The sequence below is a fragment of the Herbiconiux sp. VKM Ac-1786 genome (genome assembly GCF_015350805.1).
GTDB lineage: Bacteria > Actinomycetota > Actinomycetes > Actinomycetales > Microbacteriaceae > Herbiconiux.
This window is the reverse complement of the sequence record NZ_JADKSG010000002.1, coordinates 1,405,085-1,458,816: the sequence shown is the minus strand read 5'-3', so window position 1 is coordinate 1,458,816 and position 53,732 is coordinate 1,405,085. Positions and strand designations below refer to the sequence as shown.

The following is a 53,732-nucleotide window of genomic DNA, read 5'->3' as shown; positions in this document are numbered from 1 at the left end:
TGAGGCCTCCCCAGACGCCGGAGTCCTGACCGGTCTCGAGGGCGTACTGCAGGCACACCTCCGTGACGGAGCAACGTGCGCACACGGCCTTCGCCTTGTCGATCTGGTCGACGGCCGGCCCGGTGTTCCCGACGGGGAAGAACAGTTCGGGGTCGGCAGTCAGGCAGGCGGCTTTGTCACGCCAATCCATAGCGGGAGCTCCTTTGTTGCAGGGTGCTGCGGTCGAATGACCGAGTGATTCGGGTAGAAGGTCAAAGGCACGGTAGACGTTGCAGTCAGATCAGACTGCACCCGCTCACGTCACTGTGAGCAACATTGACCTCAAATATGGTCGCATACTGGTATTTGCAAATCAAGGGTTTTCTCGGGAGTAACAGGCGTGGTTGACGAGGCGAACGACAGACGAACACCCGATGAACGTCTTCAGGGCGACGGCGTCGCTCGCCGCAGGCGCCCTCCGCTGCTCACGCTCCTGGCGGTCATCGTCGGTGCCGAGGCGCTCGTCATGGCCGTCGTCGTCGTCTGGCTGCTGATCGAGCTGCTGACCGAGCAGCCCGCGTCCTACGAGACCGCGCTCGCGATCGTGGTGCTCGCCGCCATCGCGGCCCTCTTCCTCGCCTTCGCGGCCATCCACACCCTGCGCGCCGCCGCCTGGACACGCGCCGGCACCCTCACCTGGCAGCTATTCCAGATCGTGATCGCGATCGGCTGCTTCCAGGGCATCGTCGCGACGCCGGTCGTCGGGTGGTGGTTGCTCGTGCCCGCCCTGCTCGCGCTCGGGCTCCTGTTCACGCCGTCGGTGGTGGCGGCGACCCGCCGCGTCTGACGGGCCCGCCGGGGCCCCGGCGCCCCGGCGCCGCTACGCGTCGATCTTGAGCTTCTTGCGCAGCGACGCCACGTGCCCCGTCGCCTTCACGTTGTAGAGCGCCAGCGTCACGACGCCCTCCTCGTCGAGCACGAAGGTCGAGCGCAGCACGCCCGTGACGGTCTTGCCGTAGAGCGACTTCTCGCCCCACGCCCCGTACAGCTCGTGCACGGCCTTGTCGGGGTCGGACAGCAGCGTGAAGTTCAGCCCCTGCTCCTCCTCGAAGCCCTTCAGCTTCGCCGGCTTGTCGCGCGAGACGCCGAGCACCGTGTACCCGGCGCTCTTCAGCGAATTCAGGTTGTCGCGGAAGTCGCACGCCTCGGTCGTGCAGCCCGGCGTGCCCGCCTCGGGATAGAAGTACACGATGACGCGCTGCCCGCGGTAGTCGGAGAGCGAGCGCTCCACCCCGTCGGCGTCGAGCAGGGTGAAGTCGGGGGCGGGCTGTCCGGCGGCGATGCGCGAGGAGGTGTCGGTCATGCCTCCAGTATTTCCCATCCCTCCGACACTCGGTTCCGCAATCCGTCGGGGCCCGAGATTGAGTAGCAACTACTCCTCACACCCAGCGGATGCTCGCCCCGACCATGGCTCCATGACAATCCGATCCCTACCTCTCGCCCTGGCCGCCGTAGCGGCAGCCCTCGTGCTCTCCCTCACCGGCTGTGCCGGCGGCGGCACGTCCGACCCCACCCGCGCCGTCGGCGACCCCGGCACGTCCCAGGCGGCCGACCCCGGAACGAAGACCGACGTCTTCACGGTCAAACCCGGCGACTGCGTCGACGACACCGACGACGAGAACGTCACGGAGCTCCCGGTCGTCGACTGCGCCGGCCCACACGACTTCGAGGCGTTCACCTCGTTCGACTTCGACCCGGGGGAGTACCCGGGCGATGACGCCGTGCACTCCCAGGCGCAGGAGGCCTGCGCGGCGGCCATGGGCGAGTTCGTCGGCCTCGGCTACGACGACTCGAAGCTCGACGTGCAGTACCTCACACCCACCGAGGACTCGTGGAACGAGCTCGACGACCGCACGGTCGTCTGCCTCGTCTACGACCCCGCCGGCAAGCTCACCGGCACGGTCGAGAACGCCGCGATCTGATCCCTCCGCGCCCCGATCCGGGACTCCCGAACGGTCTCCGGCGGGGTGCGCGACCCTGGTTCGCGAACCTCGCCGGAGCATGCTAATGTTGTCGACTGGCTCACCAAGAGCCACGCACCTCTAGCTCAATTGGCAGAGCAACTGACTCTTAATCAGTGGGTTCTCGGTTCAAGTCCGAGGGGGTGCACCACATCGAAACCGTCCGGTCCTCACCGGGCGGTTTCGTCGTTAAGCGCGCTCTCCCGCACGGCGCGGGGGAGAGGGCGAAGAGGGGCCCGGGGCGGTCGGCTACTGAGTGGCGGGGTGGGGGCTACGTAACGCGGGGGTCGGGGCTACGTAATCGCGTCGAAACGCCCGATGCGGGGTCGAAATTGTGAGTAGAACCTACTCAGGCGCACAGCCCAGGCGTCTGAGAAGGAGAACCCACCATGGCACCTCGAACCGGCGCGACTCCGACGTCGCGCAGCACCAAGCAGGCCCTCTTCGCCCAGGGCGGTCATCGCCTGCACGGCCGCGACCGCGCCTTCGCGCAGACGGTCTCGGCCCTCACCCGTTCCGGCCGGCGATCCGTCGTGCTCGTCACCGGGCGGCCCGGCGTCGGCCGCACGGCGTTCCTCGACGCGGTGGTCGAGGCCGTCGGCGCCGAGCGCGCCGTGCACGTCGTCCGCGGACGGTCCGATCTGCGGAACGTGCCGCTCGGCGCGCTGGCCCCCGTGCTCGCCGTGCTGCCGGTCGGCGCGGGCGACGGCACCGCCGTGGTGGAGTTCCACCGCGCGATGAACGAGCCGGGCATCCTGCTGGTCGTCGACGACGCCGACCACCTCGACTCCGCCAGCCGCTGCCTGCTCGAGCAGATCGTCGACGGCGGCCAGGCCTCCGTGCTCGTGGCGAAGGCCACCCGCGAGCTCCCCGGCGCCACCCGAGGCCGCCGTGGCGGCGCCTCGCGGTCCGCCGCCGAGACCGACACCGACACGGCCACCGGCACCGGCACCGACACCCGCGGCGCGAGCGTGGCCGCTCCGTCCGGCATCGACGAGGCAGCCGAACCCGACGGGGCAGCAGCAGCAGCCGACGCCGGCGTGTTCTGGCGGAACGCCGGAGTCGTGGTCGACCTCCCGCCGCTGTCGGCGGCCGACGCCCACGCGATCGTGAAGGACCGGCTCGGCCGCAGCATCGGCGCCGCCGCCGCCGACGAGATGGTGCGGCTGGCCGCCGGGAGCACGCGCACCCTCGTCGAGCTGGCCGAGGCCGCGGTCGGCGTGTGCGACCTCGCCGACGACGCGGGGGAGTGGCGCACCGCGTGGACGGTGCTGTCCGAGGGTGTCGTCGCCTCGCTCCCCGTGGATCCGCTGGCGGCCGACGAGTTCGTCGGCGACCTCCTCGCGCTGCTCGCGGTGGCCGGCGAGCTGCCGGTCGAGCAGGGCGGCACGTCGGGCGTCAGCGCCCGGGCGACGCGGCTGGCCGAGGCGCAGGGGTACGTGCGGACGCGCACGGGTCAGGGGCGCGTGTGGGTGGGGTTCGCGCATCCGCTCTTCGCCCCCGTGATGCGCACCACCGTCTCGGAGGCCGAGCTGCCCGGGTTCTCGGCCGCCGGCGCCGACATGCTCGACGGCTACCCCGAGCACGTGGTGCGGCGCTCGCTGCTGCAGCTCGCGGCGGGGCAGCCCGTCGCCGCGCCGACCCTGCTCGAGCTGGCCCGGCGGGAGCTCGGCGAGCAGCGCTACTCCACCGCCATCACGCTCGGCGCCCACGCGGTCGCCGGCGGAACGGCCGAGCCCGTGCTGCGCGCCACCGGCGAGTACGTGCGGGCGCAGGCGCTGTCGCAGATCGGCCGCATCCGCGAGGCCAGCGAGTTCTTCGCGGCCGCCTGGCGCGCCGTCGAGCAGGCGGGGGCCGACGCGCCCGAGCTCTTCCTCGCGCAGCTCGCCCAGGCCGAGGGCAACCACCTCGCGTTCCGCACGCTGCAGCCCGAGCTCGCGGTGGCCCGGGTCGAACCGGTGCTCGCCCACATCGGCGACCCGGCACTGCGCGCGCTCGTCGAGTCCGACCTGGTCAAGTGGCGGTTGATGGCCGGGCAGGGCCTCTCGACCGAGCTGGAGTCGATCTCGGTGCTCGGGCCGGTCGAGACGCCCGCCGACCTCAACCTGCTCATCCTCACGGCCACGCTGCACACGATGGGCGGCAACCTCACCCTCGCGGGAGAGGCGGTCGAGCGGGGGCTCGCCGAGTGCGACCGCTTCCGCGACGTGCTGCCCAACGCCCGTGACCTGCTGCAGCTGAGCGAGGTGCTGGTGCTCTCGTTCACGGCGAGGTTCCCGGATGCTCGAGCCGCCGCTCGCGCCAACCTCTCCCGCGCGGAGGAATCGAACCCCAGCGCTCGCGGCATGTGGAAGTTCGCGCTCGCGATGATCGAGCTGCACACCGGGTCGCCGGCGCGGGCGTGGAAGTACATCCAGGAGGGGCGGCGCGACCTCATCTGGCGGGACATCGCCGGCCTGCTGCCGACCGCCGACGCGCTCTCGGCGGCGATCGCCGCCCGCACGGGCCGGTTCGCGATCGCACGGAGCTGGCTCGACCAGCTCACGCCGGCCGAGGTGCGCGACCCCAAGGTCGAGCTGTACGCGTCGCTGGCGCGGGCCTGGGTGTCGGCGTCGGCGGGGCGGCCGGGGTTCGCCATCCGGAGCCTCGGGCCGGCGCTGCACAAGGCGGCCGACGGCGGGCAGCGGTACCTGGCGGCGCTCGTGGCGTACGAGGCCGTGCGCATCGAGCCGGTGGTGGGGGCGACGGTGATGCTGCCGCACCTGATCGCGGCGCGGAGCGCGTTCCCGATCTGCGAGTCGCACGCGCGGGCCGTGATCGCCCGGAACGACGTGCTGCCGATCGCGAAGGAGCTCGGCGAGGCGGGGCTGCTCGGGCCCGCGATCGACGCGGCGCGCTGGGCGGCCGACCACTGCGACGGCGACCTCGTGCGGGCTTCGCGGGCGCATCGGCTGGCCGACTCGTGGACGGTGCGGGCGGGGGTGGCGATGGCGCATCGGCGGCGGCAGACGCATCCGCGGGTCATGCCGCTGACCGACCGGGAGTGGCAGCTCGCGTCGGGGGCGGCGGCGCACCGCACCAGCGCGGAGCTCGCCGCCGAGTACGGGATCTCGGTGCGGACGGTCGACAACCACCTGGCGCGCATCTACAAGAAGCTGGGCATCGCCAGCCGGCGGGAGCTCGCGGCCGAGCTGAGCGCGCTGCAGCTCGAGAACCCGTACGAGGAGTACTCGCTGACGGGGGAGTGACAAGGGAGTCACGGGGAGTGACGGGAAGGCGCGGCGCGCCGGGGTGCGAAGTGGAGTAGCGATTACTCATCACACCCCGGTCGGGTCGCCGCGCAGAATGGCAGAGGCATCACGCCGGGTCATCACCGGCGCGGTCGTCGCCGGCAGAGGCCGGCAGAGCCCCGTTCAATCGTCAGCTCGGGGTGGTGGGCGATCGCGCGATGACCGACGGGTGGGGGCGGCCTTCGGGTGGTCGCCTCCTCCCGTCATCTTCTGCACATCCCTCCTCTTCTGCACATCCATCCTCCGCGCCGTCGCAGCTGTGTCCTCCGGGAGAGGGCGTTGCGGGAGCAGGGCGGGGCGATACTGTGAGAGCCATGACGCAACGTGTCGACACGCTCCTGATCTTCGGAGCCAGCGGAGACCTCACGGCCCGCCTCCTGCTCCCCGGGCTCGCCCAGCTGCTGACCGCACAGCCCGATCGCACGCTCACGCTGATCGGGGCCGGTGGCGCCGAGTGGAGCGACGAGGAGTGGCGGAAGGTCGTCACCGACTCCTTCGCCCAGGTGCACGCGAAGGGCGCCGCCGTCGAGAAGCTGCTCGCCGGCACCCGCTACGTCAAGGCCGACGTCACCGACGCCGGGGCGCTCACGAAGCTGCTCGGCATGGCGACCGGCACCCCCGCCATCTACTTCGCGCTCCCGCCCGCGGTGGCCGCCAAGGTCGTCACCACACTGCAGGGCGTCGACATCCCCGACGGGCTGACCCTCGCGCTCGAGAAGCCGTTCGGCATGGACGTCGAGACCGCCCAGGCGCTGAACGGCGAGCTGGCGAAGCTGGTGCCCGAGAACCAGGTGCACCGGGTCGACCACTTCCTCGGCCGGTCGACGGTGTTCAACATCCTCGGGCTGCGCTTCGCGAACCGCATCTTCGAGCCGCTCTGGAACTCCGAGCACATCGCGAAGATCGACGTCGTCTACGACGAGCAGCTCGCCCTCGAGGGCCGCGCCGGCTACTACGACACCGCGGGCGCCCTGGTCGACATGATCCAGAGCCACCTGCTGCAGGTCATGGCCGTGCTCGCCATGGAGCCGCCGTCGACCCTCGGCCAGGACGACCTCCGCGACGCCAAGGAGCTCGTGCTGCGCGCGACCCACGTCTGGGGCGACGACCCGAAGGAGTCGAGCCGCCGCGCCCGGTACTCCGCCGGCACCATCGACGGCCGCGAGCTGCCGAGCTACGCGGACGAGAAGGGGGTCGACCCGGCGCGCGAGACCGAGACCCTCGCCGAGGTGACGCTCGAGGTGCAGACCTGGCGCTGGAAGGGCGTTCCGATCACGCTGCGCTCCGGCAAGGCGATCGGCGAGCGCCGCCGTCAGATCGTGATCACCTTCAAGCCGGCGCAGCAGGTGCCGGTGGGGCTGACGGGCGTGAGCTCGCCGACCGTGCTGCGCATCTTCCTCGCCCCCGACGCGATGTCGCTCGAGATCGACATCAACGGTCCGGGCGACCCCTACGAGCTCGAGCGCGCGAGCCTCGAGGCCACGTTCGGCGACGGGCAGCTGCTGGCGTACCGCGAGGTGCTCGCGGGCATCCTCGACGGCGACCCGACGCTCGGCGTGCGCGGTGACTCCGCGGTCGAGGGCTGGCGCATCCTGGCGCCGGTGATCGCGGCCTGGAAGGCCGACGAGGTGCCGCTCGACGAGTACCCCGCCGGCAGCGAGGGCCCGAGCAGCTGGACGCCGATCGGCTAGAGGCGGGCAGGCCGCGCGCAGAGCACGCGGCCGACGCGAAAGGCAGAAGCAGAAGCCGAGGCCGAAGCCGCAGCAGAAGCCGAAGCCCGAAAGCTACGCCCGGGTGCGAGCCCCGGCGCTCAGCCGCTTCGCCGCCGCAGCCGCCTCGACCTCGGCGTGGTGCGCCACGAGCGCCCGCAGCGCGTCGTCGTCACGCGGATCGAGGGTCGGAGCATCCTGAACCGCACCCACCGACGCGACCATGCCGGCGAGCCGGCGGTCGACCTCGACACGATCGACGGGCGCGAGCGCGGGCCGGACGGGCTGGGCGATGCGGGCCCGTGGCGTGAAGACGGGCACGGCGACGGGTGCCGGGGCGGCGACCGCGGTCGTGGTCTTGACCGAGATGCCGTGCTCGGCGAGCGTCGCGACGATGTCGCGGGCGACCGAGCGGGCGAGTGCGGTATGGAAGATGTCGTCGGTGTCCACGGAGCTGCGGCGCGTGATCGCGAACGATCCCAGCGGGCCGAAGTTCTCCATCAGGGTCTGGTTGACGAGTTCGTAGAGGCGTTCCTGACTCACAACACTCTCGCGCTGAGCCTTCGCGCGACGCCTCCAGCCGATCATCGCAACTCCCTTCGCGCCACCCTTGTGTGAACAGTGTGCGGGCTGGGCATCCGGGGGGCCATTCGACACGCCGCAGGCACGGGCCCGATGCCCTGATTAGGCTGGAATTCATGGCCATCGAACGAACCTGGACCGCCTTCGCGGTCGCGACCGTCTCCGCCCTCGTCGCGGCACTCGTCGTGACGGCGCTCGTCGCGCTGATCGTGCGCGCCGCCGGTCGGCGCCGGAGGTGGCCGAACGCGCTGGTGCGCCGGGCGCGCATCCCGTTCCGCATCTTCCTGCTCGTGGTGCTGCTCTGGATCGGCGTCGACCTCACCATCCCGGTCGGCGACTACCAGCCCGTGGTCGACCAGCTCTTCCTGATCGCCACCATCGCCCTCGGCGCCTGGCTGGTCTGCATGCTCGCGATGTTCCTCGAGGATGTCGCGCTCGCCCGCTACACGATCGACCGGCCCGACAACCGCATCGCCCGGCGGCTGCGCACCCAGGTGCTGATCCTCCGCCGGCTCGGCATGGCGGTGGTGATCGTGCTCGCGATCGGCGCCATCCTGCTCACCTTCCCGGGCGCCCAGGCGGTGGGAACGAGCGTGCTGGCCTCGGCGGGACTGGTGTCGATCATCGCGGGTCTCGCCGCGCAGTCGACGCTGTCGAACGTGTTCGCGGGCATGCAGATCGCGTTCAGCGACGCGGTGCGGGTCGACGACGTCGTGATCGTCGAGCAGGAGTGGGGGCGCATCGAGGAGATCACCCTGACCTACGTCGTGGTGCACCTCTGGGACGACCGGCGCCTGGTGATGCCGAGCACCTACTTCACCTCCCAGCCCTTCCAGAACTGGACCAGGCGCACCTCCGAGCTGCTCGGCGCCGTCGAGTTCGACCTCGACTGGCGGGTCACGCCGCACGAGATGCGGGAGGAGCTCGACCGCATCCTCGAGCGCACCGACCTCTGGGACAAGCGGGTCTCGGTGCTCCAGGTGACGGATGCGGTGGGCGGCTACGTGCGCGTCCGCATCCTCGTGACGGCCGTCGACGCCCCCACGCTGTTCGACCTGCGCTGCTTCGTGCGCGAGGAGATGATCGTGTGGCTGCACCGCGAGAGCCCGCAGTCGCTGCCGAAGAGCCGCGTGCGGATGGTCGACGAGGAGCCCGACATCAGCCGGAAGCCCGCGCGGGGCGCGAAGCGCGCTCAGGAGGCGTCGGGCCTCTTCCACGGCGACGTCGGCGCCGAGGGCCGGGCGAGCCTGTTCACCGGGCCCATCCAGACCGCGCACATCGACCCCGACGGGCGGTAGGCCGGCTTCAGGATGCGCTGGGCGGCGTCATCGGCTTGCGCGGCGTCTTGGGGGCCGCGGGTGCGTCGGGGGCATCCGGTGTCTCGTAGGGGCGGGTCTGCGTGAGGTCGTCGTCGGCGGGGGACTGCGCGGCGGTCTCGGTCGCGGCCGGAGCCGCCGGAGCCGCCGGATCCGCCGGATCCCCGATCCGCGTCACCGGCCAGGTGAACCGCGGCGACTCCCCGTTCTTCGCCAAGTACACCTGCGCGGCCCGGGTGCCGAACCACAGGAACCGCACCAGCAGCACGATCAGCGCCAGTACCACGAGGAACGCGATGGCCCCCGCGACCAGCGAGAACACGCTGCCGAACACGTGCAGCAGAACCGTGAGCACGCCCCCGCCGGGCCCGTAGCCCATCTCAGTGGCCCTCGAGCTCGCGGGCGTCCTCGTCGCTCTGCAGCACGCTGCCGACCGCGAGGGCCAGCGTGATGCCCCAGCTCAGCCACATCAGGATCAGCCGCCAGTCGCGCGGCCCCTTGCGGGTGGTCTGGATCACCGAGAACCCGCCGATGATCGAACTGATGATGCTGCTGTTCAGGATGAATTTGCGCACGGTCTCCCCGTTCTCGGACGTCGTGCTGCCTACGCTACCCCGGGCCGCCCCGAGGTGCCCCTGGTAGGGTGAGCGAAGGAGATCCGGCCCGGATCCGTGCGGATCCGCTCGCCTCCCGGACTCGCTGAACGGACACATGCCTTCCTCGACAGAAACCTCCGACGAAACCTCCGCCGAAACCCCCGGGGCCTTCCCCTTCGTGGTCGTCTCCAACCGGCTGCCGGTCGACCGGCAGGTGCACGCCGACGGCACGCTGTCGTTCCGCACCTCGCCGGGCGGGCTCGTCACGGCGCTCGAGCCCGTGATGCGCGAGGCCGACGGCGCCTGGATCGGCTGGACCGGTTCGGCCGACGACGAGACCGACCCGTTCGAGCACGACGGCATCCACCTCATCCCCGTCACGCTCAGCGCCGACGACGTCGAGCTCTACTACGAGGGCTTCTCGAACGACACGCTGTGGCCGCTCTACCACGACGTCATCGCGCCCCCGGCCTACCACCGCGAGTGGTGGGAGAGCTACGTCACGGTCAACCAGCGCTTCGCCGACCGCGCGGCCGCGGTCACCGCCGAGGGCGGCACGGTCTGGGTGCAGGACTACCAGCTGCAGCTCGTGCCGAAGATGCTCCGCGAGCAGCGGCCCGACCTCACCATCGGCTTCTTCAACCACATTCCGTTCCCGGCATACGGCATCTACTCGCAGCTGCCCTGGCGCACCCAGATCATCGAGGGCCTGCTCGGCGCCGACGTCATCGGCTTCCAGCGCACGGCGGATGCCGGCAACTTCACGAGGGCCGTGCGCCGCCTGCTCGGGCACCAGACCAAGGGCACCGTGATCGACGTGCCGGTCGAGGCCGAGGCCGAGGTGAAGAGCGCGAAGCACCGCATCTCGCGGGTTCGCGACGACAAGCTCGTCCGCACCGTCGTGGCGAAGGCCTTCCCGATCTCGATCGACGCGGCCCGCTACGAGGAGCTCGCCCGCCGCCCCGACATCCAGGAGCGCGCCCGCGAGATCCGCGAGGGCCTGGGCAACCCGAAGGTCGTCATGCTCGGCGTCGACCGCCTCGACTACACCAAGGGCATCGGCCACCGCCTGAAGGCGTTCGGCGAGCTGCTCGCCGACGGCACGGTCGAGGTCGAGGACGTCACGCTCGTGCAGGTCGCGAGCCCCAGCCGCGAGCGGGTCACCGCCTACCAGAACCTCCGCGACGAGATCGAGCTCACGGTCGGCCGCATCAACGGCGACTTCGGCACCATCAGCCACACGGCCATCAGCTACCTGCACCACGGCTACCCGCGGGAGGAGATGGTGGCCCTCTACCTCGCCGCCGACGTGATGCTCGTCACCGCCCTCCGCGACGGCATGAACCTCGTCGCCAAGGAGTACGTCGCCTCGCGCTTCGACAACGACGGCGTGCTCGTGTTGAGCGAGTTCGCCGGCGCGAGCGACGAGCTGCGCACCGCGCTGCGCGTCAACCCGCACGACATCGAGGGGCTGAAGGAGTCCATCCTGCAGGCGATCGCCATGCCGAAGACCGAGCGGGCGAGGCGGATGCGCGCCCTGCGCAAGCGCGTGCAGGAGAACGACGTGGCGCGGTGGTCGTCGTCGTTCCTCGCCACGCTCACGACGCCCTCCGACGGGCTGGCCCTGCCGAAGGCGAACCAGGCCGCCCCGGTGATCGACACCGACGCCGACGAGGTCGGCGAGTGACCGCCGCCCCCACGGCCGAGGCCCTCCAGCGCCTCGCCGCCACCCCCGTGCTGCTCGTGGCCCTCGACTTCGACGGCACCCTCGCCCCCATCGTCGACGTGCCGGCGGATGCCCGGGCCCTCCCCGAGGCCCGCGACGCCGTGCTGGCACTGCTCGATCTCCCCGACACCCACGTCGCCTACGTCTCGGGCCGGGCGATGGACAGCCTCGCCGCCGTCAGCGACCTGCCCGATCACGCCCTGCTCGCCGGATCGCACGGCGTCGAGGTGCGCACCGAGGGCCGCGTGGCGCTCGACCTGAGCGACGCCGAGCAGGCCGAGCGCGACCGCCTCGAGCCGCTGCTGGCGGCCGTCGTCGAGCCGCTCGACGGCGTCTGGATCGAGGAGAAGCCCGCCGGCTTCGCGATGCACACGCGACTCGCCGATGCCGACGCGACGACGGCGGCCGAGGAGCAGGCGCTCGCCGCCGCCGACGCCGAGGCGCACGGCATCACCGTGCGGCACGGCCAGGACATCCTCGAGTTCTCGGTGCGCGGCACCACGAAGGGCGACGCCGTCGACCGGTTGCGCGAGCAGACCGGCGCGACCGCCGTGCTCTTCGCCGGCGACGACGTCACCGACGAGGACGGCTTCGGCGCGCTGGGCGGCGACGACGTCGGCGTGAAGGTGGGTGCGGGGGACACGCGGGCCGCCTTCCGGGTGGACGGACCCGCCGAGATGGCCGCCGTGCTGGCCGAGCTGGGGAGGCTCCGACGCGACACGGGTGCATGAGCATCCGTTCGGCGGTTCTAAACTACGTAACATGCCCGAAATAGACATGAAGCCTCGCAGCCGCACCGTCACCGATGGGATCGAAGCCCTCACCTCGCGCGGCATGCTGCGCGGCGTCGGCATGGGCGACGGCGACTGGGAGAAGCCCCAGATCGGCATCGCGAGCTCGTGGAACGAGATCACGCCCTGCAACCTCTCGCTCGAGCGCCTCGCGCGGGCCTCGAAGGAGGGCGTGCACGCCGGCGGCGGGTACCCGCTGCAGTTCGGCACCATCTCCGTCAGCGACGGCATCTCGATGGGTCACGAGGGGATGCACTTCTCCCTCGTCTCCCGCGAGGTCATCGCCGACTCGGTCGAGACCGTCATGATGGCCGAACGCCTCGACGGCTCGGTGCTGCTCGCCGGCTGCGACAAGTCGCTGCCCGGCATGCTGATGGCGGCGGCCCGGCTCGACCTCGCCTCGGTCTTCCTCTACGCCGGATCGATCGCGCCCGGCTGGGTGAAGCTCTCCGACGGCACCGAGAAGGACATCACGATCATCGACTCCTTCGAGGCCGTCGGCGCCGTGCGTGCCGGCCGCATGTCGATGGAGGACGCGCACCGCATCGAGTGCGCCTTCGCCCCCGGTGAGGGTTCGTGCGGCGGCATGTACACCGCGAACACCATGGCGAGCGCCGCCGAGGCGATGGGCATGAGCCTCCCGGGCTCCGCCTCGCCGGCCGCCGCCGACCGCCGTCGCGACTACTTCGCGCACCGCTCGGGCGAGGCCGTCGTGAACATGCTGCGCCTCGGCCTCACCGCCCGCGACGTCATCACCAAGAAGTCGCTCGAGAACGCGATCGCCGTGGGCATGGCCTTCGGCGGTTCGACCAATCTCGTGCTGCACCTCCTGGCCATCGCCGCCGAGGCCGAGGTCGACCTGACGCTCGCCGACTTCAACCGGGTCGGCGACAAGGTGCCGCACATCGGCGACCTCAAGCCCTTCGGCCGCTTCGTGATGAACGACGTCGACCGTCACGGCGGCGTGCCGGCCGTGATGAAGGCGCTGCTCGACGAGGGCCTGCTGCACGGCGACGCGATGACCGTCACCGGCAAGACCATCGAGGAGAACCTCGCCGAGATGGACATCGCGCCGCTCGACGGCGAGGTGCTCCGCCCCCTGTCGAACCCCATCCACAAGTCGGGCGGCCTCACGGTGCTGCAGGGCTCGTTCGCCCCCGACGGCGCCGTGGTGAAGTCGGCCGGCTTCGACGCCGACGTCTTCGAGGGCCCGGCCCGCGTGTTCGAGCGCGAGCGCGCGGCGATGGATGCACTGACCGAGGGTCGCATCAACGCCGGCGACGTCGTGGTGATCCGCTACGAGGGCCCCAAGGGCGGCCCCGGCATGCGCGAGATGCTGGCGATCACCGCCGCCATCAAGGGCGCGGGGCTCGGCAAAGATGTACTACTCTTGACAGACGGACGATTCTCAGGCGGCACAACCGGCCTGTGCATCGGCCACATAGCACCCGAAGCGGTCGACGCAGGTCCGATCGCCTTCGTGCGCGATGGTGATCTAATACGGGTCGATATCGCCGCTCGCTCGCTCGACCTACTTGTCGAACCAGATGAGCTTGCAGCTCGCCGAGACGGCTGGGCTCCACTTCCTCCGCGCTATACCCGTGGCGTTCTCGCGAAGTACTCCAAGCTCGTGCACTCCGCTGCGGAGGGCGCGATCACGGGGTGACCCGCGCATCCATCTACCGTGCACTCTGACTGAGGAAACCACCATGTCCACGGACGCCTTCCCCGTGCCAACCAAGAAGTCACCGCCCAGCGCGGAGTCCTCGCCCGAGATCCTCACCGGATCGGGGGCGGTCCTCCGCACGCTCGAGCACCTCGGCGTCAAGGACGTCTTCGGGCTACCGGGCGGCGCGATCATCCCGTTCTACGACGAGCTGATGACGCAGGACAAGATCCGTCACATCCTCGTGCGCCACGAGCAGGGCGCCGGCCACGCGGCCGAGGGCTACGCCTCGGCCAGCGGCAAGGTCGGCGTCGCCATCGCGACCTCGGGCCCCGGCGCCACGAACCTCGTCACCGCGATCGCCGACGCCTACATGGACTCGGTGCCGCTGCTCGCGATCACCGGCCAGGTGTTCTCGCACCTGATGGGCACCGACGCGTTCCAGGAGGCCGACATCGTCGGCATCACGATGCCGATCACCAAGCACTCCTTCCTGGTGAAGCGTCCGGAGGACGTGCCGGCGACCCTCGCCGCGGCCTATCAGATCGCCTCGACCGGTCGCCCCGGCCCGGTGCTCGTCGACATCACGAAGGATGCGCAGCAGAACAAGGCGCCCTTCATCTGGCCGCCGAAGATCGACCTGCCGGGCTACCGGCCGATCACGAAGGCGCACGGCAAGCAGATCCAGGCCGCGGCGCAGCTGCTGGCCGAGGCGAAGAAGCCCGTCTTCTACGTGGGCGGCGGCGTCATCCGCTCCGAGGCGTCGGCCGAGCTGCTGCAGCTCGTCGAGGCCACCGGAGCGCCGGTCGTCACCACGCTGATGGCCCGCGGCGCCTTCCCCGACTCGCACCCGCAGCACCTCGGCATGCCCGGCATGCACGGCACGGTGCCGGCGGTGCTCGCGCTGCAGGAGAGCGACCTGCTGATCTCGCTCGGCGCCCGCTTCGACGACCGCGTCACCGGCAAGGCGAGCGAGTTCGCGCCGAACGCCAAGGTCGTGCACGTCGACATCGACCCCGCCGAGATCTCGAAGATCCGCATCGCCGACGTGCCGATCGTGGGCGACGCGAAGGACGTCATCACCGATCTGACCGCCGCGTGGGCCGAGCTCTCCGGCGCGCCGCTGGAGCTCGACGAGTGGTGGACGTACCTGCGCGGGCTGCAGAGCGAGTTCCCGCTCGGCTACGCCGAGCCGACCGACGGTCTGCTGGCTCCCCAGTACGTGATCAAGCGCATCGGCGAGCTCTCGGGCCCCGAGGCCATCTACGCCTCGGGCGTCGGCCAGCACCAGATGTGGGCCGCGCAGTTCATCAAGTACGAGCGCCCGCACGCCTGGCTGAACTCCGGCGGCGCCGGCACCATGGGCTACTCGGTGCCCGCCGCGATGGGTGCCAAGGTCGCCGAGCCGCAGCGCACCGTCTGGGCGATCGACGGCGACGGCTGCTTCCAGATGACCAATCAGGAGCTCGCCACCTGCACGATCAACGACATCCCGATCAAGGTCGCGATCATCAACAACTCCTCGCTCGGCATGGTGCGGCAGTGGCAGACGCTGTTCTACGACGGCCGGCACTCGTTCACCGACCTGAACACCGGGCACGAGAGCCGCATGGTGCCAGATTTCGTGAAGCTGGCCGAGGCGTACGGCGCACTGGGCATCCGCGTCACGAAGCTCGAGGAGGTCGATGCGGCGATCAAGCTCGCGCTCGAGACCAACGACCGGCCCGTCGTGATCGACTTCGTCGTCTCGGCCGACGCCATGGTGTGGCCGATGGTGCCGCAGGGTGTCAGCAACAGCTTCGTGCAGTACGCCAAGGAGCACGCTCCGGAATGGGATGAGGAGTAGACCATGAGCACCCACGTCCTGAGCCTCCTCGTGGAGGACAAGCCGGGTCTCCTGACCCGCGTCGCCGGGCTCTTCGCCCGCCGCGCCTTCAACATCGAGTCGCTCGCCGTCGGCCACTCCGAGATCCCGGGCCTGTCCCGCATCACGGTGGTCGTCGACGTCGAGGACCTTCCGCTCGAGCAGGTGACGAAGCAGCTGAACAAGCTGATCAACGTCATCAAGATCGTCGAGCTCGACCCGGCGCAGTCCGTGCAGCGCGAGCACCTGCTCGTCAAGGTGCGCGTCGACAACACCACGCGCTCGCAGGTGCTCGAGGCCGTGAACCTGTTCCGGGCGCGCGTCGTCGACGTGTCGACGGATGCCCTCGTGATCGAGGTCACGGGCGACTCCGGCAAGACGCAGGCCTTCATCAAGGTGATCGAGCCCTACGGCATCAAGGAGATCGCCCAGTCGGGCCTCCTCGCGATCGGCCGCGGCTCGAAGAGCATCACCGAGCGCGTCTTCAAGAACTGACCATCTTCACCACTTCGCACTTCACCCAACACAAGGAGAGAAACACGTGACCGAGATCTTCTACGACCAGGATGCCGACCTGTCCCTGATCCAGGGCAAGAAGGTGGCCGTCGTCGGCTACGGCTCGCAGGGCCACGCCCACGCCCTCAACCTGCGCGACTCGGGCGTCGAGGTCGTCGTGGCGCTCAAGGAGGGGTCGAAGTCGACCCCCAAGGCCGAGGAGGCCGGCTTCAAGGTCGTCTCGGTCGCCGAGGCCACCGCGTGGGCCGACGTCATCGTCATCCTCGCGCCCGACCAGCACCAGCGCGGCATCTACGCCCAGGACATCCAGCCGAACCTCGCCGACGGCAAGACCCTCGTCTTCGGCCACGGCTTCAACATCCGCTTCGGCTACATCGAGGCGCCCGAGGGCGTCGACGTGATCATGGTCGCCCCCAAGGGCCCGGGTCACACCGTGCGCCGCGAGTACGAGGCCGGCCGCGGCGTGCCCGTCATCGTCGCCGTCGAGAAGGACGCGACCGGCTCCGCCTGGGCGCTCGCCTGGAGCTACGCCAAGGGCATCGGCGGCCTGCGCGCCGGGGGCATCAAGACCACGTTCACCGAGGAGACCGAGACCGACCTGTTCGGCGAGCAGGCCGTGCTCTGCGGCGGCGTCTCGCAGCTCGTGCAGTACGGCTTCGAGACCCTGACCGAGGCCGGCTACCAGCCGCAGATCGCGTACTTCGAGGTGCTGCACGAGCTGAAGCTCATCGTCGACCTGATGTGGGAGGGCGGCATCGCCAAGCAGCGCTGGTCGGTCTCCGACACGGCCGAGTACGGCGACTACGTCTCGGGCCCGCGCGTCATCGACCCGCACGTGAAGGAGAACATGCAGGCCGTGCTCGCCGACATCCAGTCGGGCGCGTTCGCCAAGCGCTTCATCGACGACCAGGACGCCGGGGCTCCCGAGTTCCTCGCCCTCCGCGAGAAGGGTGCCGCGCACCCCATCGAGGCCACGGGCAAGGAGCTGCGCGCGCTCTTCGCGTGGAAGCAGCAGGACGCGGACTACACGGACGGCAGCGCTGCGCGCTGACCCGCACCACCCCTGAGGGCCCCGGAGCATCCGCTCCGGGGCCCTCTCCCGTTCGCCCGCTGATCGAACCGTCGCAAATCGCCCTCTCACGCCTCTGAGAGGGCGATTTGCGACGGTTCGTTGGGAGCTAGGGGGCGGGGAGGGGCGCGGGGGAGCGGAGGACGAGGCGGGGGCGCACGAGGCGGTGGCGGGGGTCGGTCGTGGGGCCCGCGTCGGGGCGTCCGCGGTGGGCGCCCGTGAGCAGCTCGAGGACGCCGGAGGCGACTTCGTCGAGGGGCTGCTCCACGCTCGAGAGGCCGAGGGCCTGGGCGACGGGGGTGTTGTCGTAGCCGATCACGGGGATCGAGCCGGCCGAGGCGATGAGGGCGCCGAGGGCGAGGGAGTCCGAGGCGCAGACCACGGCGTCGACGGGGTCGACTCCGGGTCGGCCCGCCAGGAGGGCGCGGAGTGCCGCGCCGCCGGGGGTGACGCCGTCGGGGGTCGCGATCGCCAGGGGGGTCAGCTGAGCATCCGTGAGCCCGCCGGCGGCGACCATGGCGTCGTGCCAGCCGCGGCGGCGGTCGTCACCGGTGCCCGAGGGGCTCGGCCAGCCGATGTAGCCGATGCGGCGGCGACCCTGGGCGAGGAGCGCGGTGGTGGCCTCGTGCAGGCCCCACCAGCCGTCGACGTCGACCCAGAGGTGGGTGGGGTCGTTCATGTCGTCGATGCCCCAGGGGCGTCCGAAGGTGACGAAGGACTGGTCGTTGGCGATCAGCCACTCGGTGCGCGGGTCGCCGTGGAAGGTGCTCGTGAGCACGAAGGCGTCGACGTCGGCGCCGTCGCGGAGGCGCGCGAACTGGCGGATCTCGTCGTCGGGGTCGGTGGCCGTGAAGAGCATGACGCGGAGGCCCTGGGCGGCGGCCTGCTCGGTGAGGGCGTGCAGGAAGCGGTCGAGCACGCTGCCCGAGATGCCGTCGGTCATCGGGTCGATACGGATGCCGATGGTCGAGCTCTTGCGGGTGCGCAGGCGCCGTGCGGACTCGTGCGGGCGGTAGCCGAGCTCGGCGATGGCGGTGGTGACGCGGTCGCGGGTGTCGGGACGCACGATGCCGGGGGAGTTCAGCACGTTCGAGACAGTCTGGCGCGAGACGCCGGCGACGCGCGCGACGTCGTGGATGGTGGGGAGTGCGCCCATGCTCACCCTCCCGGTACGTCGGCGGACTGTTCGTTTTACGAGGCTAACACCCGCGCCGGGCATGGTCGTGTTGCTTCCCGGGGGCACCCGGGTTAGGCTGACGGCAGGAATTTGAACGATCAAATTTGCACAAGGAGAACACCATGCAACGACGCAGCTCCCTCGCCGTCGCGCTCGGCCTCGCCGCCGCGACCGCACTCACCCTCTCGGCCTGCGGCTCGGGCTTCGACGACGCCGGCGAGACCGGCGCGGCCCAGGACGGCAGCGCCGGCCTGACCGTGCTGATCGGCTCGAGCGGCGACGCCGAGACCAAGGCCGTCACCGACGCCGTCGCCGCCTGGTCGGAGGAGTCGGGCACCGAGGCCACCCTGAACACCGCCTCCGACCTCAACCAGCAGCTCAGCCAGGGCTTCGCGAGCGGCAAGCCCGCCGACGTCTTCTACGTCTCGACCGACGCGCTCGCCGGCTACGCCGCCAACGGCTCGCTCTACCCCTACGGCGACCAGCTCTCGAACAAGGACGACTTCTACCCGACCCTCGTCGACTCCTTCACCTACGACGGCCAGTTCTACTGCGCCCCGAAGGACTTCTCGACCCTCGCCCTGATCATCAACACCGACCTCTGGACGGCCGCGGGCCTCACCGACGCCGACGTTCCCACCACCTGGGACCAGCTGACCGCGGTGGCGCAGAAGCTCACCACCCCCGAGCACGTGGGCCTGGCCTTCTCGCCCGAGTACGCCCGCGTCGGCGCCTTCATGGCGGAGGCCGGCGGCAGCCTGCTGAACGAGGACGGCACCGAGGCCACCGTGAACAGCCCCGAGAACGTCGAGGCGCTCGAGTACGTGAAGTCCCTGTTCAGCTCCGGCGTCGCGAAGTACTCCTCCGACCTCGGCGCCGGCTGGGGCGGCGAGGCCTTCGGCAAGGGCCAGGCCGCGATGACCATCGAGGGCAACTGGATCGCCGGCGGCCTGCAGGCCGACTACCCCGACGTGAAGTACACCGTCGCCTCCCTGCCCGCCGGCCCCGGCGGCGAGGGCACGCTCCAGTTCAGCAACTGCTGGGGCATCGCCGCCGACAGCCCCAACCAGGAGGCCGCTCTCGCCCTCGTCGAGAAGCTGACGAGCACCGACCAGCAGCTCGAGTTCGCCAAGGCCTTCGGCGTGATGCCGTCGGTGCAGTCGGCCGCCGAGCAGTGGAAGACCGAGAACCCCGACAAGGCCGCGTTCCTCGACTCCGCCGACTACGCCCAGGGCGTGCCGACGCTCGAGGGCTCGGCCGACGTGATCAAGGACCTCAACTCGCAGCTCGAGTCTCTGTCCACCGGTGACCCGGCCGCGATCCTCGAGACCGCGCAGAAGAACATGGAGGCGATCGTCCAGTAGGGCGATCGGCCGATGATCACGACGACGAGGTCGAGGAGGATCGAATGAGTGCATCCGTGACGGTGCCGCCCACGGCGGCGGCACCCCGGAGCCCGAAGAGCGCCGGGAGGCCCTCGGGCCGCCGCGCGCCGAAGGGCATCCGCAAGTCGGAGGGCATCGCCGGCTGGCTGTTCACCGCCCCGATGCTGATCATCCTCGGCCTCTTCCTCGTCGTGCCGGTGCTGATGGCCCTCTGGGTCAGCTTCTCCGACTGGTCGGGGCGGGGCAGCCCCTTCGCGTCGGGCGTGAACTTCGTCGGGCTCGACAACTACGACGAGCTCCTCGCCGGCGGCGGGCTCGCCGAACGCGACTTCGGCGTGGCCCTCCGCAACAACGCCTGGTACGTGCTGCTCGTCGTGCCCATCCAGACGGCGCTGTCGCTCTTCCTCGCCGTGCTGGTGAACCGGCAGGTGCTGAAGGGGCGCGGGTTCTTCCGCACCGCGTTCTACTTCCCGAGCGTGACCAGCTCGGTCGCCATCACGGTGCTCTGGCTCTTCCTCTTCGGCGCATCCGGAGCCGTCAACAAGGTGCTGTCGTGGTTCGGCGTGAACGGCCCGAACTGGTTCCAGGACCCGTCGGGCGTCGTGCACAACCTGCTCGCCACCGTCGGCATCACCCAGGGTCCGGCGTGGATGACCGAGAACACCACCCTCGGCGTCTCGTGGTGGGACTGGTGGGCCGGGCCGAGCGTGGCCATGTCGGCCTTCGTGCTGATGGCCGTGTTCACGACCTCCGGCACCTTCATGCTGCTGTTCATCGCGGCGTTGCAGAACCTCGGCGGCGACGTGCAGGAAGCGGCGATGATCGACGGCGCCAACGGCTGGCAGCGCTTCTGGCGGGTCACCCTGCCGCAGCTGCGGCCGACGCTGTTCACCGTGCTGACCCTCGGCCTCATCGGCACCTGGCAGGTGTTCGACCAGATCTACACCGGCACCCAGGGCGGGCCGGGCAAGACCACCGTCACCCCCGCCTACCTCTCGTACACCTCGGCGTTCGAGAGCCAGGACTGGGGCCGCGGCGCCGCGATCGCGTTCGTGCTGTTCGTGATCATCGTGGTGCTGACGATCATCCAGCGCATCGTGCTGCGCGACCGACCCGTGTCGAAGAGACGGATGCGGGCGTACAGCATCGCGAGCAGCCAGACCGCGAACAAGGAGGGCCGGCCATGAGCGCCGCCACGAGCACCCTGAGCCCGGCGACGCCGACAGCAGCCGGCGGGGCACCCGAGCAGCCGCGCCGCCGCCGCAGCGGCCGCTTCATCGCGAGCACCTCGCTGCTCTACGCCATCCTCGTCGTCATCGCGATCATCTACATCTTCCCGTTCCTGATCGACGTCGCCACCTCGTTCAAGTCCGACGCGGAAGCGGCGAGCGACCCGCTCTCGCTGATCCCGCAGACCTGGACGACGGCGGCCTACGAGCGCCTGTTCCTCAACTCCGACTTCCCGACCTGGTTCGCGAACTCGGCGGTCGTGACGGTGTTCGTGACCATCGGGCGTGTGTTCCTCGCCTCCCTCGCCGGGTACGCGCTGGCGCGGCTCGACTTCCGGGGCCGCAACGTGATCTTCGCCGGGCTCGTCGCGGTGATGTCGGTGCCGCTCGTGGTGCTGCTCATCCCCAAGTTCCTCGTGATCAACCAGCTCGGCATCTACGACTCCTACGCGGGCATGATCATCCCGCTGCTGGTCGACGCCGCCGGCGTGTTCATCATGAAGAACTTCTTCGAGTCGATCCCGGCGAGCGTCGAGGAGCAGGCCCGCATCGACGGCGCAGGCACCTTCCGCATCTTCTGGTCGGTGGTGCTGCCGATGGCCCGTCCCGCGCTGATCACCATCGTGATCCTGTCGTTCCAGGGCTCGTGGAACGAGCTCTCGCACTTCATCGTCTCGACCCAGTCGCCCGAGCTGACGACGCTCACCAAGGGCGTCGCCTCACTCGCCTCCGGGCAGCTCAGCCAGGGCACGCAGTATCCGCTGAAGCTGGCGGCCGCGGCCATCATGACCGTGCCCGTCGCCGTCATGTTCTTCATCTTCCAGCGCCGCATCATGAACGCCAGCGAGGGGGCCGTCAAGGAATGACCGCCGTGCTCCCGTCCCCGTCGACCTCCCAGGAGATCCCCGCCATGTCCCACCCCCTGCAGCCCTTCCTCAACGACGCCACGGTGGTGCTCGCCGCGCCGACCCAGGCCTGGTCGGCGGCCTCGGGCGCGATGACGGACCCGATCCACGGGGTCTACCACTCCGACACGAGGGTGCTGCGCGGGCTCCGGCTCGAGGTGGGCGGGGCGGCGCCCGAGACGGTGTCCCAGGCGTCCCACGGGGCCTCCGACACGGTGTTCACGGCGCTCCTCCGCTCGATCGACGACCGCACCGCCGACCCGCGCGTGCGCCTCGACCTCCGCCGCCGGGTGACGCCTGGCGGCTTCGCCGAGGAGCTCCGGGTCAGCTCGGCGCTCGGTCACGAGATCGTCACCGAGGTGCGCCTCACGCTCACCGCCGACTTCGCGCCGATGCAGATCGTCAAGGCGGGGCTCGCAGGCTCGGGCCTCGACGGGGCTCCGGATGCCCGAGCCGCCCTCGACCCGGTCACCGTCGTCGAGCGGGGCGACGCCGTGCTCCTCGCGTCCGGCACCTCGACCGCCCGGCTCGACGCCCCCGGCGCCGCGGTCGCGGTGGCGGCGCCGGACGGGGCGACCACCGACCCCGCCGCCCGGATCACCCTGGCCTGGCCGCTCGTCGTGCCCGCGCACGGCACGATCACGCTGACGTGGGGGCTCGCCCTCGAGGACTCGGCGGCCGTCGTGACGGGCGCATCCGGAACCGCCGAGTGGGCCGCGGCCCGCGTCGACGCCGGCGACAGCCGCCTCGCGCACTGGAACCGCCGCGCCCTCGACGACCTCTCCGCCCTGCGGATGGAGACGAGCCGCGCCCCCGGCGAGCCCTTCCTCGCGGCCGGCGCCCCCTGGTTCTTCACCCTGTTCGGCCGCGACTCGCTCTGGGCCGCCCGCCTGCTGCTACCGCTCGGCACCGAGCTCGCTGCCTCGACCCTGCGCGTGCTGGCCGGGCTGCAGGGCGAGCGGACGGTGGGAGAGACCGCCGAGCAGCCGGGCAAGATCATGCACGAGCTCCGTCCCGGCGAGCTCACCATGCCGGGGGAGGACATCACGCTGCCCCCGCTCTACTACGGCACCGTCGACGCCACCGCGCTCTGGATCGTGCTGCTCGCCGAGGCCCGCCGCTGGGGGCTCTCCGACGACGAGGTGCGCCCGCTGCTTCCGAACCTCGAGCGCGCCCTGGCCTGGATGCGCGACCACGGCGACAGCGACGGCGACGGCTTCCTCGAGTACGCCGACACCACGGGGCACGGCCTCGCGAACCAGGGCTGGAAGGACTCCGGCGACTCGGTGCAGTGGCGCGACGGGCGCCTCGCCGAGGGGCCGATCGCGCTCTGCGAGGTGCAGGGCTACGCCTACCAGGCCGCCCGCGACGGCGCCGAGCTGCTCGACGCGTTCGGCGAGCCGGGCGGCGACGAGTGGCGGGCCTGGGCCGCTGCGCTCGCCGATCGCTTCCGGGCGTCCTTCTGGATCGAGCGCGACGGCGGCCGCTACCCGGCGATCGCGCTCGACGCCGCGAAGCGACCGGTCGACACGCTGACCAGCAACATCGGGCACCTGCTCGGCACGGGCATCCTGAACGCCGACGAGGCCGCCGACGTGGCCCGGCTGCTCGTCGACGAGCGGCTCGACTCGGGCTTCGGCCTGCGCACGATGGCCACCGACTCGGCCGGGTTCTGGCCGCTCAGCTACCACGGCGGGTCGGTCTGGGCGCACGACACGGCGATCGCCGTGCAGGGGCTCGCGCGGGAGGGCTTCCGCGCCGAGGCCGCCCGGCTCGGGCGCGGGCTGCTGCGCGCGGCCGAGAGCTTCGGCTACCGCATGCCCGAGCTGCACTCGGGCGACTCGGCGGCGGTCACCGCGGTGCCGGCGCCCTACCCCGCGGCGTGCCGGCCGCAGGCGTGGTCGGCGGCGGCCGCCGTGGCGGTGGCGGTGGCGGCGACGGATGCGCGTCCCGCGCCCGACCGCACGACCCTCCTCGTGGCGCCGCTCGCCGACGCCGCCCTCGGGCACGTGACGCTCGACGGCCTCCGTGTCGCGGGCCGCCCGTTCCGCGTCGTCGCGACCCCGGGCGCCGCCACCGCGGAACCGCTGCTGCCCTGACCCCGCCCCCGGTAGGGTGAGGGCATGAGCGACGCGCGCGACGACGAGGCCCTGGGGTGGGCCGGGGACGACGACCCGACCCTCGCGCCCGAGGGCGTGCCGGGCGGACCGGGCGCGCCGGCGGCTCCGCGCGGGCGGGGCCCGCGCCGGGGCGAGTCGGCACCCGCGGCACCCCGCACGGTGCTCGACGAGGCCGAGGACGCGGAGGACCGGGCGGCGGATCGCGAGCTCGAGGAGGCGGAACGCGCATCCGCTCAGCTGAGCTCGGCCGCACTGATCGGTCTCGGCGTGCTCGGCGGGGTCTACCTGCTCTACACGATCGGCTGGGTCGTGTTCTTCAGCCGCTACGAGATGGCGACCGTCGTGACCTTCGGGGTGTTCAGCGACCTGATCGCGCGCACGCTCGCGATCGCCGCCGCGCCGCTGTGGTTCGTGGCGACGCTGCTCGTGACGCAGCGCCGCGACCTGCGGTACCGCTTCCTCTGGCTCGTGATCGGAGTGCTCGTGCTCGTGCCCTGGCCGTTCCTGATCGGGGGCGGGGCATGACCGCCGCGGCGCCGGTCGCTCCCAAGCGCGGGTTCCGCACCTTCGGCAAGTCCGGCTGGGCGGTCGCGGTGATCTTCGCGTTCCTGTACGCGTACCACCTGTGGGGCGGGCTGGCGAACCTGATCGGCGTCGTCTCGCTGCTGAACAGCTACGGCACCTCGCCCGACACCGGGCTCTGGGCGCTGATCATCGGCTATGCCGTGGTGCCCATCGTGGTGTACCTCGTGGCGCTCCTCGTCGGCCGGACGCTCCGCACCTGGGAGCGGGCAGTCGTCTTCGCCGTCGGCTTCGCGGTGGTGTCGGTGGTCTCGCTGAGCCTGGTCTCGCTCTAGCCGGCGGGGCTAGAAGAAGGCCACCAGCAGGATCAGCGCCGCCAGCACGAGCTGCGCGATCAGCCGCGGAACGAACGGCACCGCGAGCGAGCCGAAGCGGTCGCGCCGCGTCGCCGCGTAGGCGTTCGCCGGGAACACGGCCGCGAGGAACACCACGAGGGCGATGCCCGCGGCGATCCGGGTCGGCGGGAAGACGAGCCCCAGCCCGCCCGCGATCTCGCACACGCCGGTGAGGTAGACCAGGTTCAGCGGGGCCAGGATGCCCGTCCCGCGCATCCGCGGCGGCATCATCGCGGCCATGGTGCGAGCCGAGCGCGGCACGAAGTGATTCACCCCCATCAGCACGAAGACGGCGGCGATCAGCAGGCGGAGCACGTCGAGGACGACGCCCGACGTCATGAAGTCCATCGGCCCATTCCGCCTGCACTACGCTGGACGGGTTCCCCGCCGATGAACCGAAGGACCCGCCCCGTGTCGAAGCCGGTCGTGCTGATCGCCGAAGAGTTGTCCCCCGCCACCGTCGACGCCCTCGGGCCCGATTTCGACGTGCGCTCCGTCGACGGCACCGATCGTCCGGCACTGCTGGCCGCCCTCGCCGACGCCCACGCGGTGCTCGTGCGCTCGGCCACGAAGGTCGACGCGGAGGCCATCGCGGCCGCTCCCGTGCTGAAGGTCGTCGCCCGCGCCGGCGTCGGTCTCGACAACGTCGACATCAAGGCGGCCACCACCGCCGGCGTCATGGTCGTCAACGCGCCCACCTCGAACATCGTCTCGGCCGCCGAGCTCACCGTCGGGCACATCCTGAGCCTCGCCCGCCACATCCCCGCCGCGCACGCCGCGCTGGCGCAGGGGCAGTGGAAGCGCTCCGCCTACACCGGCGTCGAGCTGTTCGAGAAGACGGTCGGCATCATCGGCCTCGGCCGCATCGGCGCGCTGATCACCGCGCGCCTTCAGGCCTTCGGCGTGAACGTCATCGCCTACGACCCCTACGTCACGAGCGCCCGCGCCCAGCAGCTCGGCGTCACCCTCGTGACCCTCGACGAGCTGCTCGCGCAGAGCGACTTCATCACCATCCACATGCCGAAGACGCCCGAGACCACGGGCATGATCTCCGACGAGCAGCTGGCCCTGATGAAGCCCACCGCCTTCATCGTGAACGTCGCCCGTGGCGGCCTGATCGACGAGGATGCGCTCCACCGCGCCCTGACCTCCAAGACAATCGCGGGGGCCGGCCTCGACGTGTTCGTCAGCGAGCCGCCGACAGACTCGCCGCTCCTCGCCCTGCCGAACGTCGTCGTCACCCCGCACCTCGGGGCGTCGACCGACGAGGCCCAGGAGAAGGCCGGCGTCTCGGTCGCCAAGTCGGTGCGCCTCGCGCTGTCGGGCGAGCTGGTGCCCGATGCCGTGAACGTCGCCGGAGGGGTCATCGACCCGTACGTGCGCCCCGGCATCGCCCTCGTCGAGAAGCTCGGCCAGGTCTTCTCCGGGCTCGCCGGCAGCCCGCTCACGAGCGTCGACGTGATCGTCAAGGGCGAGCTCGCCGACTACGACGTCAGCGTGCTGAAGCTCGCGGCGCTGAAGGGCGTGTTCACCAACGTCGTCAGCGAGACCGTGTCCTACGTCAACGCGCCGCTCCTCGCCGAGCAGCGCGGGGTCGCCGTGCGCCTGATCACCGACCCCGAGTCGGCCGAGTACCGCAACGTCATCACGCTCACCGGCGCCCTCAGCGACGGCTCGCAGGTCTCGGTCTCGGGCACCCTGACGGGCTCGAAGCAGATCGAGAAGATCGTCGAGATCAACGGCTACGACGTCGAGGTGCCGTTCGCGAAGCACCTGATCGTCATGCTCTACACCGACCGCCCCGGCATCGTCGCGGTCTACGGCAAGGAGTTCGGCGAGGCGCAGGTCAACATCGCGGGCATGCAGATCGCCCGGCACGAGGCCGGCGGCAAGGCGCTCAGCGTGCTGACCGTCGACTCGCCCGTGCCCGACGGGCTGCTCGACGCGCTCCGCGACGCGATCGAGGCCGACGTCATGGTCGAGGTCGACATCACCGCCTGAGCCGCGGCGCCGCCGCTCGGCGCGGTCCGCGCGTCCGCGCGGCAATAAGCTGGGCGCATGGAACGAACCATCAAGCTCGCGCTCATCCCCGGTGACGGCATCGGGCCGGAGGTCGTCGCCGAGGCCGTCAAGGTGCTCGACGCGGTGGCGCCCGGCGCGGGCGTGGAGTTCGAGAAGACGCACTTCTCGCTCGGGGCCGCCCGCTTCCTCGAGACGGGCGACGTGCTCACCGACGACGACCTCGCCGCCATCGCGGCGCACGACGTCATCCTGCTGGGTGCCGTCGGCGGCGTGCCCGGCGACCCGCGGCTGAAGGACGCGAACATCGAGCGGGGTCTGCTGCTGAAGCTGCGCTTCACGCTCGACCACTACGTCAACCTCCGCCCCACGGTCATCTATCCGGGTGTCCCCTCGCCGCTCGCCGAGCACGGCGAGGTCGACTTCGTCGTCGTGCGGGAGGGCACCGAGGGCCCCTACGTCGGCAACGGCGGCGCCATCCGCACCGGCACGCCGCACGAGATCGCCAACGAGGTGTCGATCAACACCGCGTACGGGGTGGAGCGGGTCGTCCGCGACGCGTTCGCCCGGGCATCCGCTCGTCGCAAGAAGCTGACGCTCGTGCACAAGACCAACGTGCTCACGTTCGCGGGCGGGCTCTGGAAGCGCGTCGTCGACGAGGTGGGGGCCACCTTCCCGGACGTGGCCGTCGACTACCTGCACGTCGACGCCGCGACCATCTTCCTGGTCACCGACCCTGCTAGATTCGATGTCATCGTCACGGACAACCTCTTCGGCGACATCCTCACCGATCTGGCCGGCGCGATCAGCGGCGGCATCGGCTTGGCGGCCTCGGGCAACATCAACCCCGACGGCGCGTTCCCCTCGATGTTCGAGCCGGTCCACGGATCCGCGCCGGACATCGCCGGCCAGCAGAAGGCCGACCCCACCGCCGCGATCCTCTCGGCGGCGCTGCTGCTCGACCACCTCGGGCTGACGGATGCGGCCGGCCGCGTGCGCACCGCCGTGGTCGCCGACATCGCCGCTCGGGACGGGCGGCCGGCGCGCACGACCGCCGAGATCGGCGACGCCGTGGTGACGGCCCTCGGCGCCTCAGACACTCCTTCGACCCACTGACGAAAGACAGCCCATGACCATCGCAGAGTCCTCCACCTTCCCCCTGACGTTCGAGCTCACGCCCTCGCAGGCGGCTCGGGACGAGGCGGAGCGGGAGGTCATCCTCGCCGACCCCGGCTTCGGCAAGCACTTCACCGACCACATGGTGAAGATCGACTGGACGATCGAGAACGGCTGGCACGACGCCGAGGTCGTCCCGTACGGCCCGCTGATGCTCGACCCCTCGGCGGCCGTGCTGCACTACGCCCAGGAGATCTTCGAGGGCCTGAAGGCCTACCGTCACGCCGACGGCTCGATCTGGACGTTCCGGCCCTCGAAGAACGCCGAGCGGCTGCAGCGCTCCGCCCGGCGCCTCGCCCTGCCCGAGCTCGCCACCGAGGACTTCATCGAGTCGCTCAAGCAGCTCGTGGCCGTCGATGGCTCCTGGGTGCCGAGCGCGCCCGAGACGAGCCTGTACATCCGCCCGTTCATGATCGCGAACGAGTCGTTCCTCGGCGTGCGGCCCTCGCAGCGCGTGGCCTACTACGTCATCGCGAGCCCCGCAGGCGCCTACTTCACGGGCGGCGTCGCCCCCGTGTCGATCTGGCTGTCGACCGAGTACTCGCGCGCCGGCCGCGGCGGCACGGGCGCGGCCAAGTGCGGCGGCAACTACGCGGCATCGCTGCTGCCGCAGCAGGAGGCCTATGAGAACGGATGCGCGCAGGTGCTCTTCCTCGACGGGGAGACCGGCACCCACATCGACGAGCTCGGCGGCATGAACATCTTCTTCGTGCACGACGGCGGCACGAGGATCGTCACCCCGCGCCTGACCGGCACCATCCTCGAGGGCATCACCCGCGACAGCATCATCCAGCTCGCGAAGGACCGCGGGCTGACCGTGGAGGAGCGCGACGTGACGGTCGAGGAGTGGCGCCAGGGCGTCGCCGACGGGTCGATCACCGAGGTGTTCGCCTGCGGCACCGCCGCCGTCATCACGCCGATCTCGGCGCTGAAGTCGGCCGACGGCGTGATCGGCGACGAGAACGCGGCGGCCGGTGAGCTGACGATGTCGATCCGGCAGGAGCTGACCGACATCCAGTACGGCCGCGTCGCCGACCGCCACGGCTGGCTGACTAGGCTCGACGCATGAAGATCGCACGGTTCAGCCACCAGGGCGCCATCACCTTCGGCATCCTCGACGAGAGCGACGCGGGGGTGCCCGAGCTCGTCGTGCTGAACGGCGACCCGATGTTCGCCGGCTTCGACACCACGGGGGAGCGCGTGCCGCTCGCCGAGGCGACGCTGCTCGCCCCGGTCATCCCTCGCTCGAAGGTGATCGGAATCGGCAAGAACTACCTCGATCACGTCGCCGAGATGGACACGGGCGCGGCGCCGGCCGAGCCGCTGATGTTCCTGAAGCCGAACACCTCGGTGATCGGCCCGGGCGACCGCATCGTGCGGCCGGCCCAGTCGACCCGGGTCGACTTCGAGGGCGAGCTCGCCGTCGTGATCGGCAGCATCGCCAAGAACGTGCGGGTGGCCGACGCCGCGAGCGTCGTCTTCGGCTACACGATCGCCAACGACGTCACCGCCCGCGACCTGCAGAAGAGCGACGGGCAGTGGACGCGCGCCAAGGGCTTCGACACCTTCTGCCCGCTCGGGCCCGTGATCGAGACCGAGTTCGACCTCGCCGCCGCGACGGTCGAGACGCGGCTGAACGGGGTGCTCGCTCAGAGCGCGCCGGTCACCGACATGATCCACTCGGTGGCCGAGATCGTCGCCTACGCCTCGTCGGTGTTCACGCTGCTGCCGGGTGACGTCATCCTCACCGGCACGCCGGCGGGCGTCGCGGCGATCGAGGCGGGCGACACCGTGGAGATCGAGATCGCGGGCATCGGGGTGCTCTCGAACCCGGTGCTCTAGGCGCCGGCTGGTGCGGGTGGTCGCGCCGTCGCGCGGGCCGCTCTAGTCGGCGGTGGTGCTGTCGGCGACCAGCTCGAGGGCGTCGAGGGCCTCGCCGAGGCGTTCGATCTGCTCGGGGTCGAGCTCGTCGAACAGCGCCAGCACCCGCTCGGCGCGCTGCCGGCGGGCCGTCGCGATGGCGACCGAGCCGGCCTCGGTGGCCGTGACGAAGAACGAGCGGCCGTCGCCCGGGTCGGCGCTGCGGGTGATCAGGGCGCGGTTCTCGAGCTCGGTGAGCAGTCGCGTGATGGTGGGCGCGGCCACCCGCTCGGCGCGGGCGATGTCGCCCGGGCGGATCGGACCCTGCCGCACGATGATCGACAGCGCCGAGACCTGACCCGGGGTCAGCTCGCCGGCGGGCCGGATGCGGCGGTTCAGTCGCCCGACCGCGACGGCGAGTCGCGCGGCGATCTCGGCTCGGTCGGAGCCGGTGCTGTTCGTCATTCGGGAGGCCTTCGGTCACCGGGTGGAGTACCGGAAGTCTCCCACACGCCTCACCGGATCGCGGTCCGCCGCTCGAGAATCGCCCGCACCTCGCGCGGGTGATCGAGAATGTGTACACTGTTCACTTACGTCGGCCGTTCCGGGGGAATAGAACGATCGTGTGCCGACGTTGCCTCCCAAGCGCCCTTCCGCCTTCCGCATGCTCAGACGGGATCTTCATGACCGCAACCGCTCCCTCCGAGACGCGCGTCGCACCACGCGACCGCCTCGTCATCAACCTCCTGCTCGTCTCGGCCTTCGTCGTCATCCTGAACGAGACGATCATGGGCGTGGCCATCCCGCACCTCGTCACCGACCTCGGCATCACCGAGGTGGCGGCGCAGTGGCTCTCGACCGCCTTCATGCTCACGATGGCGGTGGTCATCCCGATCACCGGCTTCCTGCTGCAGCGCTTCAACACGCGCCCGATCTTCATCGCCGCCATGTCGCTGTTCTCGCTCGGCACGCTGATCGCCGCGATGGCGCCCGGCTTCGAGGTGCTGCTCGTCGGCCGCGTCGTGCAGGCCAGCGGAACCGCGATCATGATGCCGCTGCTCATGACCACCGTGATGACCCTCGTGCCGCCGGCGGTGCGCGGGCGCACGATGGGCAACATCTCGATCGTCATCTCGGTCGCCCCCGCGATCGGCCCGACCATCTCGGGCATCATCCTCAGCACCCTGTCCTGGCGGTGGATGTTCATCCTCGTGCTGCCGATCGCCCTCGGCGCGCTGCTGCTCGGCGCCCTGCGGGTCGTGAACGTCACCGAGCCACGTCGGGTGCCGATCGACGTCGGGTCGATCATCCTGTCGGCCCTCGGATTCGGCGGACTGGTCTACGGCCTCAGCACCCTCGGCGGGGCCGGCGCGACCTTCCTGTCGAGCTGGCTGCCGCTGATCGTCGGCATCGCGTCGCTCGGGGCCTTCGTGCTGCGCCAGCTCGCGCTGCAGCGCCGCGACAAGGCGCTGCTCGACCTGCGCACCTTCCGCTCGCGCACCTTCACGGTGTCGATCCTGCTGATGGCGGTGAGCATGATGGCGCTGTTCGGCACCATCATCGTGCTGCCGTTCCTGCTGCAGGGCGTGTTCGGGCTCGACCCGCTCGCCACCGGTCTGCTGCTGCTGCCGGGCGGGCTCGTGATGGGCGTGCTCGCGCCGTTCGTCGGCCGCCTGTACGACCGGGTCGGGCCGCGGCCGCTCGTCATCCCCGGCGCCATCACCGTGAGCCTCGTGCTCTGGGGCCTCACGATGGTCGACCAGAACACCTCGGTGTGGTTCGTGCTCGGGGCGCACATCGCGCTCAGCGCCGGGCTCGCGTTCATGTTCACGCCGCTGTTCACCGCGGGCCTCGGCTCGCTCACCCCTCGGCTGTACTCGCACGGCTCGGCCATCATCGGCACCGTGCAGCAGCTCGCGGGAGCAGCCGGCACCGCGCTCTTCGTGGCGCTGATGGCCAGCGTCACCGCGCAGCGCCTGACGGCCGGGGCCACGCAGGTCGCGGCGACGGCGTCGGGCATCCAGGCCGCGTTCCTGTGCGGCGCGATCATCTCGGTGCTCGGGGTGGTGGCGGCGCTGTTCGTGCGGCGTCCGGCCGAGACGGCCGACGAGGGCGAGCGGATGCCCGAGGGCGCCCCGGCCGCCGCGCCGATGCACTAGGCACAGCTCCCGACCGCGCGCGAAAGGGCACCGAGCGTGAAGCTCGGCGCCCTTCGTCGTGCGTGGGGCTCGGCCCTAGCGCTGGAACTGCGGCGGCTCGGGCGGCGCCTGGGGCGGCTCGCCTGGAGCGCCGGGCGGGGGAGTGGGAGCGTCGGGCGGAACGTCGGGCGGAGGCATCGTTGACATGCCGCCGACCCTACGACTCCCGCCGTCCCACCGCCACCGCTCACTGCGAGCACTCACCCGTGCCCGCCGGTGAGGGTGCTGCTCAGTCGTGGCCGCCGAGGGTCTCGGCCTCGTCGGCCTCGCTGCCGCCGCCCTGGCCGGGCGCGGGCTGCGCCTGGTCGGCCTGCTCCTCGCTGCCCTCGGCCTGCGAGGGCTTGTCGACTCCGGCGTCGCCCTCGATCAGGTCGTGGTTCTGCGGGTTGTCCTGGGGTCCGCTGTCGGTCATGGCGTGTCCTTCCATCGGTGTGCGGGGTGCGGTGTGCGGCGTCAGACCGAGCTCCGTCCCGTGTCGGCGGCGGTGCCCGGATCGCTCACGACCTCACGCTAGACACACCCCGCGCCCGCCCGCAGGGGCTTGCGGCACCGTCGCCCGTGGGCCACGTTCAGCCGAACCGCAGCGCCAGCGGCTCGCCCGCGCGCTCCCGCGGGTACCACGCCACCCCGCGCGACGGCAGCGCCGGCAGCGGCCGGGCGGCGGCGCTCGCCGCCAGCGCGTGCCACCCCGAGCGGTCGTCGGTGTGCGCCATGTACGCCCCGAGCAGCTTCGCGGTCGCCAGCGCGTCGACGGATGCCCGGTGCGCCCCCTCGAGGTCGATGCCGAGCACCTCGCAGCAGCTCGACAGCCCTCGCCGCAGGCCCGGCAGGTAGTGCCGCGCCAGCTGCATGGTGCACAGCGACACCGGCGGACTCTCGAGCCGGTACCCGATGCGCGCCAGCTCGGCCAGCAGGAACCGCTGGTCGAACGACACGTTGTGCGCCACGAGCACCCGCCCCGAGAGCAGCCCGAGCAGCTCGGGCGCGATGTCGCCGAAGCTCGGCGCGCCCGCGAGGTGCTCGGCGGTGATGCGGTGGATGCGCGTGGGGCCGGGGCCGCGCCCCGGGTCGATCAGCGTGTCCCACCGACCGGTGATCGTGCCGTCGGGGTCGGAGTGCACCACCGCGATCTCGACGGCGCGGTCGTCTCCCGCCGCGAACAGCCCGGTGGTCTCGAAGTCGATGGTCGCGAATCCGGTGCTGCTCATGGTGCTGGCGACACTAGCCGGAGCCGCCGACACCGGAGCCCGCGACACTCCCACGACGGTCAGGGACGCGTCCGTCAAGCCCCTTGCGACCACCGGCACGAGGAGTTCCCTCGGTGGTGAAACACCGGTTCAGAAGAGGAAAGGACGCATCATGCCCGCACTCGACGGCAAGAGGATCGCACTGCTCGTCACGAACTACGGAGTCGAGGAGGCCGAGCTCGCCGCCCCCCGGCAGGCGGTGGAGGACGCCGGCGGCGACCCGGTGATCGTGGCGGTGGAGGACTCCCCGGTGCAGTCGCTCGTCGGCGACAAGGACCCGGGTCGCAGCTTCACCCCCGACGCCCTCATCGGAAAGGTCTCGGCCGACGAGTTCGACGCCCTGATCATCCCGGGCGGCACCATCAACGCCGACAAGCTCCGGCTCGAGGAGGACGGCATCGACCTCGTCGCCGCGTTCATCGACGCCGGCAAGCCGGTCGCCGCCATCTGCCACGGCCCCTGGGCGCTCGTCGAGACGGGCCAGCTCGCCGAGAAGACCCTCACGAGCTACCCCTCGCTGCAGACCGACATCATCAACGCCGGCGCCGACTGGGTCGACGAGCCCGTGCAGGTCGACGACGTCGGCGGCTGGACGCTCGTCACCTCGCGCACCCCCGATGACATGGAGGACTTCACGCGCGAGCTCGTGCGGGTGTTCGCCGAGACGCCGAGCAGCCGGCAGGCCGAGGAATGACGCTGGAGACGGCGGCCCTGCCCGCAGCGGTGTACCGGGCATCCGGACCCTGGTCGCAGGTCTACCTCGACATCTCGGTCGACACCGCCGACCCGCCCCAGGTGAACGAGGAGCGGCGGATCAGCGCCACCGACCGGCTCGCGGCCGCCGGTGCGCCCGAGGCCGACGTCGAGGCAGTCGCCGACGCCATGGCGACCGCCGACCCCGCGGGCGGCGAGCGCTGCCTCTTCGTGCTCGTGCACGACGGCGAGGTGGTGGTGCAGGCGCTGCTGCCCGGCCGCGCCACCGAGCCCGAGATCGTCGCGTACCAGCCGGTGCCCGACCTGGTACCGCTGCTCGAGCACCGGCCGGGCGACTTCGCGTACGTGGTGGTCGAGACGTCCCGCGACGGCGGCGAGATCCGGCTGCACCGGCTCGGCGACGTCGAGCCCGTCGTCGACGAGGCGCAGCAGGGGCGCACCGACACGCTGCACAAGATCAAGGGCGGCGGCTGGCGGCACGACCGCCTGCAGAACCACACCGAGGAGATCTGGCGGCGCACCCAGTCCGAGCTCGCGACCACGATCGACCGCGTCGTGCACGAGAACCGGCCGCGGCTGCTCACGATCGCGGGCGACATCCGTGCCCGGCAGCTGCCGGAGGGCGAGCTCTCGGCCGAGTCGCGTGCCATCCTGACGGTGGTGCCCGTCGACACCCACGCCGACGGGGCGAGCAGCGAGGCGCTCGACGAGCACCTCGACGCGGAGATCGCGCGCATCCTGGCCGACGACAAGAAGGCCGTGCTCGATCTCGTCGCGCTGCACGAGGGCCGCGGCGACAACCGGGTCGAGAGCACGCTCGGCGGTGTCGTGCACGCCCTCGCCTCGGCGCAGGTCGACACCCTCCTGATCGACGCCGAGCGCCTGCGCGAGCACGAGCTGCTCGCCCTGGCGAGCGAGCCCTGGGTGGCCGCCGCCTCCGAGGACGCCCTCGGCGCCGAGGTGCTCGACCGCGTACCCGCCCCGATCGCGCTCAGCCGCGCGGCGGTGCTCACCGACGCGACGGTGCTGTTCACCGACAGCCGCGAGGCTCCGGATGCCCAGGACGACGTCTCGGGATCGCTGCCCTCCGGGGTGGCCGCCGTGCTGCGCTGGCGCACGGGCCCGCCGGTGCCCGGGGAGGAGTGACGCTCGACGACGTCCTCCCGCTGCGCTGGACGAGCGACGCGGGCCTGCCCGAGCTGACCGGCTACCTGCGCCGGCTGGCCGGGCGGGCCTCGGTGATCGTCGTCGACGGAGGCTATGACGGCGTCGTGCTGCTCGGCGTGTGCGTCACGGACGGAGAATCGGGGGGTCGCCGACCGTAGTGGCGGCGGACCCCCCGATTCTCCGTCCGGAGCGTACGCGCAGGGATCGACGAGGTCATCTCGAAAGCGGCGAGATTCCCGGCGATCGCTCCGCGGAGGGACGCTGCAGCCCGAACATCGACATCATCGTGAGCGACGCGATCGTGATCGCGGGCAGCCGGGCGAGGTACTACCCGAATGGTGCGGGCGAAGAGGGCGCTGTGCGTCCGGGCCGGTGCCCGGGTTCCCGCGTACTCGTCGAGGCGGCCTCGGCCGTCGACGTCGGCGGCCGTCAGGCCGGGCGGATGCGGAGCATCACGCGCGGCTTCTGCCGCTTCGCCGCGATGCGCTCCACGAGCATGAACACGCGGTACTCCAGCGGGTGCTTCCGCTGGAACAGCCCGCCGCCGCGCTTCACCGAGGCGGCGTCGCGCTCGATCTCGGCCAGGCCGAGGCGGGCGGGCTCGCCCTCCTTCACCGCTCCCATGCGGCTGCACGGTCGGAGCTCGACGCGCGGGTCGTTGCGCAGGCGCTTGACCTTGCCGGTGCCGTCGGGCGTCGTGACGAGCAGGGTGTCGCCGTCGCGCACGATCCAGACCGGGGTCGAGACGGGCACGCCCGACTTCCGGAAGGTCGTCAGCGACACGAAGTGCTCGTCGCCGAGCGCGAGCAGCGGGGGAGCGGTGGCCTCCCCGGTCACCGCCTGTCCTCGCCGACGGCGCGGATGCTGCGCAGCTCGGCCGCCAGCTCGCCCTGCGCCGGTGAGACCTTCGCGGCCTCCTGCTCGTCGGGGGTCTCCGGATGCTCGTGCTCGTGTTCGGCCACCCAGTCACGCTTCTCGTCGCTCATGTCCGCGACCCTACTCCGCGTCACACGACGTAACCGTGATTGGCCGTGACCGTCGCTTCGATGGTCTGATCGACGGATGATCACGGTGCAGCACCTGCAGAAGAGCTACGGCCACGGGCCGTCGGCCGTGCGCGCCCTCGACGACGTGAGCATCGAGGTGCCCGAGGGCGAGGTGTTCGGCGTCGTCGGGCGCTCGGGCGCCGGCAAGAGCACGCTGCTGCGCACCGTGAACCTGCTGGAGCGGCCCGACTCGGGCTCGGTCTCCGTGGCCGGCACCGAGCTGACGAGCCTGAACGGCTCGGCGCTCCGCGCCGCGCGCCGGCAGGTCGGCATGGTCTTCCAGCACTTCAACCTGCTCGCCAACCGCTCGGTGCAGCAGAACGTGGAGTTCGCGCTCGAGGCGGCGCGGGTGCCGCGGGGCCAGCGGGCCGGCCGGGCATCCGAGATGCTCGACCTCGTGGGCCTCGCCGACCGCGGCCGCGCCTACCCGGCGCAGCTCTCGGGCGGGCAGAAGCAGCGCGTCGGCATCGCCCGCGCGCTCGCCGCCCGGCCGAAGGTGCTGCTCTCGGACGAGGCGACGAGCGCGCTCGACCCCGAGACGACGGAGTCGATCCTCGACCTGATCGCGCGGCTGAACCGCGAGCTCCACCTCACGGTGCTGCTGATCACCCACGAGATGGACGTCGTCAAGCGCATCTGCGCCTCCGCCGCCCTGATGGAGCACGGTCGCATCGTCGAGCAGGGCCGGCTCGTCGAGCTGCTGCGCACGCCGGGCTCCGCCCTCGCCGGTCAGCTCTTCCCGCTCGCCGCGCCGGGGCCGGGCGACGGCCCCACCGTCATCGACATCACCTTCGCGGGCGGCACCGCCGACCGCCCGGTGATCGCCCAGCTGGCTCGCGAGCACCGGCTCGACGTGAGCATCCTCGGCGCCGTCGTCGAACGCATCGGCGGAACCCAGGCCGGGCGCACGCGCCTGAGCCTCCCCGTGCAGGGTGAGGCCGCGGCCGCCGTGGTCGCCGACCTCCGCCGGCAGGGCCTGATCGTCGACTGGCTGCGCGGCGGTGAGGCCGCGTGATCGACTACGACTCCCCGGACTTCTGGTCGAACCTCGCCGAGGTGCTGCTGAAGGGCACCGGCGAGACCCTCTACATGGTGGGTGTCGCGACGGTGCTCACGATCGTGATCGGCCTGCCGCTCGGCATCCTGCTGGTCGGCACCGAGAAGGGCGCGTTCCTCGAGCGGGCGCTCGGCCCCGTGTGGGTCGCGCGCACCGTGAACCGCGTGCTCGGCTTCGTCGTCAACGTGGGGCGCTCGGTGCCCTTCATCATCCTGATGATCGCCCTGATCCCCTTCACCCGCTGGCTGATCGGCACCTTCGTCGGCACCACGGCCTCGATCGTGCCGCTGACGATCATCGCCATCCCGTTCTTCGCCCGCATGGTCGAGATCGCCGTGAACGACGTGGCCCCCGGGCTCTACGAGACGGCGGATGCGCTCGGCGCCACCCGCTGGCAGCTGGTGCGGCGGGTGCTGCTGAGCGAGTCGATGCCCGCCATCCTGCTCGGCGTCTCGACCACCATCACCTCGATCATCAACTTCTCGGCCATGGTCGGCGTGGTGGGCGGCGGCGGACTCGGCAACGTCGCCATCACCTACGGCTTCCAGCGCTACAGCTGGATCCACATCGTCTTCGTCGTGATCATCCTGTTCGCCATCGTGCAGCTCGTGCAGCTGGTGCTCAGCCGCATCGCCGTGCGGGTCTCGCACCGCGGCGGCGCCGACGGCCGGCGAGCCCGCACGGGCACCTCCCGCACCCGCACCTCCCGCACCGCCCTCACCCCTTCCGAAGGAGCCGCACCATGAGCAGCACAGCACGCCGCCCGCGCACCATCCTCCGAGCCCTCGCCCTCGTGGCGGCGGCCACCCTCACCGCCTCGCTGGCGGCCTGCTCGAGCTCGAGCGATGCCGGCACCTCCGCCGGCGACGGGCTCGGCACCGTCAAGGTCGGTGCGCTCGCCGTGCCGGCCGGCGACATCCTGAACTGGGTGCAGGACAACCTGGCCGAGGAGGCCGGGCTCGACATCGAGTTCGTGGAGTTCACCGACTACAACACGCCGAACCCGGCGCTGACCGACGGCAGCACCGATGCGAACCTGTTCCAGAACGCGACCTTCCTCGACACCTACAACACGCAGTCCGGGGGCGACCTGGTGAGCGCCGGACAGGTCTACCTGCCGGCCGCCGGCTTCTACTCCGACAAGATCTCGAGCGTGGAGCAGCTGCCGCAGGGAGCGAAGATCGCCATCCCGAACGACCCGACCAACGAGGGCCGTGCCCTCAAGCTGCTCGCCGCTCAGGGCCTGATCGAGGTGGCCGACGGCGTGACGAACCTCGACGGCGTGACCTCGAACCCGAGCGACTTCGAGTTCACCGAGATCGAGAACGCCAGCCTCGCGCTGGCCGTTCCCGACTCGGACGCCGCGTTCGTGACCGCCTCGTTCGCGCTGCCGGCCGGCCTCACGAGCGACCAGGCGATCATCCTCGAGACGACCGACAGCGACTACTACAACATCCTCGCGACGAGCCCGGACCTGAAGGACGACCCGCGGATCGCGAAGCTCTACGAGCTGCTCACCGACCAGCGGACGAAGGACTACATCGACGAGACCTGGCAGGGCCTGATCGTCCCCGTCGACTGACGCGTCGGGCGGCGTCGTCGCGGAGCGGCAGGAAGGCGCCCACGAGCGCCAGGATGCCGGAGACGAGGTGGAAGCCGATGTCGAAGCCGGTGAAGCCGGTCGGCAGCACGCCGAACAGCGTCGAGTCGACGAACGCGAGCACGGCCATCAGGATGTAGCCCACCCCGACGATGCCGAGCACCGTCGCGAGCGCCGCCCGGCTGACCCGGCCGAAGCCGACCCAGAGCAGCGCGGCCGCGATCACGATGCGGGCGATGTCGAGTGTGAGGTCGACGTTGGCGAATCCGCCGAGGTGCTCGCCCTCGATGAACAGTCCGATGATCGCCAGCAGGGCGACGACGATGCCGAGAATCCGTGCGATCCATTTCGCAGCCATGGTGTTGTCCTCCAGACAGGTGGGGAGACGGTCGTCTCCGTGTATCGGCGACGCTAGGGCGGCCGCTCGGGGGCGGCAGGTGGCTTGACAGTGCCCCGGAGCACGTGGCAGAAGGCGCCCGGAGAGGGCGCGGCGACGCGGATCAGCGCGCGGCGGCGCGGTACTCCACCTCGGGGCGGCCGGGGGCGCCGTAGCGCTGGCCGCGCAGGGCGGCCCCCGTGTCGGTGAGGTGCTCGAGGTAGCGCCGGGCGGTCACGCGGGACAGCGACAGCCGGGCGCCGAGCTCGGTCGCCGACAGGCCCGCCGGCGCGGCCGAGCGCAGCACCTCGCGCACCTGGCCGAGCGTCGCCGCGGTCAGGCCCTTGGGCAGGTCGCCGCCCGTCGAGGAGCGGAGTGCCGCGAACGACGAGTCGATCTCCGACTGGTCGGTGACCACGGAGTCGGCGAGCCGGGAGTGGTAGTCGCGGTAGGCCCCGAGCTTCTCGGCGAACGACGCGAAGGTGAAGGGCTTGATCAGGTACTGCACGATGCCGAGCGACACCGCCGAGCGCACCACGGCGGCGTCGCGCACCGCGGTGACCGCGATGACGTCGGTCTCGATGCCCGAGGCGCGCAGGTGCCGGCACAGCTCGATGCCGGTCGTGTCGGGCAGGTTCACGTCGAGCAGGATCAGGTCGATGCCCGGCTGCCCGGCACCCGCCGCCGCCCGCAGCGCCCGGATCGCCGCCGACCCCGTGCCGGCCACCCCCGCCAGCTCGAAGCCCTCGAGGCGCCCGACGTAGGCGGCGTGCGCCTCCGCGGTCAGCGGCTCGTCCTCGACGACCAGCACCCGGATCGCGCTCACCGCGGCAGCTCCACCGTGAAGCGCGAGCCGTCGACCGCGATGCGGCCGCCGAGACGCGCGACCGACTGCCGCACCAGGGCGAGGCCGATGCCGCGGCCGGTGGAGCGGGCATCCGTCACCGTCTTCGTCGTGGCGCCGAACTCGAACAGCCCGCGGGCCGCCGCCGGGTCGGGCCCGGCGCCGCTGTCGGAGACCTCGATCACGAGGAGCGCGGGGTCGTCGCCGTCGATGTCGACCGACACGACCGGGTCAGGGGTGCCGGCGACGGCGTCGAAGGCGTTGTCGATCAGGTTCCCGACGATCGTGATCAGCTCCTGCGGGGGCAGCGCGCCGCCGCCGACCCGCGACGGGATGCCCACCTCGAAGCCGATGCCGCGCTCGGCCGCCTGCGCCGACTTGCCGAGCAGCAGGGCGAGCAGCACCGGCTCCTCGACCGCGGTGAGCAGGCGGTCGGCGAGCTGCTGGCTGATCGCCAGTTCGCCCGTGGCGAGCTCGGCGGCCTCGGCGGGCCGGTCGAGCTCGATCAGCGCGATGATCGTGTGCAGCCGGTTCGCGAACTCGTGCGCCTGCGAGCGCAGCGCGTCCGAGAGCGTGGTCATGGTCGCCAGCTCGCCGGTCAGCTCCTGCAGGCGGGTGTGGTCGCGCAGCGTGGTGACGGTTCCGATCACCCGAGCGGATGCTCCGCCCTCCGGCCCCGGCACGATGCGGTCGCGGTCGAGCACCAGCACGTGCGTCGGCGTGATCACGATCTCGTCGACCGCCACGGCGTCGGACGCCAGCACCTCGGACAGCGGCTCGGGCAGGGTGAGGCGGGCGAGCGGCTGCGGCCGCGCATCCGGAGCCTGACGGCGGGGCGACGGAGGCAGGCCGAGCAGCTCGGCCGCGCGGTCGTTGTAGAGCACGACGTCGCGGTTCGCGTTCTGCAGCACCAGGCCCTCGCCGATGGAGTGCAGCACCCCCTCGTAGTAGGCGAACATGCGGCTCATCTCCTCGGCGCCGCGGCCCCAGGTGACCCGCCGGAGGTAGCGGCTGAGCGCCCAGGACGCGAGTGCGCCGAGCAGCAGCGCGGCGGCCGCGGCCACCAGCACGGTCGCGATGCGGGTGCCGAGCACGACCTGGGTGGCCGAGACCGTGATGCCGGCCGAGACGAGCGCCACGACGTCGCCGGTGTCGCTCTCGATGGGCACGACCGCCCGTACGGAGGGGCCGAGGGTGCCGGTGTAGGTCTCGGTGAAGGCCTCGCCGGCCAGCGCCCGATCGATGTTGCCGAGGAACGGCCGGCCGATCTCGGCGGGATCGCGGTGGGTGAAGCGGATGCGGTCGGGGCCCATGATGGTGACGAAGTCGATGCCGGCCGCCTGCATCACGTCGGCCGCGTAGGGCTGCAGCACGGCGGTGGGGTCGGCGCTCTGCACGCCGTCCTGCACGAACGGGTCCTGGGCGAGGGTCTCGGCGACGGCCAGCGAGCGGGCGGCCGCGTCGCGCTCGACGTCGGCCCGCGCATCCGCCCAGCTGAGCAGCACCGCGGCGGCGGTGAGGGCGAGGATGACGACGAGCTGCAGGGCGAACAGCTTCGCCGCGATGCTCCACCGTCGGATCATGTCGCCCTCGCCTCTCGTGACCAGTATGAACACAATGCCAGGCGGGAGCGGCCGCGCGCGCATCCTGGGTCGACCGGGCACCGATGTGACCCGGACGGATCTCGAGGAAGAGGAAGCAATGGCGCTCCACACCGGCACCGCCCCGCGCACCAAGCGGCGGCGCATCGACTCGTCGCACTACCTGTACATCGCCGTCATCGTCGCCGTGATCGCCGGCGCCACGGTCGGCCTGCTCGCCCCGCAGTTCGCGGTCGGCCTGAAGCCGATCGGCGAGGCCTTCGTGGGGCTGATCAAGATGATGATCGCCCCGATCATCTTCTGCACGATCGTGCTCGGGGTCGGCTCGATCGCGAAGGCCGCCACCGTCGGCAAGGTCGGCGGGCTCGCGCTCGGCTACTTCATCGTGATGTCGACCTTCGCGCTCGGGATCGGGCTCCTCGTGGGCAACATCATCCACCCGGGCGAGGGCCTGATGATCGGCGCGACGACGTACGAGGCGCCCGACTCGGCCGAGTCGAGCGACCCGACCGCGTTCGTGCTGGGGATCATCCCGACCTCGCTGCTGTCGTCACTGACGGCGGGCAACATCCTGCAGGTGCTGTTCGTGGCGCTGCTCGTCGGGTTCGCGCTGCAGAAGATGGGGGCGAAGGGCGCTCCGATCCTCGGGGCGATCCGGCAGATCCAGGCGCTGGTGTTCCGCATCCTCGGCATGATCATGTGGGTCGCTCCAATCGGGGCCTTCGGCGCCATCGCGGCGGTCGTGGGGGCCACCGGATTCCAGGCCATCATCAGCCTCGGCACGCTGATGATCGCGTTCTACATCACCTGCGCGCTGTTCATCGTGGTCGTGCTCGGCTCGCTGCTCTGGGCGGTCGCGCGGGTGAACATCTTCAAGCTCATGAAGTACCTCGGCCGGGAGTACCTGCTGATCGTCTCGACCTCCTCGAGCGAGGTCGTGCTGCCCCGCCTGATCGCCAAGATGGAGCACGTCGGCGTCTCCAAGCCCGTCGCCGGCATCACGGTGCCGACCGGGTACTCGTTCAACCTCGACGGCACGGCGATCTACCTGACGATGGCGTCGCTGTTCATCGCCAGCGCGATGGGAACCCCGCTGGCGCTGGGGGAGCAGATCTCGCTGCTGCTGTTCATGATGCTGGCCTCCAAGGGTGCGGCGGGCGTCACCGGAGCCGGACTCGCCACCCTCGCCGGCGGCCTGCAGGCGCACCGCCCCGACCTCGTCGACGGCGTCGGCGTGATCGTCGGCATCGACCGCTTCATGTCGGAGGCCCGCGCGCTGACGAACTTCACCGGCAACGCCGTCGCCACGCTGCTCGTCGGCACCTGGACGAAGGAGCTCGACCGCGAGCAGCTCACCGCCGTGCTGGCCGGGGAGCGCCCCTTCGACGAGACGACCATGAGCGCCGACGACCACCTCGGCGCCGACGAGCAGGCGGAGGTCGCCCGAGAGCAGCGCCCCACCACGGCGGCCGTCGCCGCCATCGTCGGCCCCCTCGAGGAGCCCGCGACCCCCGCCCGCCGCTAGCGGTAGCGGAGGCCGCGGCGGAGGGAGCCGTGGGACAGGGAGAGGACGTCGCGGAGGTAGTCCTGGTGCACGCGCCAGGGGCCGCGACGTCCTCGGCGTGGGAGGAGATGGGTGCCGCGGCGGAAGTAGCCGGAGGCGAGGCCGAGCATGGGCTCGGCCTCGCCCGGCACGGGGGCGGGCGCGCCTTCGGCGGTGGCGCTCGCGGGCGCGCGCGCCTCCGGGGGCGGCTGCGGGGTGACGGAGGCGGCGCCGGTGCGGGCGAGGCGGGTGATCAGGCGCGTGACGTAGCGGGCGACGAGGTCGGTCTTCAGGGTCCACGAGGCGTTGACGTAGCCGATGGTGAAGGCCAGGTTCGGCACGCCCGAGAGCATCATTCCGCGATAGGCATACCTCGTCGAGACGTCGACGGGGTCGCCGTCGACGGTGAGCCGGATGCCGCCGAGCGGCTGCAGCACGAGCCCCGTCGCGGTCACCAGAACGTCGGCCCCGAGCATCCGCCCCGACACGAGCTCGACGCCTTCGGGCACGACCCGGGCGATGCGGTCGGTGACCACCTCGGCCCGCCCGCCCGAGAGCGCGCCGAACAGGTCGCCGTCCGGCACGGCGCACAGGCGCTCGTCCCACGGGTCGTAGCGCGGGCTGAAGTGTCCCAGGTCGAAGCCGGGGGGCAGCGCGGCGGCGGCCCGTCGCAGCAGGATGGCCCGCATCGCCGCCGGGCGCAGTCGCGCGAAGCGGTAGATCGCGGTCGAGACGGCCACGTTCTTCGCCCGCACGACCCGGTGCGCGGCGGCCGGCGGGAGCATCCGCCCCACCCGTCTCGCGAAGGCGTCACGCGAGGCCACCGCGCCCACGTAGCTCGGCGAGCGCTGCAGCATCGTCACCCGGGCGCCCGCCTCGGCGAGCGCCGGCACCAGCGTGACCGCCGTGGCCCCGCTGCCGACCACGACGACCCGCCGGCCCGCGACGTCAAGGCCCTCGGGCCAGTGCTGCGGATGCACGAGCCGCCCCGCGAAGTCGTCGAGCCCCGGGAGCTCGGGCGTGTAGCCCGCCTCGTAGCGGTAGTAGCCCGTGCAGAGCACCAGGAAGCGGCACTCGACGGGCTCGCCGCCTGAGACCTCGACCCGCCACCGTCCGTCCGCGCTGCTCCAGGCGGCGCCCGTCACCCGCTGCCCGAACCGGATGAGCGGCAGCAGCCCCTCCGCCTCCGCCGTGCTCCGCACGTAGTCGCGGATGACCCCCGCCGGCGCGATCGACCGCTCGTCGGTCCACGGCCGGAACGGGTAGCCCAGCGTGTGCATGTCCGAGTCCGAGCGCACGCCCGGGTAGCGGAACAGGTCCCACGTGCCGCCGATGGCCGAACGCCCCTCGAGCACGACGAGCTCGAGCTCCGGATGCGCGCGCCGCAGCCGTGCGGCCATCCCCACGCCCGCGAGCCCTGCGCCGACCACCACCACGTCCACGGTGTGCACGACGACCTCCTTGTCAACGCCCCGGGGATTCCTCGCGGTCGCTCCACCATCACGCTACGGTGACCGCATCCAGACAGAAAGGCCGCACCATGCCCGTCTTCGAATCGGTCACCGTGCTCGGTGCCGGCGTGCTCGGCGCGCAGATCGCGTTCCAGACCGCCAGCCACGGCATCCCCGTCGTCAGCTACGACGTGAGCGACGACGCGATCCAGGCGGCCAGGCGGCGCCTTGATGCCATCGTCGACCAGTACGTGGCCGACAGCGGCCGGGAGAAGCGGGCGGGGGCCGAGGAGGCGCTGACGCGCATCCGCTTCTCGACCGACCTCGCCGAGGCCGTCTCGCAGGCCGGGCTCGTGATCGAGGCCGTGCCCGAGAACGTCGAGCTGAAGCGCTCGGTGTACGCGCAGATCGCCGCTGCGGCGCCGGAGTCGACGGTGTTCGCGACCAACTCCTCGACGCTCCTGCCGAGCGCGATCGCCGACGCCACCGGCCGGCCCGACCGCTTCCTGGCGCTGCACTTCGCCAACCACATCTGGCGCCAGAACACCGCCGAGATCATGGGCACGCCGCAGACCGACCCGGCGGTCTACCAGCGCGTCGTCGCGTTCGCGGTGGAGATCGGCATGGTCCCCATCCAGCTGCACAAGGAGCAGCCGGGCTACGTGCTCAACTCGCTGCTCGTGCCGCTGCTGAACGCCGGCGCCGAGCTCGTGCTGAAGGGCGTGGCCGAGCCCGAGACGGTCGACGCCACCTGGCGGATCGGCACGGGGGCGCCGCTCGGGCCGTTCCAGATCTTCGACGTGGTGGGCCTCCGCACCGCCTACGCGATCGCCTCGGCGCGACCCGACGCGGGCTCGCAGGCGTGGGCCGCGTACCTCAAGGAGCACTACCTCGACCAGGGCAAGCTCGGCGTCGAGTCGGGTGAGGGGTTCTACCGCTACCGCTGACGCCCGGCGCCTACGATTCGGGTATGGCTCTTCCCTCCCTCGACACCCAGATCGGCTACCCCGACGGGCAGACCCGCGGCACGGGCACGGTGCTGCACCGTGAACTGCTCGCGGATGGCCGTGCCGCCGTCCTGCTCGACGCGACCCCGTTCCATCCGCTCGACCCCACCTGGCCCGACCAGGGCCCCGACCTCGGCGTGCTCGTCACGGAGTCGGGCCCCGTGCCGGTGCTCGACTGCCGCATCGCCGCGAGCGACGGAACCGAGCTGCACCTGGGGGAGAGGCTGCCCGTGCGGCTCGGCACCGAGGGCTGGGCGTTCGTGGTCGCGCACCTCGTCGACGCCGACGCCCCGATCGCCGAGGGCGACACCGTCGCCGCCGAGGTCGACGAGGATCACCGCCGCGCCCTCTCGCTCGGCCACACCTCCTGCCACCTCGCCTCGCTGGCGCTGAACCGGGCGCTCGCCGGGTTCTGGAGCAAGGAGGTCGCGGCCGACGCGCTCGGCAGCCCCGACTTCGACCAGACGGCGATCGCGTCCTCGCGCATCCGCCCGCACGGCTCGGTCGACGAGTACCGGCTGGGCAAGTCGCTCCGCAAGCGCGGCTTCGACTCGGCGCGGCTCGCCGCGGAGCTCGAGGCCGTCGCGGCGGCGGTGAACGGCACGCTGGCCGGGTGGCTGACGGGCGACGCGGCGGTGCGCATCCGTCGTGACGACCGCTCGCTCTCGACCCGCCGGTTCTGGGAGTGCGAACTGCCCGACGGCCACGCCTCGATCGCCTGCGGAGGCACCCATGCCGCGCATCTCGGCGAGCTCGGCACCCTCACGGTGACGCTCGGTCTCGACGACGACGGAGCCGCTATGCGAATGATCACCGCGCAAAACGGCTAGATGGTCTAACTACTAGCCGTACTGAATTCTTCTGTGCCAAGCTGTCGGGTGCAGTCGGTCGTACCCGCCGGCTGCAGGACGCTCGGCCGCCCGGCCGCACGCCCCGGAAACTTTTCCGGAACCCGCGTGACGATCTGCGAGCTCGACCCGTCTTAGTTGTGAAGCGAACAGGCCCACCCGGGGCCCCACGACAAGGAGCAGAACATGGCCACCACCACGCCGGCCGGAATCCCCGCCACCACCGCCACCTCGACCGACACCGGTCACGGCAAGACCGTCATCAACGACAACGTCGTGTCGAAGGTCGCCGGCATCGCCGCTCGCGAGTCGCGCGGCGTGCACGCCCTCGGTGGCGGCGCCGCTCGTGCCTTCGGCGCCATCCGCGACGCGATCTCGAGCACCGACCTCGGTCAGGGCATCAGCGTCGAGGTCGGCGAGAAGCAGGTCGCGGTCGACGTGACCATCGTCGCCGAGTACCCCGCGCCCCTGCAGGACGTGGCCGACGGCGTGCGCCAGAACATCATCCAGGCCGTCGAGTCGATCGTCGGGCTCGAGGTCACCGAGGTCAACGTGACCGTCAACGACGTGCACCTGCCCTCCGACGACGCCGACGACGACGCAGCCGAGGCGCGAGTCCTGTGACCGCGACCCGTACCGGCATCCTCGTCGGGGCGGTGCTCGCCCTGACCTGGGTCATCGTCGGCTTCTGGGCCTTCTTCTTCGTCGCGATCGCCATGGCGATCGGGGCGGCGGTCGGCCGGGTCGTCTCGGGTGACCTCGACGTCTCGCGCGTCGTCGACGCGTTCCGCGGAAAGCGCACCTCGTCATGACGATCACCGCTGAACGTCCGGCCGCGCCGGCCGGCTCGGCGGCGTCCCTCCCCGCGACGGCCGGCACCGTCCGCCGCGGACGCAACCGCATCGCGTCGAAGGCCCTGAACAGGGTCGTCGCCGCGGTGACGGCGGAGGCCCTCGGGGTCTCCGCGTCGAAGGTGAGCGTCGACCTGGCCGACAGCCGGGGTCTTCTCGCCCTCACGGTGGCCACGCCCGTCCGGGTCGTGTCGCTGTCGAGGATCGAGCGCGAACCGTCGTCGGTCATCCGGTCAGGGGGCCCGATCCTCGACCGGGTGGCCGCGGCGCAGGAGACCATCCGCACCCGCGTCCAGCAGCTGACCGGGTCCACCATCGCCACCGTGACCGTCAAGGTCACGGGCATCGACATCCGAACCGAGGAGAGGGTCGCATGAGCACCGCATCCGTGCGTCGCCGCGTCACGCGGCGTGAGCTGCACTCGCCTCGCTCGACGGCGGCCATCGTCGTCGCGGTGCTGCTCGTCCTCGCCCTCGCCTGGGTCGGCACCGAGATCGTGATCGCGCTGCTCGGCCTCCCGGCCCTGCTGGTGGCGCCCGCCGACATGTTCGCCTCCGCAGTGAACCTGCCGGAGGCGCCCGCCGGCATCGTGGTGGCCGCCGGTGCGGTGGCCGTCGTGCTCGGCCTCGTGCTGATCGTGCTGGGGCTCGCCCCCGGTCGTCGGCCGCGGCACGTGCTCGAGACCGAGCGCGCGGCGACCGTCGTCGACAACGAGGTGGTGGCGTCGGCTCTCGCCCGGCACGCCTCGCTGGCCGCCGACGTCGACCCCGACCACACCACGGTCTCGGTCTCCAAGCGCGTCGCCGTCGTCGACCTGGTGCCCACCTCGGGTGTCCCGGTCGACCGGGCCGACGTCACGGAGGCCGTCGACCGGGAGCTGGCCGGCTACGGCCTGCGCCAGAAGGTCTCCAGCCGCGTGCGTGTGCGCGAGAACGGGAAGGTCGGAGCATGAACAGCACCAATCGGGGCCTGAACCGCCTCCTGCTCCTCGTCGTCGGGCTGCTGCTCGTCGCCGTGGGCTCCGCTGCGGCCACCGCCGTGCTGCTGCCCTCGGTGCGCGACGGCTGGAAGGCCTCGGCCGACCCGATCCGCGACCAGGTCGCCAGCTGGCTTCAGGCCACCCCGCTCGGCGGCACCGGCGTCAGCTGGATCATGCCGGCCGTGCTGGTCGTCATCGTGCTCGCCGTCGTGCTGCTCGTGGCGTTCGCGCTGCGGCAGGGTCGCGGCCGCACCGGCACCGTCGTCGACGAGTCCGTGGGCGAGCACGGGCAGACCGTGATCTCGTCCAAGGTCGCCGAAGAGGCGATCCAGGATGCCCTGTCCGCCCGTCCCGAGTTCGTCGCCTCGCACGTGACGACCTACCGGGTCAAGCGCACCCCCACGCTCAAGGTCTCCGTGACCTGCCGGCGCGGGGTGTCGCCCGCCGACGCCTCGGCGATCGTGGAGTCGAACCTCCGGGCGCTCGACCAGCTGCTCGGCCGGGAGCTTCCCGCTCTCGTGCAGATCAGCGGGGGCTTCCGGGCCCGGGTCAGCGGCTCGACGCGGCTGCAGTAGCCGCACTCGACCCCGCCGGTCTCCGGCAGGCGCCTCACGAGGCAGGAAGGAACAGACATGTCGAAGCCGATCCACTGGATCATCGTCATCGCCGTGGGCATCACCGCCTACATCGCGGGCACCAGGGCCGAAGCCGCGAAGCACGCGGCCAAGAAGCTGACCCGCCGTTAGCCACACCCCCACCGGGTCCGGCATCCGCCGGGCCCCACATCACGAAACGAAGGAGAACCCATCATGAGTGCAGCAGACAAGATCAAGAACGCCGCCGAGGACCTGGCCGGAAAGGCCAAGGAGGCCGTCGGCAAGGTCACCAACAACGACGAGCTCGTCGCCGAGGGCAAGGCCGACCAGACCAAGTCCGACGTCAAGCAGGCCGGCGAGAACGTCAAGGACGCCTTCAAGAACTAGTCGTCCCCCTGCGAACGCGCCGTCCCTCTCCGGAGGGGCGGCGCGTTCGTGCGTCTGCGCGTTCTTCTCCTATTTCTTGCGGTTCTTCTTGAGGGGGTCGTGGCCCCAGTTCATCAGCGACCAGCGCCACGGGGTGTCGGTCACGTCGCCGTCGGGGCGCTGCGCGAGGTGGCGGTGCACGTAACCGACCACCTTCTTCATGTGGGCGACGTCGTCGTCGGTGAGGTCGGCCTTCTTCGTGTGCAGGATCTCGACGATGCGGCGGCCGGAGTGGTGGCCGACGGACTCGCCGCCGCCGTCCTTCCCCTGGCCCCCGTCCTTCTGGCCCACCGACGTCGACTCGTCGGTGTCCAGCCAGTCCTCGAGCTCGCCCGCGGTCATCGTGACCGCCTCGTCGAACTCCTTCCGCACGTCGTCGCGTTCGGTCTCGTCGTTCTCAGCCATGCTCCACTCTCCCTCCGTCGCGCGCATCCGGCATCCCCGGGCCAGGATGGGGGGATGAGCACCGCACCCGACAACGCGTCCACCTCGAACCCCGACGCGCGGGAGGTGCTCGTGGTCGGAGCCGGCATCTCGGGGCTCGCCTGCGCCCGGGCGCTGCACGAGGCGGGCGTGCCGGTGCGGGTCGTCGACCGCGGGCGCGTTCCCGGGGGGCGCCTCGCCACGAAGCGGGTCGAGGGCCGGCCGGCCGACATCGGTGCCCGCTACTTCACCGTGCCCGAGGGGTCGCCGTTCGAGGCGCTCGTGACGTCGTGGCGCCGCCGGGGGCTCGTACGCGAGTGGACCGACACGTTCTCGGCGCTCACCGTCGACGACTCGGGCGCCGTGACCGGCCGGGAGCGGAAGACCGGGCCGATGCGCTACGCGGCCACCGCCGGGCTGCGCTCGCTCGCGGCCGACCTGGCGGGCGCGGTCGAGGCCGACGGCGTCGTGATCGAGCAGTCGCACGCGGTCGAGGCGGTGAAGGTGCCGGAGGCGGCCGAGGCGGTGGAGGCGGCCGCTGCTGCCGGGGCGGTCGGGCGCGGGGTCGTGGTCGACGGGGCGGCGTTCGTGGCCGTCGTGCTCGCCATGCCCGATCCGCAGGCGGGGCGGATGCTCGCGCCGGGGTCGCCCGCACGCGCCGCCCTGACGGCGGCGGAGGAGTGGGAGCCGACGCTGTCCGTGGTGCTGAGCTATGACGAGCGGCGCTGGCCGTCGGATCTCCACGGAGCCTTCGTCGACGGGTCGCCCGTGCTGGCGTTCGTCGCCGACGACGGCGACCGGCAGGGCGACGGGGCGCCGGTGCTCGTGGCACACACGACGGGGGATCTCGCGCGGGAGCATCTCGAGCATCCGGAGACCGTCGCCGATGCCGTCGTCGAGGCCGTGGCCGCGTTGCTCGAGCTGGAGGTCGCACCGGTGTCGGCCGTGGTGCACCGGTGGACGTTCGCGAACCCCTCGCGCCAGCACGAGGAGCCGTTCGGGCTGTTCGGGCCGGTGGGGGTGTGCGGCGACGCGTGGGGCGAGCGCTCCTCGGTGTCGACCGCGTGGGCGTCGGGCGACGCACTCGGGCGGGAGCTCGGCCGGCGCCTCGCGACCGGTGGCGGGCGGCCCGCATCGGCGTAGGTTGCTCGGCATGGACACCGACGAGCAGAACACCGACGAGCGAAACACCGACGAGCTGCCCTCCACCGAGGAGCTGAGCCGCGCGGGGATCGCCCCCGGCGTCGGCCAGGGCGGGTCGCCGGAGCTGCCCGCGGAGCGCGGCTACAGCATCCACGACCAGGACGCGGGCGAGCTCACCGAGCCCCGCTCGGCGCAGCAGATCGCCGAGGAGCTGGCCGCCGACGGCAAGGAGCAGGTCGTGGCCCCGGGCGCCGACGCGGCCGGCCGCCAGGCGGGCACGCGCAGCCCGAGTGGCGGCGACGACGCGGTCGCAGGCGACGGCGCCTGAGGCGTTGACACCCACGGGCTCGACACCCTCGGGCGCGGCGCGCGAGGATGAAGGCGTGCAGCCCGTCCTGAGTGGTGACCCCGGGGCGTGGATCGCGCCGCGGCTCGGCGGCTGGGGGAGCGTCGGCGGCGTCGCCGGTCGGGGGTTCGAGGCGTACGCGCGGGTGCTGCATCCGGTGGAGGTCGACGACGGCGCCGGGGGCGCGCTCGGGCCGTGGGGCTGGGCGGAGGTCGCCGCGCGCACGGGGCGGGTCGTGCATCCGCTCGCTCAGTGGCACCGGGTCGCGGGGGTCGACGAGCTGCGCGGTGACGTCGAGGTCGACGGGCGGCGGGTGAGCGCGCCGCCGACCGGCCGGCTCGACCCCCGGCTGCTCGCCGCGCTGGTGCCGGCGCTCGCCGCGGCCACGACATCGGATGCCGTCACGCTCGCCGTGTGGGAGGGCTGGGGGCACGGTGTCACGCTCCCGGGTCCCCGGTTCGAGCTGCCGGGGCGGGCCTACGGGCTGCTCGGGGGGCGGCTCGCCGAGCTGGCCGATCCGGAGTGGCCGTGGGCCGCCGGGATCGGGTGGACCCCGCCGTTCGAAGGGCCGATGCCGCAGCTGATCTGGCCGGCGGATCACGCCTGGGTGCTGGCGTCGGAGATCGACTGGGACTCCACGATCGTCGCGGGCAGCCGGGCGCTGATCGACGCCGTGCTCGCGCTCGACGTCGTGGAGGCGTTCCCCGTCGACGCGGACGACAGCCTGATGAGCCACGCCGACCTGATCAACCCGGCCTGACCGACCGGCCCTCGGTGGAAGCCCGCGTCAGCCCTGGCGGAGGGGCCCGCGCACGATCGAGTCGCCCGAGTGGGCCGGGTCGCCGTTGTCGGGCTCGGCCGAGACGTCGACCTGCGAGTAGACCCCGAGGTCGAGGCCGGCCGGCACCGCGAAGCGGCCTGAGGTGCCGTCGAGGAAGCCGATGCTGACGAGTCCCGAGGCGTCTCCGGCGATCAGCCAGACCTCGCGGAGAGGATCCGCACCCGACTCCGGCGCGACCGCCGCGTCGACGTCGACGACGACCTCGCGGCTGCCGTCGGGCAGCTCCTCGACCACGGCGCTGCCGCGCGCATCCGGCCACGCGGGGAACGGGTCGAGCACCGCCCGGGCGACGACGGAGCCCGAGGGGGTCGAGGTCGTCCCGATCCAGGCGCCGATGCCGAGCCCGCCGACGAGGCCCACGATGGCGGCCGCGGCGATCACGGGCAGCCAGCGCCGCCCACCCCGCCGCCGCCCGCGCTCGGCGTGCAGCTCGACCGGCTCGCGCAGCTCCACGGGCTCCCGCAGCTCGGCCGGCAGCGACGACTCGGCCGCCGGTGCAGCGACGAGGGGAGCGCCCGCCCGCACGACCGGGGCGGAGGAGACGGTGTCGTTCTCCTCGGCCCCGCCGTCGAGCCCGAGCTCGGCCCGGATGCGCTGCCACAGCTCGGGCGACGGCGCCACCGACGAGACGCCCGCCGAGGCGCGGCCCACCGAGGCGGTGCGGGCGAGTGAGGCGAGCTCGGAGGCGCACGCGTCGCACGTGGCCAGGTGCCGGCGCTCGGCCGGGGTCGGCTCCAGCTCGGACATCGCCACGAGCGCCAGCGTGTCAGGATCGATATGGCTCATCACTCACCTCCAAACGTGTTCGTAGCCGAACGAGAGAACGACGGATGTGGCTCTTCACCGTTCCGAGCGGCAGACCGAGGGTATCGGCGATCTGCGTGTGCGTGAGGTCGTCGAAGAAGGCAAGTCTCATCACCCGCTGGGGCACGGGTTCGAGCCGCTCGAGCTCCTCGGCGATCATCAGCCGTTCGGCGACCGCCGCCGTCTCGTCGTCGCGCTCCCGCACGATCGCGGTGAGCACGGCGCCGCCGACGAGGGCCTCCTCGGTGCGCAGTCGCCGCGATCGGGCCTCGTGCGCGTCGGCGATGCAGTGCCGGGTGATGCCCACGAGCCAGGCGGCGAGCCCGGATCGGCCGGCCTCGAAACCCGAGCGCCCGCGCCAGGCGGCGACGAACACCTTCTGGGCGACGTCCTCAGCCTCGCTGTGGTCGCCGAGCGAGCGCAGCGCCAGCGTGAAGACGAGCCGCGACCAGCGGGTGTAGACCTCGGCCAGGGCGTCCTCCTCGCCCGCGGCGAAGCGGCCCGCGAGCCGGGCGTCCTCGTCGAGCGGCTCCGGATGCGCGTCGGCTCCCGCGGGCACCGCCCCACCCGAAGGCACCGCCCCACCCGAAGGCACCGCCCCACCGGAAGGCACCACGGAGAGCCGGGCGGGTGCCCGGCCGTCGGGGTGCTGCTCGCTCACGTCAGAGGATCGCCTTCGTCGTCGCGGCGCCTCGTCGCGCCGCTCGGGTG

59 protein-coding genes and 1 tRNA gene (1 of these 60 cut by a window edge) are annotated in these 53,732 nt (G+C 71.7%); 41 read left to right on the top strand and 19 right to left on the bottom strand.

Annotation, left to right across the window (positions count from 1 at the left end; all coding sequences use genetic code 11):
- Positions 1–190 carry the 5' portion of a WhiB family transcriptional regulator gene (locus tag ITJ64_RS17965; protein ID WP_077055322.1) on the bottom strand. It extends 59 nt beyond the left edge of the window, so only the first 190 of its 249 coding nucleotides appear in the window; the start codon lies at positions 188–190; the stop codon falls past the left edge of the window.
- A gap of 189 nt (positions 191–379) precedes the next feature.
- Here ITJ64_RS17965 and ITJ64_RS17960 point away from each other — a divergent pair, with 189 nt between their 5' ends.
- Positions 380–826, top strand: a complete 447-nt coding sequence (locus ITJ64_RS17960; RefSeq protein WP_370545256.1) for a hypothetical protein — start codon at positions 380–382, stop codon at positions 824–826.
- 33 nt (positions 827–859) lie between these two features.
- On the opposite strand, the gene bcp is transcribed toward ITJ64_RS17960, so the two are convergent.
- Positions 860–1,342, bottom strand: coding sequence for a thioredoxin-dependent thiol peroxidase (gene bcp / locus ITJ64_RS17955; protein WP_194682025.1), 483 nt, complete (start codon positions 1,340–1,342; stop codon positions 860–862).
- A 112-nt stretch (positions 1,343–1,454) separates the two neighbouring features.
- Between bcp and ITJ64_RS17950 the strand changes: the two genes are divergently transcribed.
- The 4 genes from ITJ64_RS17950 (at position 1,455) to ITJ64_RS17935 (ending at position 6,981) form a co-directional block, all read left to right on the top strand.
- Positions 1,455–1,961 (top strand): septum formation family protein, encoded by a 507-nt coding sequence (locus ITJ64_RS17950; protein ID WP_194682024.1) that lies wholly within the window; start codon positions 1,455–1,457, stop codon positions 1,959–1,961.
- A 114-nt stretch (positions 1,962–2,075) separates the two neighbouring features.
- Positions 2,076–2,151: transfer RNA gene (locus ITJ64_RS17945), tRNA-Lys, on the top strand.
- A gap of 238 nt (positions 2,152–2,389) precedes the next feature.
- Positions 2,390–5,248, top strand: coding sequence for a LuxR family transcriptional regulator (locus ITJ64_RS17940; protein WP_194682023.1), 2,859 nt, complete (start codon positions 2,390–2,392; stop codon positions 5,246–5,248).
- 356 nt (positions 5,249–5,604) lie between these two features.
- On the top strand, positions 5,605–6,981 hold the full coding sequence (locus ITJ64_RS17935) for a glucose-6-phosphate dehydrogenase (protein WP_194682022.1): 1,377 nt from the start codon (positions 5,605–5,607) through the stop codon (positions 6,979–6,981).
- Between the two features lie 93 nt (positions 6,982–7,074).
- Here the strand turns inward: ITJ64_RS17935 and ITJ64_RS17930 are convergent, their stop codons facing one another.
- Entirely contained in the window at positions 7,075–7,542 is a 468-nt protein-coding gene (locus tag ITJ64_RS17930; protein ID WP_194682021.1) for a hypothetical protein, read from the bottom strand.
- Between the two features lie 155 nt (positions 7,543–7,697).
- On the opposite strand from ITJ64_RS17930, the gene ITJ64_RS17925 reads away from it, so the two are divergent.
- Positions 7,698–8,879 carry a mechanosensitive ion channel family protein gene (locus tag ITJ64_RS17925; RefSeq protein ID WP_194682020.1) on the top strand — a complete coding sequence of 394 codons (1,182 nt, stop codon included), beginning with the start codon at positions 7,698–7,700 and terminating at the stop codon, positions 8,877–8,879.
- A gap of 7 nt (positions 8,880–8,886) precedes the next feature.
- On the opposite strand, the gene ITJ64_RS17920 is transcribed toward ITJ64_RS17925, so the two are convergent.
- Together ITJ64_RS17920 and ITJ64_RS17915 are read right to left on the bottom strand one after the other, a co-directional pair.
- On the bottom strand, positions 8,887–9,276 hold the full coding sequence (locus ITJ64_RS17920) for a hypothetical protein (RefSeq protein ID WP_194682019.1): 390 nt from the start codon (positions 9,274–9,276) through the stop codon (positions 8,887–8,889).
- 1 nt (position 9,277) lies between these two features.
- Positions 9,278–9,472 carry a hypothetical protein gene (locus tag ITJ64_RS17915; protein ID WP_194682018.1) on the bottom strand — a complete coding sequence of 65 codons (195 nt, stop codon included), beginning with the start codon at positions 9,470–9,472 and terminating at the stop codon, positions 9,278–9,280.
- A gap of 136 nt (positions 9,473–9,608) precedes the next feature.
- Between ITJ64_RS17915 and otsA the strand changes: the two genes are divergently transcribed.
- The 6 genes from otsA to ilvC are packed head-to-tail and all read left to right on the top strand — an operon-like array spanning position 9,609 to position 17,107.
- Complete coding sequence (gene otsA / locus ITJ64_RS17910) at positions 9,609–11,180, top strand: alpha,alpha-trehalose-phosphate synthase (UDP-forming) (protein ID WP_194682017.1); 1,572 nt, start codon at positions 9,609–9,611, stop codon at positions 11,178–11,180.
- Complete coding sequence (gene otsB, locus ITJ64_RS17905) at positions 11,177–11,950, top strand: trehalose-phosphatase (protein ID WP_194682016.1); 774 nt, start codon at positions 11,177–11,179, stop codon at positions 11,948–11,950. Before otsA ends, otsB begins: the two co-directional genes overlap by 4 nt.
- A gap of 31 nt (positions 11,951–11,981) precedes the next feature.
- Complete coding sequence (gene ilvD / locus ITJ64_RS17900) at positions 11,982–13,676, top strand: dihydroxy-acid dehydratase (protein ID WP_179549066.1); 1,695 nt, start codon at positions 11,982–11,984, stop codon at positions 13,674–13,676.
- A gap of 43 nt (positions 13,677–13,719) precedes the next feature.
- Positions 13,720–15,522, top strand: a complete 1,803-nt coding sequence (locus ITJ64_RS17895) for an acetolactate synthase large subunit (protein WP_194682015.1) — start codon at positions 13,720–13,722, stop codon at positions 15,520–15,522.
- 3 nt (positions 15,523–15,525) lie between these two features.
- A complete protein-coding gene (gene ilvN / locus ITJ64_RS17890) occupies positions 15,526–16,035 on the top strand; it encodes an acetolactate synthase small subunit (protein ID WP_173184088.1) in 510 nt (169 codons plus the stop codon).
- 46 nt (positions 16,036–16,081) lie between these two features.
- Entirely contained in the window at positions 16,082–17,107 is a 1,026-nt protein-coding gene (ilvC, locus tag ITJ64_RS17885) for a ketol-acid reductoisomerase (RefSeq protein ID WP_194682014.1), read from the top strand.
- Positions 17,108–17,234: 127 nt separating this feature from the next.
- On the opposite strand, the gene ITJ64_RS17880 is transcribed toward ilvC, so the two are convergent.
- Complete coding sequence (locus ITJ64_RS17880; protein ID WP_194682013.1) at positions 17,235–18,281, bottom strand: LacI family DNA-binding transcriptional regulator; 1,047 nt, start codon at positions 18,279–18,281, stop codon at positions 17,235–17,237.
- Positions 18,282–18,424: 143 nt separating this feature from the next.
- Between ITJ64_RS17880 and ITJ64_RS17875 the strand changes: the two genes are divergently transcribed.
- Genes ITJ64_RS17875 through ITJ64_RS17850 form a run of 6 tightly spaced genes read left to right on the top strand, consistent with a single transcriptional unit; the run spans position 18,425 to position 24,798 of the window.
- On the top strand, positions 18,425–19,666 hold the full coding sequence (locus ITJ64_RS17875; protein WP_194682012.1) for an ABC transporter substrate-binding protein: 1,242 nt from the start codon (positions 18,425–18,427) through the stop codon (positions 19,664–19,666).
- A 44-nt stretch (positions 19,667–19,710) separates the two neighbouring features.
- Positions 19,711–20,874 carry a carbohydrate ABC transporter permease gene (locus ITJ64_RS17870; protein WP_194682011.1) on the top strand — a complete coding sequence of 388 codons (1,164 nt, stop codon included), beginning with the start codon at positions 19,711–19,713 and terminating at the stop codon, positions 20,872–20,874.
- A complete protein-coding gene (locus ITJ64_RS17865) occupies positions 20,871–21,782 on the top strand; it encodes a carbohydrate ABC transporter permease (protein WP_194682010.1) in 912 nt (303 codons plus the stop codon). Before ITJ64_RS17870 ends, ITJ64_RS17865 begins: the two co-directional genes overlap by 4 nt.
- Positions 21,783–21,826: 44 nt before the next feature.
- The gene (locus ITJ64_RS17860) at positions 21,827–23,920 is read left to right on the top strand and encodes a glycogen debranching N-terminal domain-containing protein (protein WP_194682009.1); all 2,094 of its coding nucleotides are present in this window, start codon (positions 21,827–21,829) and stop codon (positions 23,918–23,920) included.
- A gap of 24 nt (positions 23,921–23,944) precedes the next feature.
- Positions 23,945–24,466, top strand: coding sequence for a hypothetical protein (locus ITJ64_RS17855; RefSeq protein ID WP_194682008.1), 522 nt, complete (start codon positions 23,945–23,947; stop codon positions 24,464–24,466).
- The gene (locus tag ITJ64_RS17850; protein WP_194682007.1) at positions 24,463–24,798 is read left to right on the top strand and encodes a hypothetical protein; all 336 of its coding nucleotides are present in this window, start codon (positions 24,463–24,465) and stop codon (positions 24,796–24,798) included. The genes ITJ64_RS17855 and ITJ64_RS17850 overlap by 4 nt, the downstream gene beginning before the upstream one ends.
- A gap of 9 nt (positions 24,799–24,807) precedes the next feature.
- Here the strand turns inward: ITJ64_RS17850 and ITJ64_RS17845 are convergent, their stop codons facing one another.
- Positions 24,808–25,206 carry a DoxX family membrane protein gene (locus tag ITJ64_RS17845; protein WP_228508731.1) on the bottom strand — a complete coding sequence of 133 codons (399 nt, stop codon included), beginning with the start codon at positions 25,204–25,206 and terminating at the stop codon, positions 24,808–24,810.
- A 63-nt stretch (positions 25,207–25,269) separates the two neighbouring features.
- Between ITJ64_RS17845 and serA the strand changes: the two genes are divergently transcribed.
- The 4 genes from serA to ITJ64_RS17825 are packed head-to-tail and all read left to right on the top strand — an operon-like array spanning position 25,270 to position 29,895.
- A complete protein-coding gene (gene serA / locus ITJ64_RS17840; RefSeq protein WP_194682006.1) occupies positions 25,270–26,859 on the top strand; it encodes a phosphoglycerate dehydrogenase in 1,590 nt (529 codons plus the stop codon).
- 57 nt (positions 26,860–26,916) lie between these two features.
- A complete protein-coding gene (locus ITJ64_RS17835) occupies positions 26,917–27,993 on the top strand; it encodes a 3-isopropylmalate dehydrogenase (RefSeq protein ID WP_194682005.1) in 1,077 nt (358 codons plus the stop codon).
- A 13-nt stretch (positions 27,994–28,006) separates the two neighbouring features.
- Complete coding sequence (locus ITJ64_RS17830) at positions 28,007–29,122, top strand: branched-chain amino acid aminotransferase (protein WP_194682004.1); 1,116 nt, start codon at positions 28,007–28,009, stop codon at positions 29,120–29,122.
- Positions 29,119–29,895, top strand: coding sequence for a fumarylacetoacetate hydrolase family protein (locus tag ITJ64_RS17825; protein ID WP_194682003.1), 777 nt, complete (start codon positions 29,119–29,121; stop codon positions 29,893–29,895). The genes ITJ64_RS17830 and ITJ64_RS17825 overlap by 4 nt, the downstream gene beginning before the upstream one ends.
- Positions 29,896–29,937: 42 nt before the next feature.
- Here the strand turns inward: ITJ64_RS17825 and ITJ64_RS17820 are convergent, their stop codons facing one another.
- The gene (locus ITJ64_RS17820; RefSeq protein ID WP_194682002.1) at positions 29,938–30,378 is read right to left on the bottom strand and encodes a MarR family winged helix-turn-helix transcriptional regulator; all 441 of its coding nucleotides are present in this window, start codon (positions 30,376–30,378) and stop codon (positions 29,938–29,940) included.
- A gap of 218 nt (positions 30,379–30,596) precedes the next feature.
- Between ITJ64_RS17820 and ITJ64_RS17815 the strand changes: the two genes are divergently transcribed.
- Entirely contained in the window at positions 30,597–32,072 is a 1,476-nt protein-coding gene (locus ITJ64_RS17815; protein ID WP_194682001.1) for an MDR family MFS transporter, read from the top strand.
- A gap of 268 nt (positions 32,073–32,340) precedes the next feature.
- Here ITJ64_RS17815 and ITJ64_RS17810 read toward each other — a convergent pair whose 3' ends face one another.
- A complete protein-coding gene (locus tag ITJ64_RS17810; protein ID WP_194682000.1) occupies positions 32,341–32,523 on the bottom strand; it encodes a hypothetical protein in 183 nt (60 codons plus the stop codon).
- A gap of 157 nt (positions 32,524–32,680) precedes the next feature.
- The gene (locus ITJ64_RS17805) at positions 32,681–33,319 is read right to left on the bottom strand and encodes a 3'-5' exonuclease (RefSeq protein ID WP_194681999.1); all 639 of its coding nucleotides are present in this window, start codon (positions 33,317–33,319) and stop codon (positions 32,681–32,683) included.
- A 151-nt stretch (positions 33,320–33,470) separates the two neighbouring features.
- On the opposite strand from ITJ64_RS17805, the gene ITJ64_RS17800 reads away from it, so the two are divergent.
- The 3 genes from ITJ64_RS17800 to ITJ64_RS17790 are packed head-to-tail and all read left to right on the top strand — an operon-like array spanning position 33,471 to position 35,397.
- Positions 33,471–34,052, top strand: coding sequence for a DJ-1/PfpI family protein (locus ITJ64_RS17800; RefSeq protein ID WP_194681998.1), 582 nt, complete (start codon positions 33,471–33,473; stop codon positions 34,050–34,052).
- On the top strand, positions 34,049–35,218 hold the full coding sequence (locus ITJ64_RS17795; RefSeq protein ID WP_194681997.1) for a Vms1/Ankzf1 family peptidyl-tRNA hydrolase: 1,170 nt from the start codon (positions 34,049–34,051) through the stop codon (positions 35,216–35,218). Before ITJ64_RS17800 ends, ITJ64_RS17795 begins: the two co-directional genes overlap by 4 nt.
- The gene (locus ITJ64_RS17790) at positions 35,215–35,397 is read left to right on the top strand and encodes a hypothetical protein (protein ID WP_194681996.1); all 183 of its coding nucleotides are present in this window, start codon (positions 35,215–35,217) and stop codon (positions 35,395–35,397) included. Before ITJ64_RS17795 ends, ITJ64_RS17790 begins: the two co-directional genes overlap by 4 nt.
- A gap of 271 nt (positions 35,398–35,668) precedes the next feature.
- Here ITJ64_RS17790 and ITJ64_RS17785 read toward each other — a convergent pair whose 3' ends face one another.
- Complete coding sequence (locus ITJ64_RS17785) at positions 35,669–36,076, bottom strand: PPOX class F420-dependent oxidoreductase (RefSeq protein WP_370545255.1); 408 nt, start codon at positions 36,074–36,076, stop codon at positions 35,669–35,671.
- Positions 36,073–36,225, bottom strand: a complete 153-nt coding sequence (locus tag ITJ64_RS17780; RefSeq protein WP_194681995.1) for a hypothetical protein — start codon at positions 36,223–36,225, stop codon at positions 36,073–36,075. Before ITJ64_RS17780 ends, ITJ64_RS17785 begins: the two co-directional genes overlap by 4 nt.
- Before the next feature lie 76 nt (positions 36,226–36,301).
- On the opposite strand from ITJ64_RS17780, the gene ITJ64_RS17775 reads away from it, so the two are divergent.
- Genes ITJ64_RS17775 through ITJ64_RS17765 form a run of 3 tightly spaced genes read left to right on the top strand, consistent with a single transcriptional unit; the run spans position 36,302 to position 38,924 of the window.
- On the top strand, positions 36,302–37,300 hold the full coding sequence (locus ITJ64_RS17775) for a methionine ABC transporter ATP-binding protein (protein ID WP_194681994.1): 999 nt from the start codon (positions 36,302–36,304) through the stop codon (positions 37,298–37,300).
- Positions 37,297–38,088: a methionine ABC transporter permease gene (locus tag ITJ64_RS17770; protein WP_370545254.1), complete on the top strand. Its 792-nt coding sequence runs from the start codon at positions 37,297–37,299 to the stop codon at positions 38,086–38,088. The genes ITJ64_RS17775 and ITJ64_RS17770 overlap by 4 nt, the downstream gene beginning before the upstream one ends.
- On the top strand, positions 38,085–38,924 hold the full coding sequence (locus tag ITJ64_RS17765; RefSeq protein WP_194681993.1) for a MetQ/NlpA family ABC transporter substrate-binding protein: 840 nt from the start codon (positions 38,085–38,087) through the stop codon (positions 38,922–38,924). Before ITJ64_RS17770 ends, ITJ64_RS17765 begins: the two co-directional genes overlap by 4 nt.
- On the opposite strand, the gene ITJ64_RS17760 is transcribed toward ITJ64_RS17765, so the two are convergent.
- The 3 genes from ITJ64_RS17760 to ITJ64_RS17750 form a co-directional block, all read right to left on the bottom strand.
- Positions 38,857–39,300: a hypothetical protein gene (locus ITJ64_RS17760; RefSeq protein WP_194681992.1), complete on the bottom strand. Its 444-nt coding sequence runs from the start codon at positions 39,298–39,300 to the stop codon at positions 38,857–38,859. The two genes, ITJ64_RS17765 and ITJ64_RS17760, sit on opposite strands and share 68 nt — an antisense overlap.
- A gap of 142 nt (positions 39,301–39,442) precedes the next feature.
- Complete coding sequence (locus tag ITJ64_RS17755) at positions 39,443–40,144, bottom strand: response regulator (RefSeq protein ID WP_194681991.1); 702 nt, start codon at positions 40,142–40,144, stop codon at positions 39,443–39,445.
- Positions 40,141–41,745: an ATP-binding protein gene (locus ITJ64_RS17750; RefSeq protein ID WP_228508729.1), complete on the bottom strand. Its 1,605-nt coding sequence runs from the start codon at positions 41,743–41,745 to the stop codon at positions 40,141–40,143. The genes ITJ64_RS17755 and ITJ64_RS17750 overlap by 4 nt, the downstream gene beginning before the upstream one ends.
- Positions 41,746–41,863: 118 nt before the next feature.
- Between ITJ64_RS17750 and ITJ64_RS17745 the strand changes: the two genes are divergently transcribed.
- Entirely contained in the window at positions 41,864–43,288 is a 1,425-nt protein-coding gene (locus ITJ64_RS17745) for a cation:dicarboxylate symporter family transporter (protein ID WP_194681990.1), read from the top strand.
- Here the strand turns inward: ITJ64_RS17745 and ITJ64_RS17740 are convergent.
- A complete protein-coding gene (locus tag ITJ64_RS17740) occupies positions 43,285–44,757 on the bottom strand; it encodes a flavin-containing monooxygenase (RefSeq protein WP_370545253.1) in 1,473 nt (490 codons plus the stop codon). The genes ITJ64_RS17745 and ITJ64_RS17740 overlap by 4 nt on opposite strands.
- An 89-nt stretch (positions 44,758–44,846) precedes the next feature.
- On the opposite strand from ITJ64_RS17740, the gene ITJ64_RS17735 reads away from it, so the two are divergent.
- From ITJ64_RS17735 to ITJ64_RS17700, 8 genes are all read left to right on the top strand, one after another.
- Positions 44,847–45,704: a 3-hydroxyacyl-CoA dehydrogenase gene (locus ITJ64_RS17735; RefSeq protein WP_194681989.1), complete on the top strand. Its 858-nt coding sequence runs from the start codon at positions 44,847–44,849 to the stop codon at positions 45,702–45,704.
- A 23-nt stretch (positions 45,705–45,727) separates the two neighbouring features.
- The gene (locus tag ITJ64_RS17730) at positions 45,728–46,594 is read left to right on the top strand and encodes a metal-dependent hydrolase (RefSeq protein WP_194681988.1); all 867 of its coding nucleotides are present in this window, start codon (positions 45,728–45,730) and stop codon (positions 46,592–46,594) included.
- A gap of 204 nt (positions 46,595–46,798) precedes the next feature.
- Entirely contained in the window at positions 46,799–47,236 is a 438-nt protein-coding gene (locus tag ITJ64_RS17725; protein WP_194681987.1) for an Asp23/Gls24 family envelope stress response protein, read from the top strand.
- A complete protein-coding gene (locus ITJ64_RS17720) occupies positions 47,233–47,424 on the top strand; it encodes a DUF2273 domain-containing protein (protein ID WP_194681986.1) in 192 nt (63 codons plus the stop codon). Before ITJ64_RS17725 ends, ITJ64_RS17720 begins: the two co-directional genes overlap by 4 nt.
- The gene (locus tag ITJ64_RS17715; protein ID WP_194681985.1) at positions 47,421–47,840 is read left to right on the top strand and encodes a hypothetical protein; all 420 of its coding nucleotides are present in this window, start codon (positions 47,421–47,423) and stop codon (positions 47,838–47,840) included. Before ITJ64_RS17720 ends, ITJ64_RS17715 begins: the two co-directional genes overlap by 4 nt.
- Positions 47,837–48,415: a DUF6286 domain-containing protein gene (locus ITJ64_RS17710; protein WP_194681984.1), complete on the top strand. Its 579-nt coding sequence runs from the start codon at positions 47,837–47,839 to the stop codon at positions 48,413–48,415. The genes ITJ64_RS17715 and ITJ64_RS17710 overlap by 4 nt, the downstream gene beginning before the upstream one ends.
- Positions 48,412–49,017, top strand: coding sequence for a hypothetical protein (locus tag ITJ64_RS17705; protein ID WP_194681983.1), 606 nt, complete (start codon positions 48,412–48,414; stop codon positions 49,015–49,017). The genes ITJ64_RS17710 and ITJ64_RS17705 overlap by 4 nt, the downstream gene beginning before the upstream one ends.
- Positions 49,018–49,251: 234 nt before the next feature.
- A complete protein-coding gene (locus ITJ64_RS17700; RefSeq protein ID WP_173184127.1) occupies positions 49,252–49,425 on the top strand; it encodes a CsbD family protein in 174 nt (57 codons plus the stop codon).
- Between the two features lie 69 nt (positions 49,426–49,494).
- Here the strand turns inward: ITJ64_RS17700 and ITJ64_RS17695 are convergent, their stop codons facing one another.
- Complete coding sequence (locus ITJ64_RS17695) at positions 49,495–49,869, bottom strand: DUF3140 domain-containing protein (RefSeq protein ID WP_194681982.1); 375 nt, start codon at positions 49,867–49,869, stop codon at positions 49,495–49,497.
- Between the two features lie 54 nt (positions 49,870–49,923).
- Between ITJ64_RS17695 and ITJ64_RS17690 the strand changes: the two genes are divergently transcribed.
- Genes ITJ64_RS17690 through ITJ64_RS17680 form a run of 3 tightly spaced genes read left to right on the top strand, consistent with a single transcriptional unit; the run spans position 49,924 to position 52,136 of the window.
- Positions 49,924–51,030, top strand: coding sequence for an NAD(P)/FAD-dependent oxidoreductase (locus ITJ64_RS17690; protein ID WP_194681981.1), 1,107 nt, complete (start codon positions 49,924–49,926; stop codon positions 51,028–51,030).
- Between the two features lie 10 nt (positions 51,031–51,040).
- A complete protein-coding gene (locus ITJ64_RS17685) occupies positions 51,041–51,358 on the top strand; it encodes a hypothetical protein (RefSeq protein WP_194681980.1) in 318 nt (105 codons plus the stop codon).
- Positions 51,359–51,413: 55 nt separating this feature from the next.
- Positions 51,414–52,136, top strand: coding sequence for a hypothetical protein (locus ITJ64_RS17680; protein ID WP_194681979.1), 723 nt, complete (start codon positions 51,414–51,416; stop codon positions 52,134–52,136).
- 27 nt (positions 52,137–52,163) lie between these two features.
- On the opposite strand, the gene ITJ64_RS17675 is transcribed toward ITJ64_RS17680, so the two are convergent.
- Positions 52,164–53,003: an anti-sigma factor gene (locus ITJ64_RS17675; protein WP_194681978.1), complete on the bottom strand. Its 840-nt coding sequence runs from the start codon at positions 53,001–53,003 to the stop codon at positions 52,164–52,166.
- Positions 52,984–53,682: an RNA polymerase sigma factor gene (locus tag ITJ64_RS19040; protein ID WP_370545252.1), complete on the bottom strand. Its 699-nt coding sequence runs from the start codon at positions 53,680–53,682 to the stop codon at positions 52,984–52,986. The genes ITJ64_RS17675 and ITJ64_RS19040 overlap by 20 nt, the downstream gene beginning before the upstream one ends.
- Between the last annotated feature and the right edge of the window lie 50 nt (positions 53,683–53,732).

Excerpts from the sequence above, each read along its gene's own strand:
- ITJ64_RS17855 (WP_194682008.1), top strand. The coding sequence starts at position 23,945 with ATGAGCGACGCGCGCGACGACGAGGCCCTGGGGTGGGCCGGGGACGAC.
- ilvD (WP_179549066.1), top strand. The coding sequence starts at position 11,982 with ATGCCCGAAATAGACATGAAGCCTCGCAGCCGCACCGTCACCGATGGG.
- ITJ64_RS17730 (WP_194681988.1), top strand. The coding sequence starts at position 45,728 with ATGGCTCTTCCCTCCCTCGACACCCAGATCGGCTACCCCGACGGGCAG.
- ITJ64_RS17705 (WP_194681983.1), top strand. The coding sequence starts at position 48,412 with ATGAACAGCACCAATCGGGGCCTGAACCGCCTCCTGCTCCTCGTCGTC.
- ITJ64_RS17850 (WP_194682007.1), top strand. The coding sequence starts at position 24,463 with ATGACCGCCGCGGCGCCGGTCGCTCCCAAGCGCGGGTTCCGCACCTTC.
- ITJ64_RS17820 (WP_194682002.1), bottom strand. The coding sequence starts at position 30,378 with ATGACGAACAGCACCGGCTCCGACCGAGCCGAGATCGCCGCGCGACTC.
- ITJ64_RS17920 (WP_194682019.1), bottom strand. The coding sequence starts at position 9,276 with ATGGGCTACGGGCCCGGCGGGGGCGTGCTCACGGTTCTGCTGCACGTG.
- bcp (WP_194682025.1), bottom strand. The coding sequence starts at position 1,342 with ATGACCGACACCTCCTCGCGCATCGCCGCCGGACAGCCCGCCCCCGAC.
- ITJ64_RS17865 (WP_194682010.1), top strand. The coding sequence starts at position 20,871 with ATGAGCGCCGCCACGAGCACCCTGAGCCCGGCGACGCCGACAGCAGCC.
- ITJ64_RS17765 (WP_194681993.1), top strand. The coding sequence starts at position 38,085 with ATGAGCAGCACAGCACGCCGCCCGCGCACCATCCTCCGAGCCCTCGCC.
- ITJ64_RS17830 (WP_194682004.1), top strand. The coding sequence starts at position 28,007 with ATGACCATCGCAGAGTCCTCCACCTTCCCCCTGACGTTCGAGCTCACG.
- ITJ64_RS17690 (WP_194681981.1), top strand. The coding sequence starts at position 49,924 with ATGAGCACCGCACCCGACAACGCGTCCACCTCGAACCCCGACGCGCGG.
- ITJ64_RS17675 (WP_194681978.1), bottom strand. The coding sequence starts at position 53,003 with ATGAGCCATATCGATCCTGACACGCTGGCGCTCGTGGCGATGTCCGAG.
- ITJ64_RS17725 (WP_194681987.1), top strand. The coding sequence starts at position 46,799 with ATGGCCACCACCACGCCGGCCGGAATCCCCGCCACCACCGCCACCTCG.
- ITJ64_RS17925 (WP_194682020.1), top strand. The coding sequence starts at position 7,698 with ATGGCCATCGAACGAACCTGGACCGCCTTCGCGGTCGCGACCGTCTCC.
- ITJ64_RS17825 (WP_194682003.1), top strand. The coding sequence starts at position 29,119 with ATGAAGATCGCACGGTTCAGCCACCAGGGCGCCATCACCTTCGGCATC.
- ITJ64_RS17710 (WP_194681984.1), top strand. The coding sequence starts at position 47,837 with ATGAGCACCGCATCCGTGCGTCGCCGCGTCACGCGGCGTGAGCTGCAC.
- ilvN (WP_173184088.1), top strand. The coding sequence starts at position 15,526 with ATGAGCACCCACGTCCTGAGCCTCCTCGTGGAGGACAAGCCGGGTCTC.
- otsA (WP_194682017.1), top strand. The coding sequence starts at position 9,609 with ATGCCTTCCTCGACAGAAACCTCCGACGAAACCTCCGCCGAAACCCCC.
- ITJ64_RS17795 (WP_194681997.1), top strand. The coding sequence starts at position 34,049 with ATGACGCTGGAGACGGCGGCCCTGCCCGCAGCGGTGTACCGGGCATCC.
- ITJ64_RS17895 (WP_194682015.1), top strand. The coding sequence starts at position 13,720 with ATGTCCACGGACGCCTTCCCCGTGCCAACCAAGAAGTCACCGCCCAGC.
- ITJ64_RS17880 (WP_194682013.1), bottom strand. The coding sequence starts at position 18,281 with ATGGGCGCACTCCCCACCATCCACGACGTCGCGCGCGTCGCCGGCGTC.
- ITJ64_RS17775 (WP_194681994.1), top strand. The coding sequence starts at position 36,302 with ATGATCACGGTGCAGCACCTGCAGAAGAGCTACGGCCACGGGCCGTCG.
- ITJ64_RS17685 (WP_194681980.1), top strand. The coding sequence starts at position 51,041 with ATGGACACCGACGAGCAGAACACCGACGAGCGAAACACCGACGAGCTG.
- ITJ64_RS17845 (WP_228508731.1), bottom strand. The coding sequence starts at position 25,206 with ATGGACTTCATGACGTCGGGCGTCGTCCTCGACGTGCTCCGCCTGCTG.
- ITJ64_RS17745 (WP_194681990.1), top strand. The coding sequence starts at position 41,864 with ATGGCGCTCCACACCGGCACCGCCCCGCGCACCAAGCGGCGGCGCATC.
- ITJ64_RS17735 (WP_194681989.1), top strand. The coding sequence starts at position 44,847 with ATGCCCGTCTTCGAATCGGTCACCGTGCTCGGTGCCGGCGTGCTCGGC.
- ITJ64_RS17815 (WP_194682001.1), top strand. The coding sequence starts at position 30,597 with ATGACCGCAACCGCTCCCTCCGAGACGCGCGTCGCACCACGCGACCGC.
- ITJ64_RS17805 (WP_194681999.1), bottom strand. The coding sequence starts at position 33,319 with ATGAGCAGCACCGGATTCGCGACCATCGACTTCGAGACCACCGGGCTG.
- ITJ64_RS17810 (WP_194682000.1), bottom strand. The coding sequence starts at position 32,523 with ATGACCGACAGCGGACCCCAGGACAACCCGCAGAACCACGACCTGATC.
- ITJ64_RS17715 (WP_194681985.1), top strand. The coding sequence starts at position 47,421 with ATGACGATCACCGCTGAACGTCCGGCCGCGCCGGCCGGCTCGGCGGCG.
- ITJ64_RS17875 (WP_194682012.1), top strand. The coding sequence starts at position 18,425 with ATGCAACGACGCAGCTCCCTCGCCGTCGCGCTCGGCCTCGCCGCCGCG.
- ITJ64_RS17780 (WP_194681995.1), bottom strand. The coding sequence starts at position 36,225 with ATGAGCGACGAGAAGCGTGACTGGGTGGCCGAACACGAGCACGAGCAT.
- ITJ64_RS17695 (WP_194681982.1), bottom strand. The coding sequence starts at position 49,869 with ATGGCTGAGAACGACGAGACCGAACGCGACGACGTGCGGAAGGAGTTC.
- ITJ64_RS17860 (WP_194682009.1), top strand. The coding sequence starts at position 21,827 with ATGTCCCACCCCCTGCAGCCCTTCCTCAACGACGCCACGGTGGTGCTC.
- ITJ64_RS17750 (WP_228508729.1), bottom strand. The coding sequence starts at position 41,745 with ATGATCCGACGGTGGAGCATCGCGGCGAAGCTGTTCGCCCTGCAGCTC.
- ITJ64_RS17835 (WP_194682005.1), top strand. The coding sequence starts at position 26,917 with ATGGAACGAACCATCAAGCTCGCGCTCATCCCCGGTGACGGCATCGGG.
- ITJ64_RS17950 (WP_194682024.1), top strand. The coding sequence starts at position 1,455 with ATGACAATCCGATCCCTACCTCTCGCCCTGGCCGCCGTAGCGGCAGCC.
- ITJ64_RS17800 (WP_194681998.1), top strand. The coding sequence starts at position 33,471 with ATGCCCGCACTCGACGGCAAGAGGATCGCACTGCTCGTCACGAACTAC.
- ITJ64_RS17935 (WP_194682022.1), top strand. The coding sequence starts at position 5,605 with ATGACGCAACGTGTCGACACGCTCCTGATCTTCGGAGCCAGCGGAGAC.
- ITJ64_RS17700 (WP_173184127.1), top strand. The coding sequence starts at position 49,252 with ATGAGTGCAGCAGACAAGATCAAGAACGCCGCCGAGGACCTGGCCGGA.
- ITJ64_RS17760 (WP_194681992.1), bottom strand. The coding sequence starts at position 39,300 with ATGGCTGCGAAATGGATCGCACGGATTCTCGGCATCGTCGTCGCCCTG.
- ITJ64_RS17940 (WP_194682023.1), top strand. The coding sequence starts at position 2,390 with ATGGCACCTCGAACCGGCGCGACTCCGACGTCGCGCAGCACCAAGCAG.
- ITJ64_RS17870 (WP_194682011.1), top strand. The coding sequence starts at position 19,711 with ATGAGTGCATCCGTGACGGTGCCGCCCACGGCGGCGGCACCCCGGAGC.